The organism is Xenorhabdus budapestensis, from assembly GCF_002632465.1.
GTDB classification, from domain to species: Bacteria; Pseudomonadota; Gammaproteobacteria; order Enterobacterales; family Enterobacteriaceae; genus Xenorhabdus; species Xenorhabdus budapestensis.
This window is the reverse complement of sequence record NZ_NIBS01000009.1, coordinates 81238-138908: the sequence shown is the minus strand read 5'-3', so window position 1 is coordinate 138908 and position 57671 is coordinate 81238. Positions and strand designations below refer to the sequence as shown.

Genomic DNA, 57671 nt, shown 5'->3' with positions numbered 1-57671 from the left:
TGTATTATGAAGAAGCCCTGGCCGATAACGACGGACATCAACGAGTAGGAGAATAAAGATGCGTTTAATCACTTATCGTACCGAAATAACCGCTGCTGCACGGTTGGGGGCGATTATAAATAATCATGTGGTGGATTTGGCAAAATTGGCTGCCCATGCCGGAAGTGTCTTACCGGATAACATGCTGGACTTTATCGAATTGGGACCATTGGCCGTAAACAGTACAACCATATTGTTAAATTCGTTTGAAGGTCTATGGCCAATCGGCGTGGCCCGGCCATTGGAGAATGTAGAAATTCTGGCTCCTATTCCCCGCCCGCGCAAAAACATTTTCGGCATTGGGCTGAATTATGTTGAACATGTTGAGGAATCCAGTCTGTCTCTCGATACGGCAAAAGATCTGCCAAAAGAGCCGATTATTTTTTCTAAGCCACCAACCACAATCATTGGTCCGGGAGATGCGATTGAACACAATCATGAAATCACCCGGCAATTGGATTGGGAAGTGGAGTTAGCCGTGATTATCGGGCAGCGTGCGAAGGGTGTACCGGAGTCTGACGCACTGAAATATGTTTTTGGTTATAGTTTGATTATCGACATGAGTGCCCGTGACTGTCGCCGTGCCGGGCAGTGGATCTACTCTAAAGGTCAGGATACCTATGCACCTTTCGGCCCTTGCATTGTCACTGCTGATGACATTCCCGACCCGCATAATCTTGCTTTGAGTCTGAAAGTTAATGGAGTGACTAAACAGGATTCCAATACTCATCATATGTTATTCAAAGTTAATGCTTTGATCGCAGATATCAGTAAGGGTATTACACTGGAGCCGGGAGATATCATCGCTACAGGAACGCCATCAGGTGTCGGGGCGGGACGTGATCCGCAGGAATGGCTATGGCCGGGGGATGTCATTGAAGCACATCTTGAGAAAATAGGTGATTTGCGCCACCCCGTTATTGCTGTGTAAATATTCATATAGCGGGTATAAAGAAAACAGGAGCCTGATATGTTGAATCTTCCTAAATTCAAGGCAGCTACGGTACAGGCTGCGCCGATCTTTCTGGATACAGAAGCGACAGTTGATCTCGTTTGCCAGCTTATCCATGAGGCGGCAGATAATGACGCCAGTCTGGTGGCTTTTCCTGAAGTATTTATTGCGGGTTATCCCTATTGGAACTGGGTAATGACGCCCGTTCAGGGCAGTCCGTGGTTTGAAAAACTGTGCAAATCTGCTATTGAAGTGCCGGGGGCTGAGATCCATAAAATCGCTCAAGCTGCTGCTCGTCATCATATCAATGTTGTGATTGGCGTGAATGAACGCAGTCCCACAGGTATTGCAACGCTCTATAACACACTGGTGACTATTTCTGATGACGGGCGTATTTTGGGACGCCATCGTAAACTGGTCCCGACATGGGCTGAAAAACTGACATGGGCGAATGGTGATGCTTCTTCGTTAAAAGTGCATGATACGAGTATTGGCCCACTGGGGGTGCTGGCCTGTGGTGAGAATACCAACCCGTTGGCACGTTTTGCTTTGTTATCTCAGGGAGAGCTGGTACATGTTGCCAGTTATATCTCCCTGCCTGTTGCACCAGCAGATTATGATATGGCTGAGGCGATCCGTTTACGTGCGGCTGCGCATTGCTTTGAAGGTAAGGTTTTTACCCTCGTTTCCTGTTCCACTATTTCCGCGGAAATCGCACAGGCTATGACAGCCAGCCATCCCGAAGCTGAACAATTGCTGGCACGGTCTAATAGTGCGTTTACGGGAGTTGTCGGGCCGGATGGGCGTGTAATTGGTCATCCCCTGATTGATAAAGAAGGAATTGTCTATGCGGAAATTGATCTGAACCGTTGTATTCAACCCCGCCAGATGCACGACATAACAGGGCATTACAACCGTTTTGATATTTTCGATTTGAAAGTGAATCGTCGTGCTACGAATGCGATCCAGTTTACCGATTCATCGGATCAGGCAGATTCTAATTTGTGTACTGATTGGGCTAATCCCACACAAGATGATCGCTTATGAGTGAGAGCTTGGGCTAGGCACATTCGCTCCGGGATTCGGTTCACTGTTATCTTGAATAGATACCAGGGTCTTAAACTGGCCAGCGAAGTGAGAAGGTGCAGGCAAATAAAATGTAGGGATTCGGGTATAATAGTGAAAGATTATTAATACTCTGAATATATACCCTATAGTTTTCAGAATGCAGCCAACAAAACTGTAATTGGAAAGATGGGGGGATAGCAGTTTAACCAAAGGCCTGCATATGACGCGCTACGAACAATTGGCAGTAACGATCCGCCAACAGATAGAGGATGACATTTGGCAAGTGGGGGACAGGCTGCCATCACTGCGGGAATCGGTGAAATCGTCGGGATTAAGTTTGATGACGGTGCTGCAAGCCTATCAATTATTAGAAAGTCAGGGCTGGATCGTGGCACGTCCGCAATCAGGCTATTATGTTGCCCCGCGGATAAAACCGTTTGCAGCGGCAAAAGGGGGAAAGAAACTGAATCTGAGTGAAAATGTGGAGATTAGCGCCTCAATTTTTGATGTCTTACAAGCGGGTAAAGATCCACGAATCGTTCCTTTTGGTTCCGCATTTCCTGATCCTTCCTTGCTGGTAGAACCCAAGTTAGCCAAAACACTGGCCTCAGTCGCTCGTCGCTTTGTTCCCCACAGTTCATTGGCTAATTTACCACCGGGAAATGAACGATTGAGGCGTAACATATCCCGCCGTTATGCCGCACAAGGTATCCATGTTTCTCCTGATGAAATTGTGATCACAGCAGGCGCAATGGAATCGTTGAGTTTTAGTTTACAGTCAGCGACTTCCCCCGGAGATTGGGTAGTGATTGAGTCACCGGCTTTTTATGGTGCATTACAGGCCATAGAGCGTTTACGTTTGAAAGCTATTGCTATAAAAACAGATCCGAAAACAGGTATTGATTTGGATGTACTGGAAGAAGTTGTTGGTAAATATCAAATAAAAGCTTGCTGGCTGATGTCCCGATTTCAGAATCCGTTGTGTGTCAGTATGCCGACAGAAAATAAACAGCGGTTAGTTGAAATTCTGAACCGAAGCGGCATTATCCTGATTGAAGATGATGTTTATGGCGAACTCTATTTTGATCAGGATCCGCCGATGCCAATCAAAGCATGGGACAAGGAAAATAATTTCATGCACTGTGCATCCTTTTCAAAATGTCTCGCTCCCGGGTATCGCGTCGGATGGGTCGCTGCGGGAAAACATGCGATAAAGATCCAACAATTGCAGATGATGAGTACCGTTTCAGCCAGTATCCCCACACAGTTGGCGATTGCGGAATACCTGACTCAGGGAGGGTATGATAACCATATAAGGCGGTTGCGGCGTCAATTGGAGCAAAGGCAAATTCAGATGCTGCGGGCAGTCAGTGAATATTTCCCTCCGTCGGTCAAAGTTAACAGCACTCGTGGAGGTTATTTTATCTGGCTGGAATTCGAACCGCCTTTCAATGCTAATCGGTTATATCAACAGGCGCTGGCTAAAGGCATCAGCATTGCACCCGGTAGCATGTTTTCCACCAGTTCTCAGTTTGATCACGCTTTCCGGTTGAACACTTCGTTTGCGTGGAATGAAATTCAGGCGGCAGCCATGAAAACATTGGGAAGTTTGTGCCGTATGTTATTAAAGGAATACGGGTAATTAATCACATTTTAATTGTTTCTCGGTTGCGGCAGGAAAAATTATTTGCGAAGTTTGCAATTGGACGTTTATTGCCTCTTCAGGTGTAAGTAGAACAGTAAGAGTAGTGAAAGGGGGAGCATGAGAATGAAATGTTTCGATTATGCAACGTTACCAAGAGAACAATGGGCTGGAGGGATCGGAGAAGTAAGGGATATTGTTTGCTGGCCGGTTGCTGATGATTTCGCTTGGCGTGTCTGCTTCACATCTATTTATCAAAATGGGGCACTGGGGCAATTTCCTGATATTGATCGCTCCATTGTATTATTGAAGGGAAAAGGCATCCGTTTAACCAGTCCGGGTTTTCTGGAACATGAGTTGGTGAAAAAAATGATCCCCTTCCATTTTTCCGGTGATATTCGGGGACATGCTGAACTGTTGGATGGATCTGTTCAATGCTTTAATATCCTGACTCGCCGTTCTTCCTGGGGTTCTGAAATTTCTGTTGTGACTGCTGAACGTCGTTTACCGACATCTCACAGCGGGGTGCTGTATGTTCTGAGAGGGCGTTGGGAAATGTCCGGCACAAATTCTGTTCAGCTTGCTTTTGGGCAAGGTGCATGGTGGTTGCCGGAAGATATACGGGAAGGAGCGATTAAACCGTTAGTTGCAGACAGCCAGTTGTTGTGGGTGGATTTACATCCGAATGAGTAAATATTAATGAATTTATCATTAGGGCTAGTTTGGCGATATTAATTTGAACTGAAGTCATTATTAATAAGCCCCTTTTCAGGGGCTATATTAAAATTCCCCACTATACAAATTTGTTTTCATTTTACTCATTTTGAGGAAATTCTTCTAAATAGAAATTAAAATGATAACTGCTGACTTTTTCAAACCGCATATAGGGTGGTTTTGTTTCATCATAAGCAACAATATCAAGGTCGGTGCCATTATATTTAAAATAAACAGCACCATGAGTTACTACGATATTCTGATCATTAAATACAGCTACGGAGGTAACATATAGTTGCCCATCTTTTGGTATCAGGCCAACGACTTCATAGTCGCCATCTGAATAACAGTTTACTGCATCAGGAATGGTATAAGTTTGGATATTTGCCCTAAATACCTGATCTATTCCTGATTCGTTAATCAATTTTATTGCCAGCAAATCACGGTTTGACGGAGATACAATAAACTTTGACAAACCTTGAATATCACTAATATCAGCCTGACTTGTATCCCATTCGCGATAAATTTGTCCTGCTTGACTATCACTGCCATGCCGCCAGGCAAAAACTATTGACTCCAGGCCAACTTCGACAGAAAGAAACTTATCATTTAGTGGAGTGCCTATTAAATTTACTTCCGTACTATTTTCTGGGTATTGATAAGAACTACCAGTGTAATCCTTTTGGGTATAAAATATAGCCCCATTGGCGAGCTGAGTTTTAGACATAATAGATATTCTCCTTACGTTTATTGCAACAATGTCAAACTAGAATAAGGAGAAGGAATTATGTGTCAAGGTAGTGGGTAACTCTTATATTGAGACATGGTTTTAAAAAATATTTGTTTAAATTTGGACGTATGAAAATTAATAAATGAGAGCGTTTTTATTTGACAAGGTTTTATTTTATTTAATCTCTATAATATTTATTACTTTAATAGCCTTTTAGAGAAATTATTTTAATAAGCATTAGTGAAAGTGGTATGTCTAAAAAACAAATTTAGTTATTTTAGGTGCTTTGTGATCACTTCACACTTCAGTAAGCGCATGTTTACCGTGCGCTTACTTCTGGGCAATCCAGCACTTAAATTGTTTCAAAATATTGTTTTACAATTTCTCTGCCAATTTCAAATGATGCTGTAGCGGCTGGTGAAGGGGCATTGCAAACGTGCAGTGAGCGATGGCCGGTCACAAAGTGAAAATCATCCACCAGTTTGCCATCGACTGTTAATGCCTGGGCACGAACACCCGTTGATCCCGGTATGATATCTTCGGGCTGTAAATCAGGAATGAGCTGACGGGCATTATCAGTAAAAAGCTGACGTGAACATGAACGACGTATTTCTGCCAGGCCTTCATCGAAATAGCGTGTGGCAATTTTCCAGAATCCTTTGTAAGTCACTACTTCCGTCAGATCCCGCAGACTGAAATCTGTTTTATGATAGCCTTCACGCTTAAATGCCAATACTGCATTAGGGCCAACATCCCGCTTACCATTGTACATGCGTGTGAAATGAACACCTAAAAACGGAAAATCAGGGTTGGGAACAGGGTAAATCAAGTGATTGACCAAATAGTTTTTACTACTATCCAATACATAATATTCACCACGGAATGGCACAATCTTCATACCAGTATCATAGCCCGCCAGCCTAGCAATCCTGTCGCTGTGTAGTCCGGCACAGTTCACCAGCCATTTGGCCTGATAACCGCGTTGTTGAGTTTGTACTTCAACATAATCACTATGTTCACGGATAGCTTTTACCTGTTGTTGACAATGAATATCTCCGCCTCTTGTTTGTATGATCTCAGCCAGTTTTGCTGCAATTTCCTGATAATTCACGATCCCCGTATCCGGCACTAAAATTGCTTCAAGACCATTGACATAAGGCTCACGTTCTTTCAAAGCAGATTGTGATAACTGACTGACATTAAGATCGTTTTGTAAACCTCGTTGATAAATATTTTCTAATAAAAGGAGTTCTTTTAATTGTGTAGCAACAATAATTTTGCCGCAGCGATCATAATATAAGCCATGTTCTTGGCAAAACTGATATATCGTTCGATTGCCTTTTTTCGCCAGACGCGCTTTCAGACTGCCGGGAGTGTAGTAAATGCCAGAATGGACAACATTGCTGTTATGACCACTCTGATGAGCAGCCACATTCTTTTCTTTATCCAATACCAGCAGGCGTAAGCGTGGATGATGTTCTTGCAGGGCATTGGCAGTACCAAGCCCGACTAATCCTGCACCAATAATAATAACGTCATACATTTTTACTTTGCCTCTTTAATTAATTGTTTTTTCTCAATTGGCTCCAAGGTCATGCTTGCTGCTATTGTCCCGTAATACTGTCCGGTAATGTTTATAGCGCAGGAGATGAATACCACCTGATAACACAATCGGCATTCTGCCCGCTAAATCTGTCCATATGTCCGGCTTGATTAAAAGAATAGCGGCAATAGTGAAGAGAACTCTTTCCAGCCAGTGGACCTTAATCATCCAGAAGTTGGAGGTTGCAATAGAGAGAGAATAAATACCAATTAATGCCATCATTATCATGTAAAGAATGGACAGCACATTCAAGTCACTGCCTTGCATCAATAATGCGGGGTTGTATACCAAAATAAAAGGGATGATAAATCCGGGTAAAGCCAGCCGGACAATAATGTCTATTTCGAAAATCCAACGGTTTTTCGTGAAGCTATCTACATAAACACCAACTATTCAAAAAAATTAATAAGATTCATAAAAAATGACACTTAGACATTATAAATAAGCAGTTACATTATAGCGTCAAGATTTGTCTCACAGGAAAGTAACATGTTACAAATATTAACGACTCAAACATCTCGCTTGGAACTGACTGAAAGTATTATTGCAGCTAAACTTGCTAAAAATCTTTCATGGAAAGAAATTGCAAATGGTACAGGAATGAATGTTGCTTTTGTCACGGCGGCTTTACTTGGGCAACATCCGTTGCCTATAGAGGCAGCAAAGAAGGTTGTTGAACAATTAGGTCTTACGGATGATGCGGTAAAGCTTCTACAGGCTGTCCCTATGCGAGGTTCAATTCCAACTGGAGTACCAACTGATCCAACGATTTATCGTTTCTATGAAATGTTGCAAGTATATGGAACAACATTAAAAGCATTAGTACATGAACAATTTGGTGATGGTGTTATTAGCGCAATTGATTTTAGATTAGATATTAAGAAAGTCGAAGATCCAGAAGGCGGAAGCCGAGCAGTAATAACTTTGGATGGTAAATATTTACCTACGAAACCGTTTTGATGATTAGTTTTTAGAAATAAGCCAGCATCATTTTATGAAGCTGGCTTATTGATTAATATGATTTTTTTAAGTCTATACTCTTCATCTTTCAAGTTGCTGCTTTGTTGATTATTTAATACACGACCGTTTGATTGACCAGATGTTGTGTAATTTGTCGTTAAAATACGCACTGACTTGCATATTTTTCATTTAGCAAGGTACTGCTTGGTAACATTAGATGCTATTAATGGGTAATAAGTTATTTGAAATATAGAGAACAGAGATAGATGTCACAATCATAAAATTAATAGTTTTATCCACTTATTCTTTTAGAAATTTGAACGGAATCATGTCCTTGTTCAACATAATTAATTCCATAGTTAATTAATGTTTTTCATAGTAAAAAAATTTCATATTGGAACCCGAAAGTTATTGAAAGAATCAATCTGGCAAATTCAAAAATAATGATAATGAATTCCTAAAGTTATTATTCATTTAAGAATCATTGAGAAAAAAATCAGGTGTATGTGAATGTTAATAATTGAGAGGGGGCAAAAAATACCGTATTGTCATGCCACTAGTATGTAAGACATATAAGGTATCAAGATAAAATGCAATAAGTTACTGTATATTTTAGCAGAAAAATTACTCTGCTATTCACTCATTAGGAGATAGAATCATGGCTGCTGCACACACTAATATTCACTACTATGATATATCCACCTGTTATGCTCGTATTTCAGTATTAGATACTGGCGGTAATCGGCTCCCGGTTCTTTTAATACATGGTAATTCAAGTAGTAAAGAGATATTTCGCCATCAGATAGAATACTTTAAAAAGGACTATCGGGTTTTAGCTCTGGATTTACCGGGACATGGTGCATCTTCTAATGCCAGTGATCCACGTCAGACATATTCAATGCCAGGTTATGCCCGCACCGTTATTGAAGTACTGGATAAGCTCGGAATTAACAGAGTGGTTGTTTTGGGCTGGTCATTAGGGGGACATATCGGGCTGGAAATGCTGGCACTGTACCCCAAAATGATTGGACTGATGATTTGTGGTACACCCCCTGTAGCTGCTGGTAAAGAAAATGTCGCACTTGGTTTTCGTCAAAATGAGCATATGAGGCTTGCCGGGAAAGTTGATTTCACTGAAGAAGATGTGAAGAATTATGCCTATCAAACAGTGGGCGTTAACGCTCCTCATGAGCCGTTTATCCTTGAGGCAGTAGCAAGAACAGATGGGTTGTCACGCCAATATATGTTTGAAGCTTTTACTTCCCCACAGGCAACAGATCAAAAGTTATTGGCTGAAACAAGTAAAATACCTTTGGCTATCGTGAATGGTGCAGGTGATCCTTTCATCAATGCCGAATATGTTGAAAATTTGAATTATCAAAACCTTTGGCAAGACCAAGTATTTAGTTTGGTCGGTGTGGATCATGCACCGTTTTGGGAAGCACCAGCCAGGTTTAATCCGGTATTGTCTGATTTTCTTTCTGATTTCCAATAACATCGATTAGTTAATTGAAAATATTATTGGCTGGGGAATTTATGAGAGTGTAATAATTTCCCCAGCCTCATATATCTTTTTTTCATCTTTACAGATGAACTTTATCATTCTTTCCTCACCATGATTTATTCTTACTTACGATAAATAGAATAATATCTTTCTATATATCATCACAGTTTTTCTAATCCATTGGATATCACACTTATAAACATTCGACTGAAAGTAATCGGAAAAAATTATCTTTTGTCTAATAATGAAACAAAAGCATTTTACTCGCGCTTGATTAAAAAAATAAACTTTTAATCAGGATCACAGTTTCGATTGATTTCCTTTGTTGTAATGTTTAGGTGTTATTAATACCAATGCTTAATAATTTTTACCCGTCATTTCTTGCTTATTATTATCTATTTACTCTGCCTATTCTCCAAAGATTCCAACAACGGCAGAGCTTAAAAAATGACACTAAAACTCAATGTATTTAAGGTATTGGAGACATGAAACATTATGCAATCGCTATTACAGCTTATCCGTCGCCATAAATCTGGTGAGTTGGTTGGAATTTACTCTATTTGTTCCGCACACCCCTGGGTATTGGAAAGTGCACTGCGGTTTGCTAAAGAGCGGGGAACCGCCATATTAATTGAAGCGACGTCCAATCAAGTCAATCAGTTTGGTGGTTATACTGGGATGCAACCTATTGATTTTAGAAATAAAGTATGGAATATCGCGGATTCTGTCGGTTTTCCAAGAGAACAAATATGGCTAGGAGGTGATCATCTGGGGCCTAATGCCTGGCAGGATCACCTTGCTGAAGAAGCGATGGCACTCGCTGAAACCCTTATCTATGATTATGTCGCTGCCGGATTTCGTAAAATTCATCTCGACTGTTCTATGTCCTGTGTAGATGATCCTGTACCATTGACCGATGAAATTGTAGCCGAGCGTGCAGCCCGGCTTTGTTTGGTTGCTGAGTGTAGCTGGCAGGTAAATGGTGGTGAGGCACCTGTCTATGTGATTGGCACAGAAGTACCTGTACCGGGAGGAGCCAAAGAAGATTTGGACGGCGTACAGGTTACAACTCCTGCTGCTGCGGCTTCTACACTGAAAATCCATCAGGCTGAATGGAAAAAAGCACATCTGGCTCATGTTTGGCCGCGAGTCATTGCATTGGTTGTACAGCCGGGAGTCGATTTCGATCATCACCAAATTGAACATTATCAGCCGGGAAAAGCTCAGGAACTCAGCCAATATATTGAGACACAACCCCATATTGTCTATGAAGCCCATTCGACGGATTATCAGACCCCACAAACTTATCACAATCTGGTTCGTGATCACTTTGTCATACTGAAAGTAGGGCCAGCTTTAACTTTTGCTTTGCGGGAAGGTCTGTTTGCCCTTGATAAGCTGGATCGTGAATGGCATGGAGAGTCAAAAGCTGCTCATTTAAGTGAAACACTGGAGCAGGTTATGTGTGAACAACCAGAATACTGGCGTTCTTATTACAAAGGTAATCCACATCAACAGTATATCGATCGCCAGTACAGTTTGAGTGATCGTATTCGCTATTACTGGGCGAACCCTGAAGTAGAAGCGGCTGTCGAGAAATTACTGTCGAATCTGCGCAGCCAGCCAGCTCCTTTTTCGATGATAAGCCAGTACTTGCCTGAACAGGCCAAAGCCATCAAAGCGGGTCTTCTTTCTCTCGATGAACCTAAAGAGTGGGTGATGGATAAAGTCCGTTCGGTATTGGTTCACTACGCTGAGGCCTGTGAAACTGAGACAGAAGGAGCTGTGTTATGACACCTTTTTTCCCTTATTCATCCCAGTGGCTGGCAGAACATCAGGCATACTATACCGCGGAGGAGATCCAGCATCAGCCCAGACTTTGGCGCACCTTATATCAGGAGCTGGACGTGCTCCAACCATACTGGCGGCCTTTTCTCCATCCATTGCTCACAAAGCCTGATTTGCAGATTATTCTATGTGGTGCGGGTTCTTCCGCGTTCGTTGGTAAGGCTGTAGCCCCCTGGTTACGTGAAGTTGGAAGGCGTGGCAAGAAATGCGGACTGAATGTTCATGCTTTTGCCTCAACGGATATTGTCCCTACACCCTGGCAATATCTGGATAAGAGTAAACCCACCCTGTTGGTCTCTTATGCCCGTTCCGGTAACAGTCCTGAGAGTGTGGCAACTGTTAAATTGGTAGATTCCCTCTTAACCGACTGTTATCACTTGATCCTTACCTGTAATCCTGAAGGGGAATTGGCCCGTTATGCAAAGAATAAGACGCATGTTTGTTCGCTGATTATGCCGGAAGGAGCCAATGATCGTAGTTTTGCCATGACGTCCAGCTTTAGCTGTATGGCGCTGGCGACTCTGTTACTCCTTGGTGATATGGATTTCGATACAGCAGAGCAGCCATTAAAAAAACAATCGCTGGAAACGATGGCTGTACTCTGTGAGACACAGGCACCTGCCTGGCAATCGCTGATCCGGCAAATCATCGGGAAGGGATTTAAACGTATGGTTGCGTTGGGAGCAGGTGGTTTTACCGGTATTGCGGAAGAAGGGGCGTTGAAGATGTTGGAATTAACCGCAGGCCGAATAGCAACCCGTTACGATTCCAACATGGGAGTGCGGCATGGGCCGAAATTTATCATCGACCATGATACGCTGGTGATTATCATGCTCTCGGCTGATGCTTATTGCCGTCGTTATGATATCGATTTACTCAATGAACTCAAACAAGATGGTTTGGCCAAACAAATTATTGTTTTAAGCAGTTTGCCCTACCCTGGGATACTGGAAGCTAATGTTGCAGAAACTCATATTCTGGAAATTCCCACTGATTTGCCGGATATCTGGCTTATTTTCCCCTATTTGCTTTTTTTTCAAATGCTGGGCTTTGAAACCTCACTGTCTCTCGGCCTGTCTCCTGATAACCCATGCCCGACAGGTGAAGTTAATCGTGTGGTAAAAGGCGTTCAAATTTATCCCTACACTGAATCAGAAAAGTAACAGGAGTTAGAATGTCTACCCCAAATATCCTATTGACCCGTATTGATAACCGTTTGATCCATGGACAGGTTGGCGTTACCTGGGCTAATTCACTGGGTGCCAACCTTGTTGTCGTAGCGAATGATGAAGCAGCAAATGATCCTGTTCAGCAATCGCTTATGGATATGGTGATGTCTGATGGTGTTCAGACCCGCTATTTCACCCTACAAAAAACTATTGATGTCATTCATAAAGCTGCGGAGCGCCAGAAAATCTTTATCGTCTGTAAAACACCACAAGATGTGCTGACGCTTGTAAAAGGTAATGTACCAATCAAGTTTGTGAACGTTGGTAACATGCATTTTTCAGAAGGAAAAACTCAGGTCCATAAAACCATTTCTGTTGATAAAAGTGATATTGACACCTTTCGTGAACTGGAAAAACGCGGCATTCCCTGTGAAGTCCGCCGGGTGCCAGACGAAGCAGGCGAAAATATTGCTAATCTTCTGAAATAACGGAGGTGAATATGTTCGTTGATGCGCTTTTGATCTCAATACTGGCAGGGATTGCAGGTATTGATCTGTTCAATGGATTGACACACATCCATCGTCCGATTGTTATCGGGCCGTTGGTCGGATTAATTTTAGGAGATATTCAGACCGGTTTACTGGTTGGTGGTTCATTAGAACTTGTCTGGATGGGCATGGTGCCACTAGCGGGTGCCCAACCGCCCAATGTTGTTATAGGGGGGATTATCGGAACAACTTTTGCCATTCTCACTCAGGCAGATCCCAAAGTTGCGATTGGTATTGCAGTTCCTTTCTCTATTGCTGTTCAGGGGTGTATAACACTGCTGTTTACCATTTACTCACCGATGATGCACAAATGCGATCAAATGGTCAGAAAGCTCAATTGGCGCGGTGTTGAATGGGTAAACTATTTTGGTGTCATTATCCTGTTCTGCTTCTATTTCATTGTGTCTTTTTTACCTATTTATTTTGGTGCAGATACTGCCAGAGTCATCGTGCAGAAAGCACCACAATGGCTGCTTGATGGTCTTTCTGTTGCTGGTGGCATGATGCCTGCTATCGGTTTTGCTCTGTTGATGAAAGTCATGATGAAAAAGACCTATGTGGCTTATTTCATCCTCGGTTTTATTTCTGTCACTTTCCTGCATTTGCCTATTATTGCTATCGCTTTGGGCGCATTTGCGATTGCATTAATTGATTTCTTTAACCGTACCCGTAACGACGATGGTAATACACAGGGTACATCATCCCAGTCAAATTCACCGAAGGAGATGCAAGATGGCATTTAATACATTGGATAACACAGCGTCCGAAAAAAACGGTGCGAATATAGAGCAAGACAGCAGTTCGGTAGATCGTGATGACTATGTTGATACGACCCCAGCGGAAGAGTTAACAAAGCGCGATATTAATGTTATGGCTCTGCGTTCTCTGCTGTTACAGGCTTCTTTTAACTATGAACGTATGCAGGCGGGAGGCTGGCTCTACACACTGATCCCCGCACTGCGTAAGCTGCATAAAAATCCCGATGATCTGGCAAATTCCATGAAAATGCACATGGAATTTTTTAACGTTCATCCATTTGATGTCACTTTTCTGTCCGGTTTAGTACTGGCGATGGAACGCAGTAAGGAGAAACTTTCTACCATCCGGGCTGTGAAAGTTGCTTTGATGGGGCCATTGGGCGGGATCGGTGATGCACTGTTCTGGCTGACCTTATTACCGATCTGTGCGGGTATCGGGGCATCACTAGCACTGCAAGGCAGTGTTCTGGGGCCAATTCTGTTTCTGTTGATGTTTAATATTGTACATTTTGCTTTGCGTTTTGGTTTGGCGCATTACGGTTACCGTACCGGCACCAAAGCCATAGCTATGCTGAAAATCCATACGAAAAATATTTCTCATGCAGCATCAATTGTCGGTATGACGGTTATCGGTGCTCTTGTTGCTTCTTATGTTCATCTTTCGACACCTTTTGTCATGAAAGCAGGGGAAGCAAAAGTCGCACTGCAAACAGATGTACTCGATAAGCTGATGCCTAACTTACTGCCTCTGACCTTCACATTGCTGGTTTACTGGTTAATGAAACGTGGTTTCTCACCAGTGAAGCTGATAGGTATTACAGCCGTGTTTGGGGTTGTTGGTAAATTGGTCGGAATTTTATAAGGAGAAAAAATGTTAGGTATCGTAATAACCGGGCACGGAACGTTTGCCAGTGGCTTGCTACAGGCGGTAGATCAGATCATTGGTAAACAGCCGGGATGTATTGCCGTTGATTTTCCTGACGGAATGACGACAGAGCAACTGTATCAAGCATTGTACATAGCCAGCAAAGTGTGTGACTTGGGCAAAGGAGTTGTTTTCCTGACAGATCTGTTAGGCGGCTCTCCTTTCCGGCAGGCTGCACAGTTGGCTTTAACACATCCACAATTAGTTTATCCGCAATGGCAGGTGATTACGGGGACTAATATGCAGTTGGCTGTTGAAATGATGATAATGCGTGATGAGATGAACACCATTGAATTTCGTGACATGGCTCTGGAGTGTGGTCGTCGCGGATTGACCAGCCTGTGGCATGAACAGCAGCAGTCAAAACAGGCACTGCCCGATATTGATGGCATCTAAGACGATAATAAAGTGATAGCAGGGTAATAATAAGGTAATGATAAGGTAATAGTATAATGTTGATCTCTAACAGTAAAATGTTGAAAAAAGCACAGCGGGAAGGTTATGCCGTTCCGGCATTCAACGTACACAATCTGGAAACTGTGCAAGTGGTGGTTGAAACAGCAGCAAAAATGGAGTCTCCGGTCATTCTGGCCGGAACACCGGGCACATTCATCTATGCTGGCCTTGAATATATGGTTTCTATCTGTAAAGTCGCCGCCGCCGTCAATAAACTTCCTCTGGCACTGCATCTTGATCACCATGAAGATCTCAATGATATCCGCCATAAAGTAGAAAGTGGTATACGTTCGGTGATGATAGATGGCTCTCATCTGTCCTTTGAGAAAAATATAGTTACTGTAGCTGGAGTGGTACGATTGTGTCAGCGCTTCGATACCAGCGTGGAAGCAGAACTAGGAAGACTGGGCGGGCAGGAAGATGATTTGAAGGTTGACAGCCAGGATAGCTTCTATACCGATCCCATCGCAGCAAAAGAGTTTGTTGAACGAACCGGGATAGATTCACTGGCTGTTGCTATAGGTTCTGCTCACGGGCTTTATCACGGTGAGCCTCATCTGGACTTTTCACGTTTGGAGGCAATCCGCCGTTATGTGGAGATCCCACTGGTTTTACATGGTGCATCGGGTATTCCAGAAGAGATGATACGTCAATCCATCACGCTTGGGATCTGTAAAGTCAATGTTGCAACAGATTTAAAAATTGCTTTTGCTGATGCTGTAAAAGCCTATTTTGCAGAATATCCTGATGCCAATGACCCACGAAAATATATTACACCGGGTAAACTGGCAATGCAGAAAGTTGTGGAAAATAAAATCATTATCTGTGGTAGTGCAGGCCGGATATAATTTTATTTGCTTAATATTTGGATACATCATTTAGTTGTGTTTCCATTATTTCTGTTATTCCCATTATATAGCGTGATATTTGCATAATAACATATGCCAGTCTGACAATGATTATGAAAAAAAGAGTTATGAAAATAATATTTTCTATTATAGAAAGATGGTTTCGATATTATTAATCTATACCCGTTTTATCAATGTTGATATTATCGGAGTCAATTAATTTCTATTCACAGCTAGTCTATTCATAATTAACCTATTTACAGTAAACAAAGAGGTAACTAAAAAATGAAGGACAGATATTTGCGCGGAATAATGAGTTGATTACCATGAATGACAGTCAATTTATGGAATAAAAGGAAGATAACTATGCGTGTTGAATCATTGTCAGAGCGTCATTCAAGTCATTCCGTATTTTGTTGTGTGCATGAACTATTTGAGCAGCAGGTAGCGAAAACACCGGATGTTGTTGCCATAAGATTTGGTGAGCAATCATTGTCTTATGATGAATTAAATCGTAGAGCAAACAGGTTGGCGCATTATATCCGTCAGCATTACCATCATGATGGTGAAAAAATTTCTCCGGTAGGTATTTGTCTTGAACGTAGCATTGATGCGATTGTTGCGGTTATTGGTGTTTTAAAAGCCGGTGCTGCTTATGTCCCGATTGATCTGAGTTATCCTATTGAGCGTCAATCCTACATTTTGACCGATTCTAATGTCTCAGTTGTTATTTTCCGTGGCGATATTGAATTATCATTTCCTGAGACTATCGCATGTATTGATTTAGCTCAGTGTGATTTTTCCGACAGTAATAAAGAGAATATCAATAGCGATAGTTGTGACATAGAAAACTTGACAGGAGTTTGTACCCCCCAAGATCTCGCCTACTTAATTTATACCTCAGGTTCGACAGGAAAGCCTAAAGGGGTTTGTATGCCTCATCAGTCGTTGGTGAATATGCTGGTCTGGCAAATTCATCAGCAAGGCGATTACTTTGGTAAAAAAACGTTGCAATTTTCTCCACTAAGCTTTGATGTCTCATTTCAGGAAATATTTTCAGCTTTATCCAGCGGTGGGGAGTTAGTGTTGATCTCCAATCATTTACGATTGGATCAATTGGCTCTGGTTACGTTTATTGCAGAGCAGCGGATTGAACGAATATTTTTGCCTTATGTAGCATTAAATGGTTTGGCAATGGCGGCGATTGCACAGGAATGTTATCCAGAGAGCCTTATTGATGTGATCACGGCAGGGGAACAATTGGTTATTACCACCGCTATCAGGCAATTTTTCCATGCACTGCCACATTGCCGCCTGCATAATCACTACGGCCCATCAGAAGCACATGTCGTGACAGCTTACACTTTGGAAGGCAAAGCAGAAGAATGGCCGGTTCTGCCTCCTATTGGCGCACCGATTGACAATGTTGAAATCTATCTGCTCGATACCAAGAACTGTGCTATTAAGGATGAAACACCGGGTGAGCTGTGTATTGCGGGGGCACAACTGGCTGAAGGTTATCATCAGCGCCCGGAAGAAACCGCGGCTAAATTTGTCAATATTGCGGTAAATAGTGCGCTTCCCAAACGAATGTATCGCACCGGTGATTTAGCGAAATGGCGGAAGGACGGTTTGCTGGACATTCTTGGCCGGATGGATTTTCAGGTCAAAGTACGCGGTTATCGCGTTGAATTGGGTGAAATTGAAGTGCTGTTGATGAAACATCCGGCTGTGCGTGATGCTGTTGTGCTGATACAAACAGCGCGGGAGAAAAGTGAAAGTTCAGAAGACAACCGGTTGATTGCTTTCGTGATTATTTCAGAACGTGCTTTGCAGCATCATTCACAGAGTAGTGTGAAAGAGAGTATTCAGCAATTCATGAAAAGAGTGGCTCCTGATTATATGCGGCCGGCAGCCATTGTTATTGTCAATCATTTTCCTTTATCTGCCAGCGGTAAACTTGACCGCAAGGCTTTCCCGGTTATTGCTATTGGAAAGCTTAAACAACAGGATTCCGCTCCGGCAAAAGAGGGGATTGAAAAAATACTGGCTGAAGTATGGAGTGAATTGTTCGGGGTTAAAAAAGTCAGCAGACATGCTCAATTCTTCAATTTGGGCGGTAATTCACTGTCAGCTATAAAAATGGTACAGGAATTACGGCGTCGCGGATTGATGGTGGAAGCACATATGCTGTATCAATATCCTGTATTGTCCGAATTAGCCGTTCATTTGCAGGCTTGCAACTCAACAGATATCGACTCCAATGGGATGGAATGCCCTAAAATGACGGCACCTTTGTTGAAAGATGATAAACCGCCTTCAACTCCATTCGATGTGGAAACATATTTAGGTATCGGTACTATGGCGGTTGAAGCGTGGCGATTATTGCCGGAGAATTTGTGTAATCAAATACGTCAACAAGCTAAAGTCCATGCTGTTGGTGTCGCTGCAATTTTTCACTTGGCCTGGGGCAAAACAATGGGTTGTCTGGTTGGACATAATGATGCTGTTTTTGGCACGGTTTTATCAGGGCATATGCTTGCAGGCGCGGATACTGAGAATGGGACAGAGCAATTTATCCATATAATACCAATTCATATGCGTCTGGATAACTTGCCTGTGCTTGAGTGCCTCTGGCTTGTTCAAGACAACCTGGTACAGTTGGTCAAACATCAAAAAGTATCGCAGGCACTGACTCGGCAATCGTTTCAACAGCAATTATCACAATTGTCGGGAGCTGCACCATTATTTACTTCAATATTGAATTATTATCATAGTGAAATACGTCACATCTCTCCGGCAGAACCACTATTAGCACTAACGCCTTCTGGTGCCGAGTCTTTCAGTAGCGCTGGCATTATGGAACACACGGATCACCCGATTTACATCAGTATTGAAGATATCGACAAAGACTTTGTGATCCACACACAGGCTGAACAGGGGGTTAATCTTGAACGCGTCTGTGACATTTTCCAAACGATATTACAGAAAATCGTTACCGCTCTGGAAAGTACACCAGAGAAGAAAATAGATCGTATTAACCCAATTACCGATACTTCCAAGTATTTTCTGACTCACTTGACGAATAACCAGATTAACTAAAGGCCTTAATTTTGACTGATTCAATCCTATACCCTGCGTTCGAAAGAGCAGAAGCGAAAGTTCAACTTGTGTTTTTACATCATGCTGGTGGTTCCAGCTTCTCTTATCTGCAACTTTCTCAGAGGCTGTCTGGATTTATTGAAGCTTATTGTATGGAACTGGCAGGCAGGGGCTCGCGTTTCTTACAGCCATTTCAGACAGATGCTGAAACGGTAATATCTGACCTTCTTGCTTCGATCAAGCGATTGAAATTGGGAGAAGATAAGCCTTTGCTGTTGTTCGGTCATAGCCTGGGAGCAGAGCTTGCCTACCATATAGCCCGAAGATTAAAAAGTGAGGCACCGGAGAAGAAATTGGGCCTTATACTTTCTGCGCGGGGAACGTCTGCTCCGGATGATTTACGAAATGAGGCATTATCAGAAGCGGAAATAATAGACTTGCTGGAAGAATTTGAAGAGACGCCGCAGGATGTTTTCACACATCCTGAATTGCGAAAATATGTGGTTGATGCCATGCGAAGTGATCTTCGTCTGCTGGCTTCTCTGTCCCGGTTGCCGAAGCCAGTGATAAACTGTCAGACCTATGTGATTGGTGCGGATCACGATGAGCACGTTCCTGTCCCGTGGTTGGCACAGTGGCGAGAAATATTTACTACGCCCGTGACACAAAAAGTTTTTGCAGGTGAACATTTCTACTTGTTTTCCAGTGATGAAGTTATTGATTGGATAGAGGAACGGGCACGGGAATTGGTGGCCTAACTTTCCAAACTATACCCAATGGATTTCAAGCTGCATCGCGGCGGCAAGGGAATGACAAATTCGTCGGGAACGAATTTGCCCAGCCAACAAAAATGCAGCTTGAAAGACGACGGGTATAAACATTAATAACTACACGAAACTACCGATAAGTCAGTTGAAAAATCAATAATATTAAAACCAAAGCCTTTTGCCGTTTTGACGGTATCTGTACCTAATAACCATTGGAATGAAACTGCTGGTGCAACACTTATTGTCATCTCATTTTTATGCCAAATACGTGAAGTGTGTGCATGCCCGCAACCAATAAATTTAATCTTATATTTCTCACATAGCGCCAGTAGGGCATTAGCGTTTTCCAGCATACAGCTATCTACAATTGGCGTACCAACCGATTTGACATGGTGATGCATGAATAACGCAATATTAAAATGACTGTTTTCAATAATTCTTTTTTCTAATTCTGCAAGGTTAGTTTTAGTGATAAAACCATAATCTTCACCTTCAACAACAGTGTCGATACCAGTGATATACCAATTGTCACGATTATATTCACGAGAGGTAATGTGATATTTTGGTTTGATTTCTGCAAGGGAAATATTAAATTTCTCCTTGAGATCATGGTTGCCAGGTATTGCAATGTAAGGTGTATTGAGTGATTCCATCTTATTTAAAAAATAGCTGTAAGCGTCTGTGTCACCATCATTTGTAATGTCACCTGAGACTATAATTAACTCTATTTCGGTAATAGTCTGAATGCGACGTATTTCCTCACAAATAATATCGAAGTTGTCATAAAGGTTTACATCAAATATTGTTTTTTCTCTTCTCTGAGTCAGATGTATATCGGTTAACTGAATCACTTTCATTTTTTATTGCCTCCAAAAATAAACGGATTATATGATATTCCCCAATCGTATACATCAGCAGATTCTAAATTTTTTATCTTAGCTGCTAAGATGATGCCGATAGGTAAAAGTATAATAGACATTATTACTTTATAAGACCAAGTTGTAGAAATTATTATGACTAATTCATTTACACTATATTTTGAAGAAAGGCTTATAGGGTATGATGATAATAAAAGAGACGCTTGGGTGAGCATTGAAGCAATAATATATCTGAGGAAAAAGAAGCGGCCAAAAAAAACTTTTTTTAAAGAAGATATTACAAAGCCATTGATAAAGTAAGAAATTGGTACAGAAGTCCATGTACCTACCATAACGCGCCAAAATTCGCCAAACAATGACTTAAAATTCATTGAAATCTGGTTATTTTCTGGCTGAGTATGTGATGCAATAAAAATGACCATTACAAAAATTGATTGGCATAAAACCATGATCCAGACTGTTTTTACTCCTTGTCTATAACCATAAACTTCTGTTTGAACTGTGGATATAAGGAAATAAAAAGAAAATAAAATTCCACTAAAAGTAATTTTAAGACCATAAAAATCCAGAGTCTTATAGACAAGAACATCACAAGTTATCATGATTGTGACGGACAGAGAAATAAATAAAGAATTATACTTGAAGCTTGAGTTGGTGGGATAAATTTGAGTCACTTTATTACCTTTAAGTTTGCAGATTTAGATGATTTTATTTTTTCTGATTTTGAAATTTCATCGGAGATTTTTCTTCCGTCTTTTAATCCGGATATGTAGGCTATTCTTATCAGACTGGCAGGATCTAATTTCTCTATAATATTCTGTTCTGAAAGCAGTTCTTTTCCATTTATTGTTCTGCGAGAATATTCATTTTGTATAGTGAATGACAAATCTCTGTTTTCTTCTATTATCTTGAATTTTTGTTTTTCTTTCAGGTCATGTTCTTCAAATTTTGCTATAAAAATAATGTCATAAGGATTGATGTTATATAATAAATCACTTTCAAAAATATCTTCTGCTCTTGCTTTTATGCATGTATGAGTACCTAATTCTTTTAAGATGTAGAATCCGTTTTCTTTTATTGGCTCGAACCTCTGCAAATTGTAAATGTAACGAGGTTTGAATATGCTTCTGAAAAAATCAATTATTTTATTCACAATTAAATTCCTATTTTAAATTTTTAATTGATTTAATCAAAACCCCAATTATTGTGTAATTTTGACTGAATATTGTTTTTCGCTCATTATCAATACCTAATATTGAAAAATAAATTCCACGCTCACCGACAAAGACTTGTCTGAAACAAATAGGTGTATCTTTAATCTTTACAAGAACTATATCACTGTCACAAACTGATTCAGTTCTGGAAATGATTGCAATGGTGTTACTATCAAAGTACGGAGATAAAAGATTGTTTCCAAATTCTACTGCGAAAAGTGAGTCTTCCTGATTATCCTGGATACTGAGTTTGTATAGATTGGTGTGGATTATTTTCCCACATATATATCCATCTAATTCATCATAACGAATTAAAGGTATTGATGAAATAATTTCTTCATGTCGATAGGATTCAGATAATTTACCATCGGTAATTTCACCGACATTCACACCAAATATATCAGCAATGGATGAGACTGTAGCAATAGTAGGATTTCCAACACCACGCCTAAGGCTGTTAATCGTAGCAATTCCAAGGCCTGTCAATTTACTTAGGGTTTGTGAGTCTATATTGTTTTTTTTCATCAAAAAATCAATGTTTTGTGAAATGTTAGCAAGCAAAGCATCGGCTTCAGTTGATTTTTTATTGTTCGGCTCTTGCATTATATTATCTCGTTGATATTATCTTGTCAGATGTTGGTGTTTATAAGCGTATCTTATAGGTTGATATTTTATAATACAAGAACTCAAAAATAAGAGAAAGACTGGCATCTTAGTAACATATTAAGAAGGTAATATTAAAGGTAGTATATTTTCTAGTATGTGAACTATATAAGTTTCATTATTATTAATAAAAAACTAAATTATCTGTTTTTTAATACACCAGGGAACTAATATAAAAATAATTTACTGTTGACTATAATTGTTTAAGTTTATTATTTTATCTATTAGTGGATTTTTAACGTATTATTTATACTGAGGAAGTAGCATAAATAGTTATAATTAGCATCTAAAAAATAACGCCCGCAAAAACGGGCGTTATCCATGTTTTTATTTCCTCTCTGTAATCGCTTTAAGTAATACCTTACCCACATCCTGAATATTTGGTTGCGTCACAATAGAACCGTGGTCTCCTTTAATCGGGATAATAGTCAGTCGTTCATTGGGTACAATTTTATCCCATCCAAGAGTTGTATTTCCCTGAGCCGCTTCTTCGGTTGCTCTGAATAGAGTAACGTCTATGGCTGCCGGAGATGGTGTATAGCTGTAGGCTGCAACAGCGATATTATGGCGTAATTGCAGCAGATCGTTGATATTCTCAAGCGTGATTTGTGGTGGTAGCAAATTGTTCTGTTCTGCAAAGGTCAGCATTGCCTGGTAATCACGATTTTTAGCCAATCTATACAGTTCATCACTGAAATGCTCCGGAATGCCTTCTGGCAGTAACTCAAGCAATGTGGTGCTTTTCTCAAATGGTATTCCGGCTTGCTGTTCTTCTGGAGTGAAGAATTCCAGATAGTTGGAGGCGGAATCCAGTAATCCGACAAAGTTGACTGTCTCACCATCGGTGACCAGTTGGCACGCTATTTCATAAGCAATAGTTCCGCCTGATGACCATCCTGCCAGATAATAAGGACCATGAGCCTGTACCTGACGGATACATTCAATATATGTTTGAGCCATTTTGTTAACGGTGAGTTGTGCATCTTCTTCTGCGTAGGAGTCACTGGTCGCGAGTCCATAAATTGATAGTTCACTATCTTCAATATAAGGGGCAAGATCGTAAGCATAGTGAATATCCCCATCTACCGCATGGACAAGAAACAGTGCGATGTCACCATTGCCTTTACGGATGGTCACCAGATTTTCTTGTTGAGAAAGCGCAGCGTCTGACTGCATAAAAGCAGCCAGTTCACTGATAGTCGGATGGACAAGCAAATCACGTATCCCGATATCTTTGCCTAATACTTGTTGCAGACGAACAGCAACTTGCAAAGTTAACAGGGAATGACCCCCAAGCTCCAGGAAGTGATCATGTCGTCCTACATGTTCCAGCCTGAGTACGTCCTGCCATATTTCAGCAATGATCTCCTCCGTTTTACCGACAGGAGCTTCATAATCACGGCTGATAACAGCGGATTTATCCGGTATCGGTAATGCCCGACGATCTAATTTGCCGTTTGGTGTCAACGGGAATGTCTCCAGGATCACAAAAGCACTGGGAACCATATAACTGGCTAAATTAGTGTGTAAGGCTTTGCGCAGATTTTCCAGATCTACCGTTGTTTCTGGTTGTGGTACTACATAGGCCACCAAACGTTTATCATTGGGAATATCTTCCCGTACTATAACAATTGCGTCTTTGATACCAGGATAGGCGAATAATCTGGCTTCAATTTCCCCCAGTTCGATACGGAATCCGCGGATCTTAACCTGAAAATCGTTGCGTCCGAGATACTCAATCGTACCGTCCGGCAACCAACATCCTAAATCACCTGTTTTATACATTTTTGCATCGTCTTGCTGGCTGAATGGATCAGGAATAAAGCGTTTCCCTGTGAGTTCAGGATGATTGAGATAACCGCGGGCAACGCCTGCGCCGCCAATATGGATTTCACCGGCAACACCAAGAGGAACAGGTCGCCCCTGTATATCCAAAATATAAATGCGGGTATTGGTTAATGGATAACCAATAGGCAGGGTTGCCGCAGTATAAGCAGCATGACCATCTACTTTTAATACCGTGGCGATGACAGTCGTTTCCGTTGGCCCATAGGAGTTGATCCAGCGGCAGGATTGAGTTTCAGGCAGTGATTTCCAGAGCTTGAGATGGTGAAGCTCCGCTTTTTCTCCCCCAACAATAACCAGACGCAAAGAAGGGCTGAAACCGCACCTTCCTGCGGCTAATTCTTGTACCCACTGATGCCAGAAGGCGGTGGGGAGGTCAGTAACGGTAATTTGTTGTTCCCGTAAGAAGCGGGCAAAGTTGCCATCCGGTACACGAAGATCAGTCGGTCGCAGGATTAAAGTCGCACCCGTCGCCAATGTGGCAAAAATATCGGATACAGTGGTGTCAAAAGCAACAGAGGTAAATTGCAGCACGCGATCAGCAGGTGTCAGTTCGTTGGTCTGGCGTTGGACATGAACAAAATTGACTACATTGCGATGTTCAATCATCACACCTTTCGGCTGGCCGGTCGAGCCGGAGGTATAGATGATATAGGCCAGATGGTGCGGAGCCAGCTCCAAAAAATGCGGTTCAGGGTTACGGGGAGAATATTGTGCTACGGAAGTTAAATAATCTTCCCCATCCATTAACCAAACCGGTACGTTAGTTGTCAGACGATGCTGTAGATGCTGCTGAGTCAGTAATAATTTCGGTTTGCAGTCTGTCAGAATATAGCTCAACCTTTCGGTCGGATAATCTGTGTCCAGTGGTACATAACCAGCACCCGCTTTCAGTATCCCGAACAGGCCGATGATCATCTCCAGACTGCGTTCAACACAAATCGCTACCCGATCATTCGGTTGTACACCCGCAGCAATCAGGGCATGGGCTAATTGGTTGGCACGTTGGTTCAATTCAGTGTAACTGAGTTGTTTCTCACCACTTATCAGGGCAATGGCATCAGGTGAAACAACGGCTTGTTGTTCGAATAACTGGTGGAGCAGGATATCTTGCGGATAAACAATCTCAGCACTGTTGAAATCTACCATTAACTGAACGTGTTCTTCTGGTGGCAAGATAGTTATTGTCTGAATATTCTGTTCCGGTGTGCTTTGCAGTGCAGTCACCAATCCTCTTAGTGCAGTCACCACATAGGCATTGATGCGAGCAGGGTCGATTTGCTGGTTACACTGAGCGGTCAGTTCAAATCCATCATCATAAGCATCAACATCCAGTGATAAAGGATAATTGCTGCGTGACTCTTTCGTGTTGAGTGTTTCAATACCTTCCCAGATTGATGAGAGATCCTGTTCATCTTCGTCAGATTCATCCGAGCTATGACGGAAATTAAGCAAGCTGTTAAATAACGGCAGAGAAGCGGGAATACCACTGCAACGCTGAGCAATCGCCAAAGGTGCTTGTTCATGTATCAGTAATGAACTGAGTTGTTTGTAAGTATCTTGTACTGTTTGTTGAACGTTGCGTTCCCGCAGAATAACCCGGACAGGCAACGTGTTGATAAACATTCCCAATATTCGCTCTGTCTCTTCTCCACTCTGTAATCTTCCTAGTAAAACTGTTCCGAAGACGACATCATCACGACCACTGCATTGTGCCAGTACCTGAGCCCAGGCGACATGGAACAAGACCGCAGTGCTGACACCTTGCTGGCGGGCACATTGCTGGACCATTTGAACCAGGTCATCATCCAACGTCAGAACATCTTCCACAATTTCATCGTTATTATTCTGAATATCGAGTAAATCAAATGGCAGGGTAGGTTCTTCTACATCACCTAGCAGTTGCTGGAAATAGCTCTGATGTTGTTCAAGGGGAACGTTTTTAGTCTGGGCAATAAAATTGCGATAGGGTAAAGGTGTTGGCAATTGCTCACTTTTTCCCTGTAACAAAGCATTGACTTCATTAAATACCAATTTCAGCGATAAATGGTCGCAGACTAAATGGTGATGCAGTAAGGATAACAGCCAATTGTCACTATGCGGATCTTTGGCGATGCTGGCGGACAATAACGGTGCTTTGGTGACATCCATACGTACCACGTCAGGATCGGTATAATCACGCAGTTGTTGTTCAGCATCAGTTTCAGATGACAATCCCAGCTCTGTGACAGGCATTGGTGCATGGCGATGAACCACTTGTACCGGCTCCGGCAGATTTTCCCAATACACGGCACTGCGCAGAATATCATGGCGGGCAATGACCTGTTGCACCGTCTGCAAAAACTCATCCAGACGTGCGCGGTTGTCGAAAGTCATCAACAGATTGTCCAGATAAGTATCACCGGTTGTTTCCAGCAAATGGTGGAACAGAATACCTTCCTGTAATGGCCCCAATGGATAGATATCCTGAATATTGGCGACACCACCAGAAACCTGATCCACAATCTGGTCAATGTTGTCTTGCGTCAGCGTGACCAATGGCAACATATCCGGTGTGATAGCCTGACAGTCGTCAAAGATAAGATTGGGGGGGACATCATAGGTAATGCAGTCTCCTGCTGCTGTTGCGGTCAAACGTTCCGCCATTGCCATCAATGAAGGAGAAGAGAAGACAGCACTGATTGCCAGAGTAAAACCGCGCTGACGCAACTGTTCAATCAGACTAACCACCAACAGCGAATGACCACCCAATTCAAAGAAATTGTCATACCGTCCGACTTGCTCTAACCTCAACAAAGTTTGCCAGATAGCTGCTAAGAGTTGCTCAGTTTCCCCCTGAGGAGCCTGATATTCACGGCTGACAATTGCAGAGCGATCCGGTGCCGGCAGAGCCTGACGATCCAGTTTACCGTTCGGAGTCAGCGGGAAGGTGTCCAGAACCACAAAGGCGCTGGGCAGCATGTATTCCATCAGGCGAGTGCCAAGCTGTTCACGTAGTTGAACAATATCTAATGTCATTTCCGGTTGTGGTATCAGATATGCGACCAAACGTTTATCACCGTTTTCATCTTCACGCGCAATAACGATGGCATCTTTGATTCCATCACAGGCCGCCAGTTGAGCTTCAATTTCTCCCAGCTCAATACGGTATCCGCGGATCTTGACCTGAAAATCATTACGTTCCAGATATTCAATTGTTCCGTCCGGTAGCCAGCGGCCTAAGTCACCGGTTTTGTACATGCGGGCATTCGGTTGTTCACTGAAGGTATCCGGTACAAAACGTTCGGCGGTAAGATCGGGGCGATTCAGATAACCACGGGCCACACCGGCTCCACCGATGTGAATTTCACCGGCAACACCAAGAGGAACAGGTTGTCCGTCTTTATCCAGAATATAGATCCGGCTATTGGTGAGCGGGTAACCAATCGGCAGGGTTTCTGCCATGTAAGGTGAATGACTATCCAGCTTCAGGATGGTAGCAATAACCGTAGTTTCCGTCGGGCCGTAAGAGTTAATCCATTGGCATGAATGAGTTTCCGGCATGGATTGCCAAGTCATGAAATGGCGGAGTTCGGCTTTTTCACCGCCAACGATCACCAGACGCAGGTATGGGCTGGAACCACAGCGGCCTGCTGCCATCTCCTGTACCCATAAGTGCCAGAAGGCAGTCGGGAGATCGGAAACGGTGATTTGTTGTTCCCGCAGGAATTCGGTAAAGGTGATATCTGGAATGCGCAGATCCGCAGAGCGCAGAACTAATGTTGCACCAACCGCCAGCGTGGCAAAAATATCGGAGACGGTAGTGTCAAAGGCAACAGAAGTAAATTGCAGTACACGGTCAGATGATGTCAGTTCGTTAGTCTGGCATTGAACGTGAACAAAATTGACTACATTGTGATGTTCAATCATCACGCCTTTCGGTTGTCCGGTAGAGCCGGAGGTATAGATGATATAGGCCAGATGACGGGGTTCCAGCCCTAACTGATGTGGATCAGGGTTGTATGCCGGCTGTTGTGCCATCGCATCCAGATGGTTGTCACTGTCCAGTATCCAGGTTGGTATATCGGTTGATAAACGCGTTTGTAAATGCTGCTGGGTCAGTAACAGCTTAGGCTGGCTGTCTGACAGAATATAAGCCAATCGCACCACCGGATATTCGCAATCCAGTGGTACATAGCCCGCACCGGATTTTAATATTGCCAACATGGCAATCACCATATCCAGACTGCGTTCGACACAGAAAGCCACGCGGTCATCAGGCTGTACACCCGCTGAAATCAGTGCGTGCGCCAGTTGGTTGGCACGTTGGTTCAGTTCTGTATAACTGAGATGCTCTTCACCGCTAACCAGCGCAATGGCATCAGGTGAGAGAGATGCCTGTTGTTCAAATAGTTGTTGTAACAGCAGTATATCTTGTGGAGAGGCGACACTGGCACCATTGAAATCTACCAGTAACTGACGACGTTCGGCGGGTGGCAGAACAGGGATAGACTGAATATTTTGCTCAGGCGCATTTTGCAATGCGTTCACCAGCCCTCTTAATGCAACGTTCATATAGGCGTTAATGCGAGCAGGATCGATTTGCTGGCTACACTGAGCGGTCAATGAGAAGCCATCATCAAAATCATCCACATCCAGTGACAGGGGATAATTGCTGAGTTCTCCGGTGTCGAGAGTCTGTATCCCTTCCCAGGCAGGTGATATGTCTTGTTCGTTGTCACTCGGATTGTGACGGAAATTAAGCAGGCTGTTAAACAGTGGCAAAGAAGCCGGAATACTGCTGCAACGCTGGACAACAGCCAAAGGCGCTTGTTCATGTGCCAGCAACTTGCTGAGTTGCTGGTACGTTTCCTGTACCATTTGTTGAACTGAACGACCCTGTAGGGCAATGCGGACAGGTAATGTGTTGATGAACATTCCCAATATTCTTGCAGTGTCTTCTCCGCCTTGTAACCGTCCCAATAAAACAGTACCGAAGATCACATCATCCCGGCCGCTGCATTTCGCCAATACCTGTGCCCAGGCAACATGGAACAGAACCGCAGCACTGACACCTTGCTGGCGGGCACAATCCCGTATCGTTTTCGCCAAGTTACTGTCCAGTGTGAAAACAGACTCTGCAATCTGGTGGCGGTTGCCCTGTATATCGAGCAGGCCAAAGGGCAGAGTCGGCTCTTCTACATCTCCCAATAGCTGTTGGAAATAAGCCTGATGATTTTCCAACGGAACGTTTTTGGTCTGAGCGATAAAATTACGATAAGGCAGGGGCGCAGGCAAATCTTCACTCTGTCCCAGTAATAAGGTTTCAACTTCGTCGAATATCACTTCCAGTGACAAATGATCGCAAACCAGATGATGGTGCTGTAACGCCAGTAACCAACGCGGTTTTTGTGCAGTATGGTCTTGTGAAGAATGGTCTTGTGCAATGCTGGCGGACAGTAATGGCGCTCTTGTAATATCCATACGTGTCGAATGAGAGTCGGTATGGTGGCGCAGTTGTTGTTCCGCGCTGTCTTCCCCTGACAGTGTTAACTCTTGAACAGGAAGTGGTGCATGACGGTAAACCACCTGTACTGGCTCTGGCAAGTTATGCCATTGGACGGCACTTCGCAGGATATCATGACGATCGATAACTTTCTGCATAGCCAGCAGGAAAGTATCCAGACGTTGGCGGCTGTCAAAAGTCATGATGACGCTATCGAGATAAATATCGCCTTCGGTTTCCAGTAAATGCTGGAACAGAATTCCTTGCTGTAATGGGCCGAGTGGGTAGATATCCTGAATATTACTGACGCCACCTGTTACCTGGGCAACTATCTGATCAATATTACCTTGTGACAGCGTGACTAATGGCAGCATGTCCGGTGTAATTGCCTGACAGTTATCTGGGATCAGGTTTGGTGGAATAACCGGACTGTTTGCCTCTGAACCGGCGTGCATCGTTAAATGGGTTGCCATCGCAGCCAATGTTGGAGCGGAAAAAACAGCACTGACATCAAGAGCACAATTGCGCTGACGTAGCTGTTCGATCAGGCTGACGACTAATAATGAATGGCCTCCTAGCTCAAAGAAATTGTCATGACGCCCAACTTGTTCCACTCCGAGCAATTCTTGCCAGACTGTTGCCAGTTGTTGTTCCGCTTCTCCTGCTGGAGCCTGATATTCCCGGCTGATGATAGCAGTACGATCGGGGGCTGGCAGTGCTTTGCGATCGATTTTTCCGTTAGGCGTTAACGGGAAGGCATCAAGAATGACATATGCACTCGGCAGCATATATTCCATCAATTGGGTGCTTAATTGTTCACGCAATTGAATGATATCCAGTGTTATTGCCGATTGTGTTATTGCAGAATGTGTTGTTGCAGAATGTGGCACCAGATACGCCACCAGACGTTTATTGCCGTTTTCATCTTCATGCGCGGTAACGACGACATCCTTGACACCATCACATTTAGCCAGTTGTGTTTCAATTTCTCCCAGTTCAATACGGAAGCCGCGGATCTTGACCTGGAAATCATTACGCTCCAGATATTCAATCGTGCCGTCCGGCAGCCAGCGGCCTAAATCCCCGGTTTTATACATCCGGGCATCAGGTTGTTCACTGAATGGATCAGTCACGAACCGCTCAGCGGTGAGGTCAGGGCGGTTTAGATACCCGCGCGCGACGCCTACACCACCGATATAGATTTCACCCGCCACTCCGATGGGAACAGGTTGCCTCTGAGTATTGAGGATATAAATGCGGGTATTGGTGAGCGGGTATCCAATGGGGACGGTGCCCGTCAGACAAGGGGAGTGACTGCCCGGTTTCCATACTGTGGCAATCACAGTAGTTTCCGTTGGGCCGTAAGAGTTTATCCAGCGGCAGGATTGGGTTTCCGCTAACGATTGCCAGGTGTTGAAGTGACGGAGTTCTGCTTTTTCCCCGCCGACAATCACCAGACGTAAAGAGGAGCTGAAACCACAACGCCCTGCCGCCATTTCCTGCACCCACAGATGCCAGAAAGCGGTGGGTAAATCGGAAACGGTGATTGCTTGTTCCTGTAAGAATTGGCTGAAGTTTTTATCAGGGATGCGCAGATGGGCATCTCTCAGCACTAATGTTGCTCCGACGGCCAGAGTGGCAAAAATATCGGAGACAGTGGTATCAAAGGCGACAGAGGTAAATTGTAGTACCCGGTCAGCCGGTGTCAGCTCATTGATTTGACACTGGACATGAACAAAATTGACTACATTGCGGTGTTCAATCATCACACCTTTAGGCTGCCCGGTGGAACCGGAAGTATAGATAATATAGGCCAGATGGTGCGGCTCTAATCCCAGTTGTTGTGGTTCGGGATTGTGGTCGGGCTGTTGTGCCACATAATCCAGATAGTCATCATCATCCATGACCCAGACAGGCACTTCGGTAGTTAAGCGGCTCTGTAAATGATGTTGGGTCAGCAATAAATTAGGTTCACAATCTGACAGAATATAAGCCAGACGTTCAGTGGGGTATTCAGGATCTAATGGTACATAACCGGCCCCGGCTTTCAGGATGCCGAACAGGCCAATGATCATATCCGGCCCACGTCCGACACAAATCGCCACGCGGTCGTCCGGCTGCACACCAGCGGTAATCAGGGCATGAGCCAGTTGGTTAGCCTGCTGGTTCAGTTCGGCGTAGCTGAGTTGCTTTTTACCGCTAATTAACGCAATAGCATCAGGTGAATGCCCGGCCTGTTGCTCAAAGAACTGTTGGAGCAACATATCTTGTGGATAGCTGGCCTTTCTGGCATTGAAATCTGCCAGTAATTGGGTACGTTCATGTGGCATCAGCAGTGGAAGATCTGCCACGCGTTGTGAATCATCGCTAACCATAGCGCCCAGAAGAGTTTGCAGATAGCCCGCCATACGTTCCATGGTGGCCTGGTCAAACAGATCGCTGGCATATTCCAGTTCACCGATTAACCCATTTTCGGTGTCATGCAGTGATAATGAAAGATCGAAGTGTGAACTGTCTTCGGATAGATCCAGTTCACTGATAGTTAATTCTGGCAGCTCAAACTGCTGTTGTCCGGGAGTATTATCCAGTGACAGCATAACCTGAAAGATAGGACTATAACTCAGGCTGCGGGGTGGTTTTAATGCTTCAACTAATTGTTCAAATGGAAAATCCTGATGTTCAAAAGCCTGCAAAGTATGTGCTTTCACATGTGCCAGTAGTTCGCTGACAGTGGGATTATTCTGTAATTGAACCCGTAACGCTAAGGTATTGACAAAAAAGCCGATTAGAGGCTCCAGATCGCGATGTTTGCGATTAGCCACGGGAGTGCCTATCACCACATCATCTTGTCCACTGAGGCGGGAAAGTAATATTGACCATCCTGCCAGAAGGGTCATAAATAAAGTAGCGCCATGACGTTGGGCGAAAGCCTTTAATTTTCCGGTCAAATCAGGTGACAACGTAACGACAGCCTCTCCTCCGGCATAGGTTTGCCGTGAAGGACGAGCCCTGTCAGTCGGAAGTGTCAAAAGCGTCGGGGCATCTTGTAGAGCGTTACGCCAATAATCCAGTTGTTTCTCCAGCTCTTTACCCTGTAATTTCTGCCGTTGCCAGAGAGTATAATCAGCATATTGGATTTTCAGTGGCGGTAATGGGTCAGGCATCCCGTGGCAGAAACTTTGATAAATGGTGGAAAATTCCTGCATTAACAGGTTGACTGACCAACCATCTGAAATAATGTGATGCTGAGTTAATAACAGGGTATGTTCATCTTCTGCAAGCTTAAATAATTGCCCCCGTATTAAGGGGCCGTTTTCAAAATCGAAAGGCTGGGTTGCTTCAAACTGCATGGCGTGCTGAATTGTCGCCTGCTGTTCCCCTTTGGTTAACTGGCTGAGATCTTCAGTCATTAAAGAAAAACCATAATCTGCATTATGAACGACTTGCAGGGCGGTTCCCTCCGCCCCGGTTTTTCCTTCAACCTTAACTTTATCTTCCGTCAATGTCGTCAACGTATGCGCAGCCGATGTTATCGTAGTACGCAGGATCTCATGACGGGCGACAATCCGATCCAGCGCGGCCTGTAAGGCCGGCTTGTTCAGATCACCTTGCAGATGAAGAGCGGTCGGAATGTGGTACGCTGTCAGCGCCGCCGGATCTAACTGTGCAAGGAACCATAGGCGCTGTTGCGCCCAGGATAGTGGTATTTCCTGCTGCGGATTTCTGGCAGGGATCTGATCTTTCCCTGCTGTCAGACTACTTTGAATGCGTTCTTTCAGTTTCTTCTGGAGTACTGCTTGCCTTAATTGATTCAGTGTTTGTTCATTTTTATTCATTGTTGACCTCCATTTGGTTGATCTCCATTTAGCATGGCAAGCAACTCTTCCTCGGATAGGTTTTCCAGCTCTTTTTGAATATCGTCAAGATCCTGGTCAAAAAAGGTTTCTACTTGTTTTGACAGAATAAGTTCAGCAAGTTTGGATAGGATTGAATGACGGAAAATATCTGCAATTGAAATTTCCAGATGGAATTCTTCATGCAGTCGCGTTGATAATTGCATGATTGATAAAGAATTTCCTCCAAGTTCAAAGAAGTCATCATGACGACCAACCAACTCCAGTCCCAGCAGGGTTTGCCAGATAGCGGCCAGTTGTTGTTCTGCTTCTCCTTGTGGTGCTTCATACTCCCGCGTTGCAGTAGCAGAACGGTCAGGGGCAGGCAGAGATTTACGATCCAGTTTACCGTTCGGGTTCAGCGGGAAAGCATCCAGTACAATAAAGGCACTGGGGATCATGTAATCCAGCAGGTGATTGCTCAGTTGTTCGCGTAAGCTGGCGATTTCCAGAGTGGCATTAGGTTGTGGCACCAGATAAGCCACCAGACGTTTATCACCCGTTTCATCCTCACGAACCATGGCGATAGCATCTTTAACTCCCTCACAAGCCGCTAACTGAGTTTCGATTTCACCCAGCTCAATGCGGAATCCGCGGAGTTTGATCTGAAAATCGTTGCGTCCGAGGTATTCAATCGTACCGTCCGGCAGCCAGAGGCCTAAGTCACCGGTTTTATACATGCGGGCATTTGTCTGTTCAGCTGGTGACTCAGCAAATGGATCGGGCACAAAACGGTCAGCTGTGAGTTCTGGTTGATTCAGATAACCGCGGGCCACACCGGCACCTGCAATATAGATTTCGCCGGAAACGCCCATCGGGACAGGCTCTCCCCGTGTATCAAGGATATAGATGCGAGTGTTGGCGAGAGGGTAGCCAATCGGTAACGTCTCTGCGGTATAGGCAGCAGAGCTATCCAGTTTCAGCACCGTAGCAATAACGGTAGTTTCAGTTGGGCCATAAGAGTTAATCCAACGGCATGAACGGGTTTCCGGCAGCGATTGCCAGGTCATAAAATGACGCAGTTCCGCTTTTTCCCCGCCGACAATCACCAGCCGTAGAGAAGGGCTGAAACCACAACGTCCTGCGGCCATCTCCTGTACCCACAGATGCCAGAACGCGGTAGGTAAATCAGTCACCGTGATTTTCTGTTGCTGTAAGAATCGGGCAAATGCGCTATCCGGTACACGCAGTTCGGATGGACGTAATACTAAAGTTGCACCAGCAGCGAGTGTCGCAAAGATATCCGATACAGTGGTGTCGAACGCAACGGAAGTAAATTGCAGTACCCGGTCCGCCGGGGTCAGTTCATTGGTCTGACGTTGGACATGAACAAAATTGACCACATTGCGGTGTTCAATCATCACCCCTTTCGGTTGTCCGGTAGAGCCGGAAGTATAGATGATATAGGCCAGATGATGGGGTTCCAGCCCTAACTGTTGCGGTTCTGGGTTGTGAGTGGGCTGCTGTGCCATCAGCTCTGTATGATGATGATTATCCAGGCTCCAGACAGGTACATCGGTTGATAAGCGAGTCTGTAAGTGTTGCTGAGTCAGTAATAACTTAGGTGCACAATCTGACAGAATGTAATTCAGGCGTTCAGTCGGGTAGTCTGTATCCAGTGGCACATAACCTGCACCGGCTTTTAAGATCCCGAACAAGCCAACCACCATATCCAAACCACGCTCGACACAAATCGCCACACGATCGTCAGGTTGTATCCCTGTTGCAATCAGTGCGTGAGCCAGTTGGTTGGTTCTCTGGTTCAGCTCTTCGTAAGTGAGTTGCTGTTCTTTACTAATTTGCTCTGTGCTAATTTGTGTGCCGTGAATCAGCGCGATGGCATCAGGTGTGAGCGCAACCTGCTGTTCAAATAGTTGCTGGAGCAACATATCCTGAGGACAGTCAACTTTGGCCTTGTTAAAGTCTGCCAGTAGCTGTGTACGTTCTGCTGGTGGCAGGATGGTGATGGATTGAATAGGCTGCTTTGGCATATTTTGTAATGCCGTCACCAGCGCTCTCAACGCCGTATCCATATAAGCGTTAATGCGGGTTGGGTTAACCTGACGGTTGCATTGAGCAGTTAACGCAAAGCCATTTTCAAAATCATCCACATCCAATGACAAGGGGTAATTACTGCGTTCTTCACTGCTGAACGCCTGAATGCCTTCCCAAACTGGTGAACTGGCCTGTTGATCGTGTCGTTGGCTATGACGGAAATTGAGCAGACTACTAAAGAGTGGCTGAGGTGCCTGAATACCACTGCAACGTTGGGCGATGGCTAACGGAGTTTGTTCATGTTCCAGTAATGCACTGAGTTGCTGGTAAGTTTCCTGGACCACCTGTTGCACAGTACGTTCCTGTAACATAATACGTACAGGCAGAGTATTGATGAACATACCGAGCACTTGAGTGGTATCCGTTCCTCGTTGAGAACGACCCAATAAGACGGTGCCGAAAACAACATCTTCCCGTCCGCTGCATTGTGCGAGAACCTGTGCCCATGCCACATGGAACAGAACAGCGGCACTGACCCCCTGCTGACGGGCACAGTCACGTATCTGATGAGCTAACTCATCATCCAAAGCAAATTCAGCTTCTTCTATCTTGCTGTTTTCATTTGAGTCGTCGTGTTCATCGTGATTACCTTGTACATCAAGTAAGTCAAAAGGCAGAGTGGGTTCATCCACATCACCCAAAAGCTGGTGGAAATAGGTTTGATGTTTTTCAATCGGCACCGAACGGATCTGGGCGATAAAGTTACGGTAAGGCAGTGAAGGCGGTAAATGGTCTTTTTGCCCAAGTAGTAACATTTCAACTTCATTGAAGATCATTTCTAGCGACAAATGATCACAAACCAGATGATGGTAGAGCAATGCCAAATGCCAACAGTCAGTTTGCGGATCTTTGACAATATTGGCGGATAATAATGGTGCTCTGGTGATATCCATCCGTATTGAGCGGGGATCTGTCGCATCACGCAGTTGCTGTACGGCGTCGATATTAGATGATAGCTCTGATTCGATGACTGGCAGAGGTGCATGGCGATAAACCACCTGCACAGGCTCCGGCAGGTTATCCCAATGAAATGCACTGCGTAGAATATCGTGACGGTCAATGACTTGTTGCAATGTCAGCAGGAAAGTATCCAGACGTGTCCGGCTGTCAAAACTCATCAGCAGATTGTCCAGATAAATATCGCCTTTTGTTTCCAGCAAGTGATGGAACAAAATTCCTTCCTGTAACGGCCCTACCGGGTAGATATCCTGAACATTGGTAACACCACCAGAAACATGAGTCACAATCTGGTCAATGTGATCCTGGGTCAGAGTAATTAACGGTAACATTTGCGGTGTGATGGATTGGCAATCGTCAGTAATGAGGTTAGGTGGTACATCATATGTAACAGTATCATCCAATGCAGTATCCATCAGGCGTGCTGCCATTGCCATCAATGTTGGAGAGGAGAAGACGGTACTGACTTCCAGAGTGAAACCTCGTTGGCGAAGTTCTTCGATTAAATTGACAACCAGCAACGAATGCCCGCCTAATTCAAAGAAATTGTCGTGGCGTCCAACTTGCTCCAATCCCAGCAAGGCTTGCCAAACAGACGCTAATTGCTGTTCAGTTTCCCCCTGAGGAGCCTGATATTCCCGACTGATAATAGCGGAGCGGTCAGGAGCGGGTAGCGCTTTGCGATCCAGTTTGCCATTCGGGGTCACAGGGAAGGCATCTAAGATGACATAGGCACTGGGTAGCATGTACTCCATCAGGCGGGTACTCAGTTGTTCGCGCAACTGAATGATATCCAGTGTTGTTGCAGATTGTGGGATCAAATAGGCGACCAGCCGCTTATTACCGCTTTCATCTTCATGGGCGGTCACTACCGCATCTTTGACGCCGTCACACTGCGCCAGTTGGGCTTCAATTTCCCCCGGTTCAATACGGAAACCGCGGATCTTGACCTGAAAATCATTGCGCTCCCGGTATTCAATCGTGCCGTCCGGCAGCCAGCGGCCTAAGTCGCCGGTTTTATACATCCGGGCTCCGGCCTGATCGCTGAACGGATCGGAGACAAAGCGTTCACCGGTCAGGTCAGGGCGGTTCAGATACCCGCGGGCCACGCCTGAGCCGCCGATATGGATTTCACCGGTCACCCCGACAGGCACCGGTTGCCCTTGTGCATCCAGAATATAAAGGCGGGAATTGGTCAGGGGGTAGCCAATGGGCACTGAGCCGGCCGGGCAAGTTGCCGGGGTGTCCGGTTGCCATACTGTGGCGATCACGGTGGTTTCCGTCGGGCCGTAGGAGTTAATCCAGCGGCAGGATGGGGTTTCCGCTAACGATTGCCAGGTGTCGAAATGGCGCAGCTCGGCTTTTTCCCCGCCGACAATCACCAGCCGTAAAGACGCACTGAAACCACAGCGGCCGGCCGCCATCTCCTGTACCCACAAATGCCAGAACGCAGTGGGTAAATCGCAGACGGTGATCGCCTGCGCTTGTAAGAACTGGCTGAAGGCTTTATCCGGGATACGCAGATGCGCCGGGCGCAGTACTAACGTTGCCCCGACCGCCAGCGTGGCGAAAATATCGGAGACGGTGGTATCAAAGGCCACCGAGGTAAATTGCAGTACCCGGTCCGCCGGGGTCAGTTCATTGGTCTGACGCTGGACATGGACAAAATTAACCACATTGCGGTGTTCAATCATCACCCCTTTGGGCTGCCCGGTAGAGCCGGAGGTGTAGATGATATAAGCCAGATGGTGCGGGGCGAGTCCCAGTTGCTGGGGTGACGGGTTGTGACCGGGGTGTTGGGTCATCGTGCTCAGGTAATCGCTGTGATCCATGACCCAGATCGGCACCTCAGTGGTGAGGCGGGGGTGGAACTGTTGCTGGGTCAAGAGTAGTTTCGGTTCACAGTCGGACAGAATGTAATTCAGCCGCTCAGTCGGGTAATCCGGATCTAACGGCACATAACCGGCCCCGGCTTTCAGGATACCGAACAGGCCAACGATCATATCAAAGCCGCGCCCGACACAAATGGCGACACGGTCATCCGGCTGTACGCCGGCTGCTATCAGGGCATGGGCCAGCTGGTTGGCCTGCCGGTTCAGTTCGGCATAAGAGAGTTGCTGCTCGCCATACACCAGTGCGGTCGCCGCCGGTGAGGTCGCCACTTGCTGTTCGAAAAGTTGTTGCAGCAGCAGATCTGGCGGGTAACTGACGGCGGGGGCATTAAATGCGGTCAGTAGCTGAGTACGCTCAGGCGGCGTTAAGAGCGGCAGATCGGCCACCGGCTGGCTATCATCAGCCACCATCGCAGCCAGCAGGGTTTGCAGATACCCCGCCATACGTTCAACCGTGGCATGGTCAAACAGATCACTGGCGTATTCTAAATCACCGATTAACCCGTTTTCGGTGTCATTGAGTGACAGCGACAAATCAAACTGGGTGGTTTTTCTGTCTAACGGCAGTTCACTGAGCGTTAATTCCGGCAGATCAAAACGCTGTTGATTGGATGTATTATCCAGATCCATCATCACCTGAAATATCGGGCTGTGACTCAGGCTGCGTGGCGGTTGTAATGCCTCCACCAGCTGCTCAAAAGGCAAATCCTGATGGGCGTAGGCATCCAGTGCATGGGCTTTAACACGGGCCAATAACTGTTTGATGGTAGGGTTATCCTCCAGCCGGACTCTTAAGGCCAGCGTATTGGCGAAGAAACCTATCAACGGCTCTAACTCACTGTACTGGCGGTTGGCAACCGGCGTGCCGATAACTACTTCGGGTTGTCCGCTGAGCCGTGACAGTAAAACCGCCCAGCCGGCCAGCAGGGTCATAAACAGGGTGGTACCATGACGCTGGCTCAGGGTGTGTAAACCGGTGCTGAGTGCAGGGGACAGGGTAAAGCGTACCAGATCTCCCCGATAGCTTTGTTCCGGCGGACGGACGCGGTCAGTGGGCAGTTCCAGCAAGATCGGCGCATCCTGTAGTGTATTGCGCCAGTAATTCACCTGCTGATCCAGTCTGTCTCCCTGCAACCATTGGCGCTGCCACAGGGCGTAGTCAGCGTACTGGATGGGCAGCGGTGGCAGCGGATCTGGCTGTTGTTGGCAGAAGGCCTGATAAAGGGCAGAAAGTTCTTTAGTCAGAATATTCAGTGACCAGCCGTCAGAGATAATATGATGCTGGGTCACCAACAGAATATGGTGTTGATCCGCGAGTTTCAGCAATTGGGCGCGGACTAACGGCCCTTGCGCAAAATCAAAATCCTGCTGGGCTTCCGCCTGTGTTGCCGCTTCCAGTGCCATTTGCTGCTCTGCCGGGGATAACGGGCTGAGATCTTGGTATATCAGGGCAAAACCCCGGTCAGCCTCACCGATAATCTGGCGCGTTTCCCCGTCGGTAACGGTGATCGTGGTACGCAGAATTTCATGACGGGCCACGATGCGATCCAGCGCTGCTTGCAGGGCGGCCCGATTTAAAGCGCCGTGCAGTTCCAAGCCACCGGCGATGTGATAGGCGGCCTGCGCGGCGCTGTCCAGTTGTGCCAGGAACCATAGCCGTTGCTGTGCCCAGGAAAGGGGTAACGGCTGCTGGCGGTCTGCGGGTAAGATCAGCGGCTGGACGGATTGGGCGGCATTTACCAGCGACGGGGCTAAATCGGCCAGCACCGGGTGAGTGAACAGATCTTGCAGTGTCACTTCCAGATTCAGCTTCTCCCGTAAACGGGCGGCAACCTGTACGGTCAATAACGAATGTCCCCCCAGTTCAAAGAAATTATCATGGCGTCCGATTTGTTCTACGCCCAATAAATCCTGCCAGATTTCAGCCAGTGTCTGTTCAATTTCACCCTGCGGTGCGGCATATTCACGGCGCACAAACGCAGCACTGTCAGGGGCGGGCAGGGCTTTGCGATCCAGTTTGCCATTCGGGGTCACAGGGAAGGCGTCTAAGATGACATAGGCGCCGGGCAGCATATATTCCATCAGGCGGGTACTCAGCTGCTCACGCAGCTGCACCAGATCCAGCGTAATATCAGGTTGCGGCACCAGATAGGCGACCAGCCGCTTATTACCGCTTTCATCTTCATGGGCGGTCACTACCGCATCTTTGACGCCGTCACACTGCGCCAGTTGGGCTTCAATTTCCCCCGGTTCAATACGGAAACCGCGGATCTTGACCTGAAAATCATTGCGCTCCCGGTATTCAATCGTGCCGTCCGGCCGCCAGCGGCCTAAGTCGCCGGTTTTATACATCCGGGCTCCGGCCTGATCGCTGAACGGATCGGAGACAAAGCGTTCACCGGTCAGGTCAGGGCGGTTCAGATACCCGCGGGCCACGCCTGAGCCGCCGATATGGATTTCACCGGTCACCCCGACAGGCACCGGTTGCCCTTGTGCATCCAGAATATAAAGGCGGGAATTGGTCAGGGGGTAGCCGATGGGCACTGAGCCGGCCGGGCAAGTTGCCGGGGTGTCCGGTTGCCATACTGTGGCAATCACGGTGGTTTCCGTCGGGCCGTAGGAGTTGATCCAGCGGCAGGATGGGGTTTCCGCTAACGATTGCCAGGTGTCGAAATGGCGCAGCTCTGCTTTTCCCCCGCCGACAATCACCAGTCGTAAAGACGCACTGAAACCACAGCGGCCGGCCGCCATCTCCTGTACCCACAAATGCCAGAACGCGGTGGGTAAATCGCAGACGGTGATCGCCTGCGCTTGTAAGAACTGGCTGAAGGCTTTATCCGGGATACGCAGATGCGCCGGACGCAGTACTAACGTTGCCCCGACCGCCAGCGTGGCGAAAATATCGGAGACGGTGGTATCAAAGGCCACCGAGGTAAATTGCAGTACCCGGTCCGCCGGGGTCAGTTCATTGGTCTGACGCTGGACATGGACAAAATTAACCACATTGCGGTGTTCAATCATCACCCCTTTGGGCTGCCCGGTAGAGCCGGAGGTGTAGATGATATAAGCCAGATGGTGCGGGGCGAGTCCCAGTTGCTGGGGTGACGGGTTGTGACCGGGGTGTTGGGTCACCGTGCTCAGGTAATCGCTGTGATCCATGACCCAGACCGGCACCTCAGTGGTGAGGCGGGGTTGTAACTGTTGCTGGGTCAAGAGTAGTTTCGGTTCACAGTCGGACAGAATGTAATTCAGCCGCTCGGTCGGGTAATCCGGATCTAACGGCACATAACCGGCCCCGGCTTTCAGGATACCGAACAGGCCAACGATCATATCAAAGCCGCGCCCGACACAAATGGCGACACGGTCATCCGGTCGTACGCCGGCTGCTATCAGGGCATGGGCCAGCTGGTTGGCCTGCCGGTTCAGTTCGGCATAAGAGAGTTGTTGCTCACCATACACCAGCGCGGTCGCCGCCGGGGAGTTTGCCACTTGCTGTTCGAAAAGTTGTTGCAGCAGCAGATCTGGCGGGTAACTGACGGCGGGGGCATTAAATGCGGTCAGTAGCTGGGTACGCTCAGACGGCGTTAAGAGCGGTAGATCGGCCACCGGCTGGCTATCATCAGCCACCATCGCAGCCAGCAGGGTTTGCAGATACCCCGCCATACGTTCAACCGTGGCATGGTCAAACAGATCACTGGCGTATTCTAAATCACCGATTAACCCGTTTTCGGTGTCATTGAGTGACAGAGTCAAATCAAAGTAAGCGCTTTCTCTGACCAGAGGAAGTTCACTCAGTTTTAGTTCTGCTAACTCAAAATTCTTTTGTTCTGATTTATTATCGAGAGTCAGCATAACCTGGAAAATAGGACTATGGCTTAAACTGCGGGTTGGTCGCAGAGCTTCGACCAATTGTTCAAATGGTAAATTCTGATGCTCATAAGCGCTTAACGCACAGTTTTTCACCTGAGCCAGCAATGCGCTGACATTTGGGTTGTCACTTAATTGAATGCGTAATGCCAGTGTATTGGCAAAGAAACCGATCAAAGGTTCCAACTCATGCTGTGGACGGTTGGCAATCGGCGTTCCTATCACCAGATCGGATTGTCCACTGACGCGGGAAAGCAGCACTGCCCAACCTGCCATCAACGTCATAAATAAAGTTGTGCCATGACGTTGGCTGAGGTTTTTTAATCCCGCACTTAATTCTGGTGAAAATGCCAGATCGACGCGGTTACCTCTGTAACTCTGTTGTATTGGACGAGGTTTGTCGGTGGGTAATTCGAGCAATTCAGGCGCACCCTGTAAACGATTGCGCCAGTAATTTAGTTGAGTTTCCAGTACATCGCCCTGTAGCCACTGTTGTTGCCAGAGAACATAGTCAGCATACTGGAGCATCAATTCAGGTAATGGGTCGGGTTGCCCCTGACTGAAAGCTTGATAAAGAGCAGAAAGTTCACGTATCAATATTTTGACTGACCAGCCATCTGAAATAATGTGATGTTGGGTCAACAGCAGAACATGTTCGTCTTCTGCCAAACGGAGCAAATGCCCTCTGAGTAATGGCCCACAGGTAAAATCGAAAGGCTTGACAGCTTCAAGGTGGGCGCGCTCTTCAACTGTTGTTTGTTGTTCTGGTTCTGGTAAATGGCTGATATCTTCAGTCGTCAAAGCAAAACCACTGTTGGCATCTCCGATAACTTGCCGGGCAGTGCCTTCAATGGCTACAAAAGTTGTCCGCAGGCTCTCATGACGGGCAACAATCCGATCCAAAGCCGCTTGCAGCGCATTCAGGTTAAGCTGACCTTGTAGATGTAGCCCTACTGACATGTGATACGCCGTCTGGGCTGCGGGATCTAATTGGGTCAGAAACCACAGGCGTTGTTGTGTCCAGGATAATGGCACATCGCCGTTGCGGGTTTGGGGGCGAATTTCTGCTTTTTGTGTATGTTGACGAGATAGCTTGGCGGCTTTGGCTAACTCAAGTAGTCTTTTCCGTTCAGCTAATGGTAAAGATGTTAATTCATTATTATTCATGTTTAAGTACCATTTGAGAGCCAGATTTATTCCATTGATTTATAAATATCTTGTAGGGAATCTGCGTCAAATTGCAGTAATTGAGCGTTGATAATGCACTCTTCAAGCTGGCAGATAGAAGGATGTGCAAACAATTGCTGGATAGAGATATCAACGTCAAAGATTTCATTAATTCTTGATTGAAGTTGCAGAACCAAGAGCGAGTGCCCACCGAGCTCAAAGAAATTGTCATAACGTCCGATACGATCTATCTTCAATACCGTTTGCCAGATATCAGCCAGTTGTTCTTCAATTTCACCTTGTGGTGCTGCATATTCTTGTGTGATCACTGATGAGTGATCGGGAATGGGGAGAGCGCGGCGATCCAATTTGCCACTTAATGTCAGTGGGAAAGCATCCAACATGACAAATGCGCTGGGGATCATGTAATCAGGCAGGCTATTGCCCAATTGTTCCCGTAGTTCAGGAATATTCAGTGTAGTACCTGATTGGGGGATGATGTAGGCGATCAGCCTTGTATCTGCTGAGTCATATGCACGTGCAACAACCACAACTTGCTGAACACCAGCACATTGGGCCAGGTGAGTTTCAATTTCTTCCAATTCAATGCGATTTCCCCGTATCTTGACCTGAAAATCATTACGGCCCAGATAATCGATGCTGCCATCAGGTAGCCAACGCCCCAAATCTCCCGTTTTATACATCTGTGCTTCCGGGCGATTGCTGAATGGGTCATGAACAAAACGTTCTGCCGTTAGTTCAGGGCGATTTAAGTAACCGCGGGCAACACCAATACCACAAATATGAATTTCCCCGGTCACTCCGATAGGAACAAGCCGATCATGTTTATCCAAAATATAGATTTGTGTATTAGCGATAGGATGACCAATTGGTACTAAATCGACATATTTTTCTGATCCACAACGCCAGGATGTTACGTCAATAGCGGCTTCGGTCGGGCCATATAAATTATGCAGCTCACTGTGAGGGAAGTGAGATAAACACTGTTGTTGCAGGGAATACGGTAAGGCTTCTCCACTACACAAAATCTGACGTAAAGAAGGGCAATGTCCTGCCGGAGTGAGATGAATGAAACTTTGTAGCATAGAGGGAACAAAATGGATGGTTGTGATACCTCTGGATTCAATCTCTTCCAGCAAATAAAGGGGATCTTTGTGACCTCCGGGGCGTGCCATAACTAATTGAGCACCGGAAATCAAAGGCAGGAAAAACTCCCATACTGAAACATCGAAACTGAATGGGGTTTTCTGCAATACGAGATCGTTAGGGTTCAATTGATATTCATCTTTAGCCCAAAGTAAGCGGTTGACGACACCACGATGCTCATTCATTACCCCTTTAGGTAAACCTGTTGACCCTGAGGTATACAGAACATAGGCCAAATTACGCGATGTCAGCCCCAAATCGGTGATAGAGAGATTATCTTCCCGCTGTTCAGCGATAGTTGCCTGCAATTCTTCGCTTTCCCATATCCACAAAGGAGCATTAGTGTCTGGTAAGTGGCTTTGTAACCCATGATGGCTCAGGATAAGTGCCGGTCTACTGTCGGTCAGAATATGCTTGAGACGATCTGCCGGATATTCTGGATCGAGAGGAACATAAGCTGCACCCGCTTTTAATATTCCCAGTAATGCGATGACCATAGCCGGGCTACGTTCCATGCAGAGACCGATGCGATTATCTGCCTGAATACCGGCTGCAACAAAAGCGTGTGCGAGTTTATTGGCCTGACGATTCAATTCCTCGTAAGTCAATTGTTGATTATCACAAACCAGTGCAATTGCTGCCGGCGCATAGTTGACTTGTTGTTCGAATAATTGGTGAAGCAGAATGTTTTGTGGGTAGGAGACGTCAGTTGCATTAAAATTATAGAGAATTTGCTGGCGTTCTGATTCATCCATCAACGGTAAGCTGTCAATAGTCTGTTGATCATCATCTGCCATTACTGTCAGCAAGTTGAAAAAATTGTTCATGAGTTGAGCGATTAACTCAGCATCGAACAACTTAGTATCATAATGAAAACCGCAATTAATCTGTTGATCGACTTCTATAACATTAACCATCAGAGGAACAGGCATCTCGGCATAATAAGGATATGGGAAAGATCGCAGTTCTGCTCCTCCCCAGTGCACAGTCGTACTGCCACTCTGATCCATCCAAAGTGATACCAGGTTACTGATATATCTGGGTTGTTGAAAGGTCATAATCGTCTGGAAAACAGGGTGGGTATCTGCGTGCCGTTGTACCTTAATTTGTTCCAGGATTTTGGGGAAAGGATATTTTTGATTCTCGATAGCCTGACGAATAGTTTTAACTGCTTGTAAGATATGTTCCTGTACAGTCATTTCGCCATTGATTTGACCGCGTAAGGCTACTGGGTTGACAAACTCACCCACCAATTTTCCCCAGGGAGCCCGGCTGCGACCTGGCATTATAGAGCCGACAAAAATATCGTCCTGACCAGTGTAACGATGTAACAGAATTTGATAGGCAGCCAGAAAAATTGCAAACAGGCTATTGCCATATTTTTCCGCCATTGTAAGTAGTTTTTTGGTCAGCGTATCGGAGAGCTTGCCGGGAACCGTAATTTTATCTGTTGCCGAGGGAGATTGGTTAATTACCGGTTTATTGCTAATAGGCAATTGTAATTCTGTTAAATGGCCGCTCAGATTATCGCACCAGAATTGTTGTTGTTTTTTGGCATTGTTACTATTCAGCCATTGCTGTTGCCAGATAACATAGTCTTGGTAACTGCGTTCTGATGCAGGGGGTAATTCTTGTTCGGTTAAGAGCTTGCCCAGTTCTTCCAATAATATCCAATAAGACCAGCCATCAACGGCAAGGTGGTCAAAGGTTAATACCATGACGCTTTCCTGATCATCACATTGATACCAACTGGCATAAACACGTAATGGATTATTCAGATCGAAAGCGTGCCAGCAATCATTACGAACGACTTGTTGTAGCGTTTCTTCACTCAGATCCCTGGCATCATGTCTGGTGATCTTAATCACGGCATTTTCTGCTATTTGGTATCCTAACTTACCGTCATATTGACCAAAACTAGCCCGTAACATAGGGTGGCGTTTTATCAGATGATTGAGTGCGTCTTCTAATTTCTCAGCAGTTAAACCCTTAACTCTGGCACAAAACGCACTATTATTCTGCCCCCTTTGGGCCGGGTTAATTTGATATTGAAACCAACGGCTGCTTTGTGCTTCTGATAAAGCAAATGATTTCAATGTATCAGGATAATTCATTTTATAGCTCCCCTTTTATGGGTATATGGAAAAACAAAAACTTGAGAACTGATAAAACAAAAAAGAAGAACAGAATTTAAGGCCAAAAATATTGGTTAAATAAAGTTCAATAAATTTATTTTCCAGCAGAAAATTAATGCGATGGAAGTACAACGTAATAAAAAAAACATTACAGTGACATGAATGTCATTTCACAGGAAAGTTATAAGTTAATTTCATTTTGTATATAAGCTGTATTTTTTCTTTATTATGGTATTTAAGGTGTTAGATTATATATTAAATAAAAAAACTTTACATAGTGATATTCCCTTTCTTTTATATCTAATTTTATTATAGGTAATAAGTGTTATTATTATGAATATTTTATATAACATAATAATCTAAATGATATATATATCCTATAAAAAAAGAGCCTGTTTAACGAGGCTCTCAAAATGGGCGAGGATATATTTATAATAAGTAGGTTGTCTTTGATCTAGATCATTTTCAGCCAGAATGATGGCTATTGGTGTTTACCTCTTTAATGTGTCCATCTTCCAACTTAATTACGCGTTCTGCAATATCAAAATATGCATCATCATGGCTAATAACAATAACGGTCTTACCACGAGCTTTTAGTTCCGGCAATAATTCTGTATAGAATATTCTTTTAAATACAGGGTCTTGATCCGCAGCCCATTCATCAAATAGATAAATAGGACGATCTTCCAGATAAGCAGACACTAAGGCTAAGCGTTTTCTCTGACCGGCTGAAAGTTCAGTTGTCGAGAATTGTCCGTCAACGATTTTGACTTTATGGCTCATGTTTAAAGCTTCAATATAATGGGTCGCTTTTTCGGTAACATTTGCTCCGGTATTTAACAGTTGATCGAATAGATGGTAATTAGAGAAAACGGCTGCAAAGTATTGACGATAGTGTTCGTTATTTGTCTGATCCATTTTTACACCATTAAGCCAGATAGAGCCGGATTCTTGTTCGAACAAGCCGACTAACAGCATGGCAAGTGTTGTCTTTCCGCTTCCGTTTCCACCGACAATAAAAATAATTTCGCCTTGGGAAATAGTCAGACTCATCGGCCCCAGTTTAAACTCCCGATCTTCTTTGTCGGTAGTGTAGTGGTGAACGACATCTTTTAATTCAAGCGATAGTGACTGTTCATTTGCAAATGGGTTTGGTGTATTAGCTTGTTGTATATACAGAGATTCTTCCAACTCGCTATCCAGTTGTTTCATTTTTTGTAGCGAAATTTCGGCTTGTCTTAATTCTGGAATTGCGCCGATCAATTCGCTGATTGGGCCGGATAAAAATAGAACAATCAGAGTGACTGTCATCAAATTAGAAGGCTCTTGAGGTAACCAGATAGGTACAACAAAAATCATAAAGCCGATGACAATATAAAAGACCACCGAGCCGGCATTCAGTACCCAGGCGTAGTTGTTATTTGCTTTAATACAGATCTCTTTGAATTTTTTCGCGCCGGGAGAAATGACTCTGTCAATAAACGCATTGCCTTTCTGACTATTGAGTTTTAACTCTTTGCTGCCATCGATTAGCTGTTGGAAGCTGAGGTATATCTTATCTACCTGCTCACGCATCTCTTCCATCAGGCGTATAGGGCGCTTTTCCAAGAAATAGAAGATATACATTGTGAGCAGACAGACAACGGTCAGAATGATAAAGAGTTGCCAGGAAATCCAGGCTAAGTAGCCGAAACAAGCGATAATAAGTGTAATATTGCCAAAGGCGGTTGGTGCTAACATAAAGGAGTGTATAAACACATCGACATCTTTGGTCAGAACAGCCAACAGGCCATGTTTCCCGATATTGTTCAGTTTCTTGAAAGGTGCCCGTAATATTTTATTACTCAGACTCAGTCGCAGGGAATAAATCGTTGCCTGGGTTAAATGTGATAGCAGAACTTCTGATAAGGTCTTAGTAATAAAAAAAAGAATGCAGATACCAAAAAAGTTCCAGATAAATGATGAGAGACTAACTGCACCTGTAATTCCCTGGCTAATCATGCCTACTACTGATGCACCCGTAAACCCGCTGATTAATGCAAATATTGTTGATAGAAGCAGCAATATCCAGGATTGACGATAGAGATAAGCTATTAGAGTCATAGAAATAAACCATTATAGGAGATTATGAGTAATATAAAAAAATATATACTGGTCAATGAGACTCAACATGGTTATTTTTTTCTGGTGAAATTTCAAGGAAGATTTATAAACATAAATGTTAATCAATTTAAATCGTGATAAAAGTCACAATTCATAGGTAATAGATTGTAATAGATATTACATTAATTTATGTGTGTTATTTTTTTCGTTAATTGATAGAGTTTATTTGTGATAGCAGAATAAAGAGGTATAAATAATTTCCCCAAGTAATTAGATAGTAACATAGGTGTAATTCTATACAATTCTATATCATCTCATTAACATAGTATATGTTCCCTCTGTCTTTCACGTTGTCTCTTTGTTAGTTAGCTGTGCTCGCTCACTTCTTGCACAGAAAAGAGTGAGAAAGTGATCGATTGCATTATAAATGTTTATTTGAATTAAAAGGTTTGGTTTTAAATAATATTTATCTAATAGCTGAAACGGTTAAATAATGTTTTGTATTATTTGGGCGGTGGATATATTTAATTCTGGAATGATCGTTTCGATTTATTTTTTTATACATATTATCCCAGAAGCTCTATTGGGTATATATCCAATAGAGCTCGAATTACAAATTGAAAGATGAAGCGGATATTAAGTTATCTCAATTGATTAAGTTCTGTAAGGTTTGCCATAACGGATTTTGTTGTGCCAGTTCGCGTTGATCTTCCAACATGCACTCAAGTATTTCTAAAGTCGTCAATGGATTTGCCAGTACAACACGCAAAACAGTTGTTGGTTGTCGATCCCATTGTACGGGTCTGAGACTGGTACGTGAGATAAAAAACTTTCCGGCAGCCCACTGTATAGTCTGGATATTTTGGTTCAGTATATTCAGTGTATCGTGTAGTTTTTTCCGCACAGATTCAGGGGCGTTGCGTAGTGCCGTCAATACCATTGGCGGTATATATCGGTAAGTAAGCAGACAGAGTTGTGGTTCGCTGACTAACTCGAAATCTTCCTGCTGGCGGATAATGTCCGCAAATTGCTGTGCCTTCTCGATACTGCTATCTATTAGTTGGGCAAAACCTTGTCGGCCAAGCAGGTGCAGGTTACTGTGTAACATCAGTGACATCGCACTGCGTGAACCTTCCAGGGTGTGGCGGCCTAAATCTTTCGAACCTTTACGTACAATGTAATTGGCATGTTGGGCGATAGAATCAGTCAGAGTAGGCTGGCGGAACAGTACCATGCCCGTTCCCATAGGGACATACATTTGTTTATGAGCATCAATTGTCACAGTATCAGCGCGCTCAATGCCTTTGAATAAATATCGATAGCGTTCTGACAATAAGCTCGCGCCTCCCCAGGCAGCATCAACATGGAAGTGACACTGCTCGCGCTCGGCGATATCTGCCAGCACGTCCAGCGGATCGATTGAGCCGGTCTCTGTTGTTCCGGCTATTCCGACAATTGCCATGAGTTTGATATTGCGCTGACGCAGGTTTTTCAGATGTGAGTAGAGGGAATCAATACAGATCTGTCCATTTTTGTCGGCATCAACACTGATTAGTGCATCTTGTCCAAAGCCGAGCACATCCACGGTTTTTTTCAGCGAATAGTGTCCTAGTTCTGATACCAAAATCGCCACTCCATTGTAACCGTAATGGAGTAAACCTCTGGCTAGTCCCTCACGCTTGAGACCGGCAAAATTTTCGTCGGCTGGCATGAGCTGATTTCGGCATGCCCACATGGCAGTCAGATTAGCCAGTGTTCCGCCAGAACAGAAGGCTGCCAGAGCATAATCACCACTGTGCAACCATTGTTTATAAAAACTCTCATCACAACCGTATACCAATTTGTGCATCATACCCAACACTTGGCGCTCCAGTACGGTCAGAACATGCGATGTCTCCAGTTTGACTAAATTTTGATTCAGGGCGGTCAATATCTTGCCAAGCGCAGGTAAATGTCTGGGAAGGGCTGATGTCATATGACCAACAAAAGTAGGGGATGACACAGGCATCACTTGGTTAAGAACATTTTCATTCAAATTTTGGATATATTTTTCGGTATCAATGGGAATTTCTGGTATGAATACCGAAGAGAACTTCTGCTCTAGCTCTGCTAGTTCATGTACTGGTTTGTTTAGCTCACGGCAACAATAACCTACAGGGTCATCTGCAATCTTCTCTTCCAGTTCAGACAACGCTTTTTCACCGATATTGGTGGTAAATTGATTGAATAATTCTTGCCATTCTTGTGTGTCCGAATAATTATCGTGAGGAGTCGTCTTTTCTGTTTCATTGTGATTCAGTCTGTCAAGAGAATTCTGCATAGTTGGTTTGCCTCTCCAGAATCGCTAATTAATGTAGTGTGAACAGCATTAATCATATCATTGTTGCGCGCAAGTAGTTGGGTGCAGCTGAACGGTAGGTGTATCCCTTTGGAATACTGGTTTATTGCCTTCTTTGTATCTCTCTTTTTCTGTATTGATCAGATCAAACTAAGGGTGAGATTCATCTATTCTGTATAGATATTATTAAAAATTACTGATGATTTTTCTGTGAAAAAATAATAATAAAACTATACTCAGGTTAATGTGATTTATATTAATTTTCAGATTTTAGTATGTCATGATTGATAAATTGAAAGTAGCCAAATAAATAAGTATTATTAATTTTTATCAGTTTCTTTTATCTATTGATGATGAAAATAGTTTCTTATAGAAAAGATAATCACTACTCAAAAAATAGTATGTGATAAATGGTTGGTTGTTTAATAAAAGTTAAGAACAAATAATTTATGGTGATATCAGAACAGCGGAGAAAGCTGGCTCCAGAAAAATATAAATTTGATCTGAATCACAGAAAGATTTTATTCAATGACTTTAGGATCATTTTTTGAATTTCTTTGTCTCACTTTATAATTATTTTAATTTTTCTGGAGCCATAATTAAAACCATTATCTATTTATGTATTATGGTTCTAATTTAGTTAAATGATGATACTAATAAGTAATGAGGTGATATATGAAAGAGTTAACAATTATTGAATTAGAGCAGGTTGCAGGTGGTGCTTTTGACTGGCATAAAGCGATAAAAGTCGGTATTCACGTCCTTGATAAAGCAATTAATAATACCGTTGATTTCCTTACCAAAGAAGGCTATATCTCGAAAGATTTAGGCGGATTTATTAAAGGTGAGGCAGATGCTTTAGAAAAGTTTGGTTGTGATATAATTGATAGTTTCGATGATAAATAAATTCCAAATTTCAGAGTGCATATTCATAAAACAGAATAATATAGATTTTATATGATTTTTTAATTAATGTACTAGGAAGTTAATATCAATTGTTATCAATAATTAAATAATGAGGTGATATATGAAAGAGTTAACAACCATTGAATTAGGCCAGGTCTCAGGTGCTGGCTCTGTTATGAAGAAAGATGATCCAGCATTGAAAGAAATTGGCGAATACGCAAAGCGCATAATTGATTATATGCCATATGTCATTCGACCAGAATGGCCAGTTATTCCCCCATATATCGAACCAGTATGTGATAACTAATTCAGATAAGTTCTGAACATCAATTTTAAATTTTATATAAGATATAAATCATTAGCTGTTCTATTAGAATGGCTAATGATTTTTCTCAAAATATTCACTATATATTTCAAGGCATAGCAGAAAATCAATTGAAAAATAAATCAAATCTATGACATAGAGATAACACGCTCGGCAGATTTAATTGTTGATGGTCTATGGGCAATAATAATTCTGGTAATATTCAATGCAGAGATTGATTCATTGATATGCGCTTCATTAGTCAAATCCAGATGGCTGGTTGCTTCATCCATAAATAAAATGCTTGGGCGACGATAAAGCGCTCTGGCTATCAATAACCTTTGTATTTGTCCACCAGATAATCCATTGCCTAATTCACCAATAAGTGTTTCATATGCCATTGGCATCAATAAAATATCATCATGAATACTGCAACGTTTAGCACATTCTTGTATAAGTTCAATATCGGGTGAAGGATCAAAACCGGATATGTTTTCAGCGATAGAGCCGGAAAGTAATTTATCGTCTTGCAAAACACAGGCAATACACTTCCGGTAGTTATTTAGACCAATGACATTAATATCAAGCCCATTCATTAAAATAGTGCCTTTATCTGGCTCTAATAACCCGCTCATTAATTTCATGAGTGTTGTTTTTCCAGCCCCAGATGGGCCAACAATGGCCACACTTTCTCCCGCTTTGACATTAAGACTAAAGCCGGATATCACAGGCTTTGATAAGCTATCATATTGATAATATAAATCATGGATTCTCAAATCAACAGGTTGCCCTGAAATGCCGATTTCCCGCGCAGGGGCTTCTCTTTCTGGTTCAGAGAGGACGATATCGGCAATTCTCTCATTATGTAAATTTAACATGCGCAATTTAATTGCCATATCAATCAAATTACTTGCTCTATCCGCAAATTGTCCCCGGTATGCGTTAAAAGCAACAAACATTCCGAGTGTCATTTGGTTGTCTATCACTAATGATGCCCCTAACCACAGGATGATAATTTGTTCACAAGTAGTAATAAAAACATTAATGATATTAAAAATTGAATTTATCTTATTGAGTTTAGTATTTGAGTTCAGGGTATCAATATTCAGGTTTAGCCAGGATTTTGCCCGGGTTTCACATAACCCCAACGCCTTTAATGTATTAATACTGTATAACGTTTCCATAAAATGGGAGTTTGCTCTGGCCTCTTTAACTATCTGTTCCTCAGAAAGCTGTCTGTAATATTGATAGGTCAGGAACCTGACTACTATATAGATAATAGTGAACCCTGATACAATCCAAACCAGCCAGTTACCGTAAAGCAGCATCATAACAAAGACGCTGATCAGCATAATGGTGTCAATAATTCCATTAACAATATTTTGGGTAAAGGTTGTACGAATAATATTTAGTGAACCGAAGCGTGACTGAATATCACCTAACTTACGTTTTTCAAAGTAAGCTAAAGGTAATTTCATTAAATGGTCGAATACACCTGATTTCCATTGCACATCAACAAATGCTTCCATAGTGATGGATATCCAGCTACGTAACGTTGACACACTGACTCTAAATAAGATAAAGAAGAGCAAACCACAGCAAATAATGGTTAAGAGGCTACGATCTTGAGCAACGATAACATGATCCATGACCAATTGTGTCCCCACTGGGAGCAGTATATTAATAGCTTCTATGACAATAGATAAGAAGAAAATTTTCCCCAGAGCAGATTTAATTCCTTGAATATTATTTAACAAGGAGATGATACGTAATCTATTTTGCTTTTTTACGGGAGTAAAATTACTACCCGGCCATAATTCCAATGCAATACCGGTAAAGTGTTTGGAGAATTCCTGAGTACTCATTACCCGTTGGCCAAATGCTGGATCATGAATAGTAATTTTATTTTTTTTTACACTCACTAAGACAACAAAGTGATTCATATCCCAATGTAAAACGCAGGGAGTTTTTAATGCGTGAAGTTCATCAAGATCTAACGACACAGCTCTGGTTTTGAATTTGAGCGTAGTAGCTATACTAATCAATACAGGGAGTGTCGCCCCTCGTGTAGAAATTCCAAACTGACTGCGTAAACTGGATAAATCGATTTGTAACCCATGATAATGAAATACCATTGCTAAACTTGCTAATCCACATTCGGCTGCTTCAGTTTGTAAAATCTTGGGGATTCTTCTTCTGAATCCTAAATTCAATTTTTCCGTAATGACGTCAAAAGATGCTTTATTCATTGTTAGGGCCTGTTAATGTTTTTTGCATATCATAAAATGGTGAGAACATCCATTGATAAAGAGGTCTTTTTTCAAGGAAGAAAGTAGACTGGGCTTTCATGCCATTAGATAAATATAGTTTTTTTCCATTATAACTAAACTGATTCTTATTCAGACTGACTAACACCTTATAATAAGATCCGGCTTTTTCCCCAACCTTATTTATCGGTGAACTTTTATAGTGAGACATTTCTTGAGAGGAGGCCGGGACATATGAAATATTATTGATATGCCCTGAAAACTGGCCGAATTTTTCAAATGGAAAGGCATCATAACGTATATTAATTGCATCACCTTTTGTAATGTAGGGTAAACTGTTATTAGGAACCCATAGGATTAAATAATAAGTTGGTTTTACATCATTTGGGATCACCTGTGCCAAATTATCATTTGTAATGACCATTTGCCCCACGGTAAATCCAAGTGATTCAATACGCCCATCAATAGGGGAGGTAATGAATAAGGAGCCACTGGCAGCCATTTCGGCTAGTTGCCGCTGTAGATCATCTTGTTGAATTTTGTATTGTGAAATTTGTTTATCAAAATCTGCTTTTTTGAGCATAATATCACTATTCAGATTTGTGATTTTTAATGAATCGCTGATATATTGGCTGTATAGATTTTGGTATGTATTTTGCTGCTGATAATAAGAGTATCCATAGTTATTAAATTGATCTTTAGTAATAAGCCCTCGTTTCTGATAGCTCTTATAGTTTTTCATGTTTTCTTTTGCAAATTCAACGCCCTGACGTGCATTTTCAACGATAACTCTATCCTTCTCGTGGGATAATTCATACTGTCTTTTTTGTTCTTCAAGGCTTTCTAAAGTGATGCGTTTATTATATTGCAAGTTTTGAATGATATTATTGACTTGTGTTAATTGATTTTTGAGGGAGTTCTTTGTATTAGTGCTGATTTTGCCTGACTCCGTAATTTGGCTGAAGTCTACCTGATAAATTTTTTGGCCTTTTTTTATTATGTCTCCTGCTTTGACAAATGCTTTTGAAATAAATCCTTGTTGAGAAGATAAGATGTTTATTGGATGGGGATTAGTGATGACCTCGCCATAAACGCTAATACGCCTTGTATAATTTCCAAAAGTAATAAATATAAATAAAACAGTTAAAAAAGTTAATGAAGCAATACAAATAACCCATGCCGGAATTTTTGCTATCAATAGTGCTTTTCCCGTCCATTTGGATTTTTGGTTATCTAAGGCTTCTTGCCTAAATAACTTATTCATAGCAGTCATATATAATTAATCTTCATACTTTATTTAATGATTATGGCTTGAGGAATAGCTGAAAATATCAATTTATCAATGTGATGTTGGTAGATTTGGCCTGCCTGATGCAATATCACTGTAATATAGTTAACCTGAATGCCACTTCAACCATTAACAAAATTTCTTAATATGGATTTTTAAAATTTCGTCTTGGAATATTAAGAATAGGCAGGATTATTGCAATATTTTGAGGGCTTATAAAAGAAAAATCCGCGTCATCACGCGGATTTTAAGCATAAATATCATCGATTAGTATCGGACAAGATAAACAAATTTATTCGTAGATCAGACGTTGAACAAGAAATTCATTACATCGCCATCTTTAACAATATAATCTTTTCCTTCAGCCCGCATTTTACCTGTTTCTTTTGCGCCTTGTTCACCTTTATAGGTGATGAAATCTTCAAATGAGATAGTTTGAGCGCGGATGAAGCCTTTTTCAAAGTCAGTGTGGATTTTACCCGCAGCCTGTGGCGCCGTTGCACCTACCGGGATTGTCCATGCACGCACTTCTTTTACCCCTGCTGTGAAATAGGTTTGCAGGTTCAGCAACTGATATCCGGCACGAATAACACGGTTCAAACCGGGTTCTTCCAGCCCCAGCTCTGCCATGAATTCTTCACGATCTGCCTCTTCCAGCTCTGCGATATCCGCTTCAATAGCTGCGCAAACCGGAACAACCACAGAACTTTCTTGTTCTGCAATGGCACGAACAATATCAAGATGTGGGTTATTCTCAAAACCATCTTCATTGACGTTGGCAATGTACATCGTTGGTTTCAACGTCAGGAAGCTCAGATAGCGAATGGCAGCTTTTTCTTCCGTGCTCAGGTTTAAAGAGCGCAACATGCCTGCTTGTTCAAGATGAGGAAGACATTTTTCTAACACTTCTAATTCAGCTTTGGCATCTTTATCACCACCTTTAGCTTTCTTCTGAACGCGCTGGATAGCACGTTCGCAAGTATCCAGATCTGACAATGCCAGCTCGGTGTTGATGACTTCAATATCGGCAGCGGGATCAACCTGACCGGAGACGTGCACGATATTGTCGTTGTCGAAGCAGCGTACAACATGACCGATCGCTTCCGTCTCGCGAATGTTAGTCAGGAACTGGTTACCCAGACCTTCGCCTTTTGAAGCACCTTTTACCAGACCAGCAATGTCCACAAATTCCATTGTGGTTGGCAGGATGCGCTGTGGTTTTACGATTTCAGCCAGCTGGTCGAGACGTGGATCCGGCATTGGTACAACACCCGTGTTTGGCTCGATAGTGCAGAAAGGGAAGTTTGCTGCTTCGATACCTGCTTTGGTCAGCGCATTAAATAATGTAGATTTCCCAACGTTAGGCAGGCCAACGATACCGCATTTGAATCCCATAGATTTATCACCTTTGATCACTTATAAACCGACAGATAATAGTCTGTCGGTGAGTTATAAAAAATTGGCGTTATTATACACGCAATAGTCTGACGCGCCACGCACTACTCCCCGGATCTGTAGGGCAAACGGGTCTAAATTATACTGACGTAAAACCCACCGTGAGGACTTTCAGCATGTAACCATTATCCCATCCTGCTTTCTGACGCTTAGTTTTCA

At 43.8% G+C, this 57671-nt stretch carries 33 protein-coding genes (1 of these 33 running past the window's edge); 18 read left to right on the top strand and 15 right to left on the bottom strand.

What is annotated here, in order from left to right:
- From Xbud_RS10390 to Xbud_RS10370, 5 genes are all read left to right on the top strand, one after another.
- Positions 1-56, top strand: partial view of a cupin domain-containing protein gene (locus Xbud_RS10390; protein ID WP_099136005.1) — the end only. It extends 1084 nt beyond the left edge of the window; 56 of the gene's 1140 nt are visible here — the last part of the coding sequence; the start codon falls outside the window, past its left edge; the stop codon is at positions 54-56.
- A gap of 2 nt (positions 57-58) precedes the next feature.
- On the top strand, positions 59-970 hold the full coding sequence (locus Xbud_RS10385) for a fumarylacetoacetate hydrolase family protein (RefSeq protein WP_099136004.1): 912 nt from the start codon (positions 59-61) through the stop codon (positions 968-970).
- Positions 971-1009: 39 nt separating this feature from the next.
- Positions 1010-2038 carry a carbon-nitrogen hydrolase family protein gene (locus Xbud_RS10380; protein ID WP_099136003.1) on the top strand — a complete coding sequence of 343 codons (1029 nt, stop codon included), beginning with the start codon at positions 1010-1012 and terminating at the stop codon, positions 2036-2038.
- A 241-nt stretch (positions 2039-2279) separates the two neighbouring features.
- The gene (locus Xbud_RS10375) at positions 2280-3701 is read left to right on the top strand and encodes an aminotransferase-like domain-containing protein (protein WP_099136002.1); all 1422 of its coding nucleotides are present in this window, start codon (positions 2280-2282) and stop codon (positions 3699-3701) included.
- Positions 3702-3827: 126 nt separating this feature from the next.
- Positions 3828-4394: a HutD/Ves family protein gene (locus Xbud_RS10370; RefSeq protein ID WP_244589909.1), complete on the top strand. Its 567-nt coding sequence runs from the start codon at positions 3828-3830 to the stop codon at positions 4392-4394.
- Positions 4395-4515: 121 nt separating this feature from the next.
- Here Xbud_RS10370 and Xbud_RS10365 read toward each other — a convergent pair whose 3' ends face one another.
- The 3 genes from Xbud_RS10365 to Xbud_RS10355 form a co-directional block, all read right to left on the bottom strand.
- The gene (locus tag Xbud_RS10365) at positions 4516-5142 is read right to left on the bottom strand and encodes a beta/gamma crystallin domain-containing protein (protein ID WP_099136000.1); all 627 of its coding nucleotides are present in this window, start codon (positions 5140-5142) and stop codon (positions 4516-4518) included.
- Positions 5143-5497: 355 nt separating this feature from the next.
- Entirely contained in the window at positions 5498-6688 is a 1191-nt protein-coding gene (lhgO, locus tag Xbud_RS10360; protein WP_099135999.1) for an L-2-hydroxyglutarate oxidase, read from the bottom strand.
- Positions 6689-6721: 33 nt separating this feature from the next.
- A complete protein-coding gene (locus Xbud_RS10355) occupies positions 6722-7015 on the bottom strand; it encodes a DUF3394 domain-containing protein (RefSeq protein ID WP_145956625.1) in 294 nt (97 codons plus the stop codon).
- A 222-nt stretch (positions 7016-7237) separates the two neighbouring features.
- On the opposite strand from Xbud_RS10355, the gene cynS reads away from it, so the two are divergent.
- The 11 genes from cynS (at position 7238) to Xbud_RS10300 (ending at position 19624) form a co-directional block, all read left to right on the top strand.
- Positions 7238-7708 (top strand): cyanase, encoded by a 471-nt coding sequence (gene cynS / locus Xbud_RS10350; protein WP_099135998.1) that lies wholly within the window; start codon positions 7238-7240, stop codon positions 7706-7708.
- 658 nt (positions 7709-8366) lie between these two features.
- Positions 8367-9203, top strand: a complete 837-nt coding sequence (locus Xbud_RS10345; RefSeq protein WP_099135997.1) for an alpha/beta fold hydrolase — start codon at positions 8367-8369, stop codon at positions 9201-9203.
- A 504-nt stretch (positions 9204-9707) separates the two neighbouring features.
- Complete coding sequence (locus Xbud_RS10340; protein WP_099135996.1) at positions 9708-11006, top strand: D-tagatose-bisphosphate aldolase, class II, non-catalytic subunit; 1299 nt, start codon at positions 9708-9710, stop codon at positions 11004-11006.
- Complete coding sequence (locus Xbud_RS10335; protein ID WP_099135995.1) at positions 11003-12223, top strand: SIS domain-containing protein; 1221 nt, start codon at positions 11003-11005, stop codon at positions 12221-12223. Before Xbud_RS10340 ends, Xbud_RS10335 begins: the two co-directional genes overlap by 4 nt.
- An 11-nt stretch (positions 12224-12234) precedes the next feature.
- Positions 12235-12717 (top strand): PTS N-acetylgalactosamine transporter subunit IIB, encoded by a 483-nt coding sequence (gene agaV / locus Xbud_RS10330; protein WP_099135994.1) that lies wholly within the window; start codon positions 12235-12237, stop codon positions 12715-12717.
- Positions 12718-12728: 11 nt separating this feature from the next.
- Positions 12729-13520 (top strand): PTS N-acetylgalactosamine transporter subunit IIC, encoded by a 792-nt coding sequence (gene agaW / locus Xbud_RS10325; protein ID WP_099135993.1) that lies wholly within the window; start codon positions 12729-12731, stop codon positions 13518-13520.
- Positions 13510-14397: a PTS system mannose/fructose/sorbose family transporter subunit IID gene (locus Xbud_RS10320; RefSeq protein ID WP_099135992.1), complete on the top strand. Its 888-nt coding sequence runs from the start codon at positions 13510-13512 to the stop codon at positions 14395-14397. The genes agaW and Xbud_RS10320 overlap by 11 nt, the downstream gene beginning before the upstream one ends.
- A 9-nt stretch (positions 14398-14406) precedes the next feature.
- Positions 14407-14856, top strand: a complete 450-nt coding sequence (gene agaF / locus Xbud_RS10315) for a PTS galactosamine/N-acetylgalactosamine transporter subunit IIA (protein WP_099135991.1) — start codon at positions 14407-14409, stop codon at positions 14854-14856.
- A gap of 53 nt (positions 14857-14909) precedes the next feature.
- Complete coding sequence (locus Xbud_RS10310; protein ID WP_099135990.1) at positions 14910-15764, top strand: tagatose bisphosphate family class II aldolase; 855 nt, start codon at positions 14910-14912, stop codon at positions 15762-15764.
- A 366-nt stretch (positions 15765-16130) separates the two neighbouring features.
- Positions 16131-18866 (top strand): non-ribosomal peptide synthetase, encoded by a 2736-nt coding sequence (locus Xbud_RS10305; protein ID WP_169923056.1) that lies wholly within the window; start codon positions 16131-16133, stop codon positions 18864-18866.
- 11 nt (positions 18867-18877) lie between these two features.
- On the top strand, positions 18878-19624 hold the full coding sequence (locus Xbud_RS10300; RefSeq protein WP_099135988.1) for a thioesterase II family protein: 747 nt from the start codon (positions 18878-18880) through the stop codon (positions 19622-19624).
- A gap of 122 nt (positions 19625-19746) precedes the next feature.
- Here Xbud_RS10300 and Xbud_RS10295 read toward each other — a convergent pair whose 3' ends face one another.
- The 9 genes from Xbud_RS10295 to panP form a co-directional block, all read right to left on the bottom strand.
- Positions 19747-20490 (bottom strand): metallophosphoesterase family protein, encoded by a 744-nt coding sequence (locus tag Xbud_RS10295; protein ID WP_099135987.1) that lies wholly within the window; start codon positions 20488-20490, stop codon positions 19747-19749.
- Positions 20487-21185 (bottom strand): VUT family protein, encoded by a 699-nt coding sequence (locus Xbud_RS10290; RefSeq protein WP_099135986.1) that lies wholly within the window; start codon positions 21183-21185, stop codon positions 20487-20489. The genes Xbud_RS10295 and Xbud_RS10290 overlap by 4 nt, the downstream gene beginning before the upstream one ends.
- The gene (locus tag Xbud_RS10285) at positions 21182-21664 is read right to left on the bottom strand and encodes a hypothetical protein (RefSeq protein ID WP_099135985.1); all 483 of its coding nucleotides are present in this window, start codon (positions 21662-21664) and stop codon (positions 21182-21184) included. The genes Xbud_RS10290 and Xbud_RS10285 overlap by 4 nt, the downstream gene beginning before the upstream one ends.
- Before the next feature lie 10 nt (positions 21665-21674).
- Positions 21675-22328 carry a helix-turn-helix domain-containing protein gene (locus Xbud_RS20480; RefSeq protein ID WP_244589908.1) on the bottom strand — a complete coding sequence of 218 codons (654 nt, stop codon included), beginning with the start codon at positions 22326-22328 and terminating at the stop codon, positions 21675-21677.
- 387 nt (positions 22329-22715) lie between these two features.
- Positions 22716-33554: a non-ribosomal peptide synthetase gene (locus tag Xbud_RS10275; RefSeq protein ID WP_099135984.1), complete on the bottom strand. Its 10839-nt coding sequence runs from the start codon at positions 33552-33554 to the stop codon at positions 22716-22718.
- The gene (locus tag Xbud_RS10270; RefSeq protein WP_099135983.1) at positions 33551-43549 is read right to left on the bottom strand and encodes a non-ribosomal peptide synthetase; all 9999 of its coding nucleotides are present in this window, start codon (positions 43547-43549) and stop codon (positions 33551-33553) included. Before Xbud_RS10270 ends, Xbud_RS10275 begins: the two co-directional genes overlap by 4 nt.
- A gap of 26 nt (positions 43550-43575) precedes the next feature.
- Positions 43576-46830 carry a non-ribosomal peptide synthetase gene (locus tag Xbud_RS10265; protein WP_099135982.1) on the bottom strand — a complete coding sequence of 1085 codons (3255 nt, stop codon included), beginning with the start codon at positions 46828-46830 and terminating at the stop codon, positions 43576-43578.
- Between the two features lie 486 nt (positions 46831-47316).
- Complete coding sequence (locus Xbud_RS10260) at positions 47317-48954, bottom strand: cyclic peptide export ABC transporter (protein ID WP_099135981.1); 1638 nt, start codon at positions 48952-48954, stop codon at positions 47317-47319.
- Between the two features lie 646 nt (positions 48955-49600).
- A complete protein-coding gene (gene panP, locus Xbud_RS10255) occupies positions 49601-51274 on the bottom strand; it encodes a pyridoxal-dependent aspartate 1-decarboxylase PanP (RefSeq protein WP_099135980.1) in 1674 nt (557 codons plus the stop codon).
- Between the two features lie 693 nt (positions 51275-51967).
- On the opposite strand from panP, the gene Xbud_RS10250 reads away from it, so the two are divergent.
- On the top strand, positions 51968-52198 hold the full coding sequence (locus tag Xbud_RS10250) for a hypothetical protein (RefSeq protein WP_099135979.1): 231 nt from the start codon (positions 51968-51970) through the stop codon (positions 52196-52198).
- Between the two features lie 121 nt (positions 52199-52319).
- Positions 52320-52505: a hypothetical protein gene (locus Xbud_RS10245; RefSeq protein WP_099135978.1), complete on the top strand. Its 186-nt coding sequence runs from the start codon at positions 52320-52322 to the stop codon at positions 52503-52505.
- Positions 52506-52651: 146 nt separating this feature from the next.
- Here Xbud_RS10245 and Xbud_RS10240 read toward each other — a convergent pair whose 3' ends face one another.
- The 3 genes from Xbud_RS10240 to ychF all read right to left on the bottom strand — a co-directional run bounded on the left by Xbud_RS10240 (position 52652) and on the right by ychF (position 57452).
- Positions 52652-54751 (bottom strand): peptidase domain-containing ABC transporter, encoded by a 2100-nt coding sequence (locus tag Xbud_RS10240; RefSeq protein ID WP_099135977.1) that lies wholly within the window; start codon positions 54749-54751, stop codon positions 52652-52654.
- Positions 54744-56042 (bottom strand): HlyD family secretion protein, encoded by a 1299-nt coding sequence (locus Xbud_RS10235; protein WP_244589907.1) that lies wholly within the window; start codon positions 56040-56042, stop codon positions 54744-54746. Before Xbud_RS10235 ends, Xbud_RS10240 begins: the two co-directional genes overlap by 8 nt.
- Before the next feature lie 318 nt (positions 56043-56360).
- Positions 56361-57452 carry a redox-regulated ATPase YchF gene (ychF, locus tag Xbud_RS10230; RefSeq protein WP_099135976.1) on the bottom strand — a complete coding sequence of 364 codons (1092 nt, stop codon included), beginning with the start codon at positions 57450-57452 and terminating at the stop codon, positions 56361-56363.
- Between the last annotated feature and the right edge of the window lie 219 nt (positions 57453-57671).

Bases quoted from the DNA above. Each gene is read 5' to 3' on its own strand.
- Xbud_RS10385 (WP_099136004.1), top strand. From the start codon at position 59: ATGCGTTTAATCACTTATCGTACCGAAATAACCGCTGCTGCACGGTTG.
- Xbud_RS10380 (WP_099136003.1), top strand. From the start codon at position 1,010: ATGTTGAATCTTCCTAAATTCAAGGCAGCTACGGTACAGGCTGCGCCG.
- Xbud_RS10375 (WP_099136002.1), top strand. From the start codon at position 2,280: ATGACGCGCTACGAACAATTGGCAGTAACGATCCGCCAACAGATAGAG.
- Xbud_RS10370 (WP_244589909.1), top strand. From the start codon at position 3,828: ATGAAATGTTTCGATTATGCAACGTTACCAAGAGAACAATGGGCTGGA.
- Xbud_RS10365 (WP_099136000.1), bottom strand. From the start codon at position 5,142: ATGTCTAAAACTCAGCTCGCCAATGGGGCTATATTTTATACCCAAAAG.
- lhgO (WP_099135999.1), bottom strand. From the start codon at position 6,688: ATGTATGACGTTATTATTATTGGTGCAGGATTAGTCGGGCTTGGTACT.
- Xbud_RS10355 (WP_145956625.1), bottom strand. From the start codon at position 7,015: ATGCAAGGCAGTGACTTGAATGTGCTGTCCATTCTTTACATGATAATG.
- cynS (WP_099135998.1), top strand. From the start codon at position 7,238: ATGTTACAAATATTAACGACTCAAACATCTCGCTTGGAACTGACTGAA.
- Xbud_RS10345 (WP_099135997.1), top strand. From the start codon at position 8,367: ATGGCTGCTGCACACACTAATATTCACTACTATGATATATCCACCTGT.
- Xbud_RS10340 (WP_099135996.1), top strand. From the start codon at position 9,708: ATGCAATCGCTATTACAGCTTATCCGTCGCCATAAATCTGGTGAGTTG.
- Xbud_RS10335 (WP_099135995.1), top strand. From the start codon at position 11,003: ATGACACCTTTTTTCCCTTATTCATCCCAGTGGCTGGCAGAACATCAG.
- agaV (WP_099135994.1), top strand. From the start codon at position 12,235: ATGTCTACCCCAAATATCCTATTGACCCGTATTGATAACCGTTTGATC.
- agaW (WP_099135993.1), top strand. From the start codon at position 12,729: ATGTTCGTTGATGCGCTTTTGATCTCAATACTGGCAGGGATTGCAGGT.
- Xbud_RS10320 (WP_099135992.1), top strand. From the start codon at position 13,510: ATGGCATTTAATACATTGGATAACACAGCGTCCGAAAAAAACGGTGCG.
- agaF (WP_099135991.1), top strand. From the start codon at position 14,407: ATGTTAGGTATCGTAATAACCGGGCACGGAACGTTTGCCAGTGGCTTG.
- Xbud_RS10305 (WP_169923056.1), top strand. From the start codon at position 16,131: ATGCGTGTTGAATCATTGTCAGAGCGTCATTCAAGTCATTCCGTATTT.
- Xbud_RS10295 (WP_099135987.1), bottom strand. From the start codon at position 20,490: ATGAAAGTGATTCAGTTAACCGATATACATCTGACTCAGAGAAGAGAA.
- Xbud_RS20480 (WP_244589908.1), bottom strand. From the start codon at position 22,328: ATGCAAGAGCCGAACAATAAAAAATCAACTGAAGCCGATGCTTTGCTT.
- Xbud_RS10275 (WP_099135984.1), bottom strand. From the start codon at position 33,554: ATGAATAAAAATGAACAAACACTGAATCAATTAAGGCAAGCAGTACTC.
- Xbud_RS10270 (WP_099135983.1), bottom strand. From the start codon at position 43,549: ATGAATAATAATGAATTAACATCTTTACCATTAGCTGAACGGAAAAGA.
- Xbud_RS10265 (WP_099135982.1), bottom strand. From the start codon at position 46,830: ATGAATTATCCTGATACATTGAAATCATTTGCTTTATCAGAAGCACAA.
- Xbud_RS10260 (WP_099135981.1), bottom strand. From the start codon at position 48,954: ATGACTCTAATAGCTTATCTCTATCGTCAATCCTGGATATTGCTGCTT.
- panP (WP_099135980.1), bottom strand. From the start codon at position 51,274: ATGCAGAATTCTCTTGACAGACTGAATCACAATGAAACAGAAAAGACG.
- Xbud_RS10250 (WP_099135979.1), top strand. From the start codon at position 51,968: ATGAAAGAGTTAACAATTATTGAATTAGAGCAGGTTGCAGGTGGTGCT.
- Xbud_RS10245 (WP_099135978.1), top strand. From the start codon at position 52,320: ATGAAAGAGTTAACAACCATTGAATTAGGCCAGGTCTCAGGTGCTGGC.
- Xbud_RS10240 (WP_099135977.1), bottom strand. From the start codon at position 54,751: ATGAATAAAGCATCTTTTGACGTCATTACGGAAAAATTGAATTTAGGA.
- Xbud_RS10235 (WP_244589907.1), bottom strand. From the start codon at position 56,042: ATGACTGCTATGAATAAGTTATTTAGGCAAGAAGCCTTAGATAACCAA.
- ychF (WP_099135976.1), bottom strand. From the start codon at position 57,452: ATGGGATTCAAATGCGGTATCGTTGGCCTGCCTAACGTTGGGAAATCT.